General features: G+C 63.3%; 68 protein-coding genes, 1 tRNA gene and 1 pseudogene (2 of these 70 cut by a window edge). 34 read left to right on the top strand and 36 right to left on the bottom strand.

Annotated elements, in window-relative coordinates:
• The 9 genes from IPF36_RS05790 to IPF36_RS05750 all read right to left on the bottom strand — a co-directional run.
• Positions 1–652: the 5' portion of a major capsid protein gene (locus IPF36_RS05790; RefSeq protein WP_195427549.1), read on the bottom strand. 344 nt of this gene lie to the left of the window's left edge; 652 of the gene's 996 nt are visible here — the first part of the coding sequence; its start codon is at positions 650–652; the stop codon falls past the left edge of the window.
• A gap of 33 nt (positions 653–685) precedes the next feature.
• Complete coding sequence (locus tag IPF36_RS05785; RefSeq protein WP_195427548.1) at positions 686–1,039, bottom strand: head decoration protein; 354 nt, start codon at positions 1,037–1,039, stop codon at positions 686–688.
• A gap of 3 nt (positions 1,040–1,042) precedes the next feature.
• The gene (locus IPF36_RS05780; protein ID WP_195427547.1) at positions 1,043–2,086 is read right to left on the bottom strand and encodes a head maturation protease, ClpP-related; all 1,044 of its coding nucleotides are present in this window, start codon (positions 2,084–2,086) and stop codon (positions 1,043–1,045) included.
• 68 nt (positions 2,087–2,154) lie between these two features.
• A complete protein-coding gene (locus IPF36_RS05775; protein WP_195427546.1) occupies positions 2,155–2,352 on the bottom strand; it encodes a hypothetical protein in 198 nt (65 codons plus the stop codon).
• A complete protein-coding gene (locus tag IPF36_RS05770) occupies positions 2,349–3,854 on the bottom strand; it encodes a phage portal protein (protein ID WP_195427545.1) in 1,506 nt (501 codons plus the stop codon). The genes IPF36_RS05775 and IPF36_RS05770 overlap by 4 nt, the downstream gene beginning before the upstream one ends.
• Positions 3,854–4,066, bottom strand: coding sequence for a phage head-tail joining protein (locus IPF36_RS05765; protein WP_195427544.1), 213 nt, complete (start codon positions 4,064–4,066; stop codon positions 3,854–3,856). The genes IPF36_RS05770 and IPF36_RS05765 overlap by 1 nt, the downstream gene beginning before the upstream one ends.
• A 72-nt stretch (positions 4,067–4,138) precedes the next feature.
• Positions 4,139–6,271 carry a phage terminase large subunit family protein gene (locus IPF36_RS05760; protein WP_195427543.1) on the bottom strand — a complete coding sequence of 711 codons (2,133 nt, stop codon included), beginning with the start codon at positions 6,269–6,271 and terminating at the stop codon, positions 4,139–4,141.
• Complete coding sequence (locus IPF36_RS05755; protein ID WP_195427542.1) at positions 6,264–6,653, bottom strand: DUF1441 family protein; 390 nt, start codon at positions 6,651–6,653, stop codon at positions 6,264–6,266. Before IPF36_RS05755 ends, IPF36_RS05760 begins: the two co-directional genes overlap by 8 nt.
• A gap of 5 nt (positions 6,654–6,658) precedes the next feature.
• Complete coding sequence (locus IPF36_RS05750; RefSeq protein WP_195427541.1) at positions 6,659–6,904, bottom strand: AlpA family transcriptional regulator; 246 nt, start codon at positions 6,902–6,904, stop codon at positions 6,659–6,661.
• Positions 6,905–7,503: 599 nt separating this feature from the next.
• Between IPF36_RS05750 and IPF36_RS05745 the strand changes: the two genes are divergently transcribed.
• A complete protein-coding gene (locus IPF36_RS05745) occupies positions 7,504–7,926 on the top strand; it encodes a hypothetical protein (protein ID WP_195427540.1) in 423 nt (140 codons plus the stop codon).
• 432 nt (positions 7,927–8,358) lie between these two features.
• Positions 8,359–8,616 carry a hypothetical protein gene (locus tag IPF36_RS05740; protein WP_195427539.1) on the top strand — a complete coding sequence of 86 codons (258 nt, stop codon included), beginning with the start codon at positions 8,359–8,361 and terminating at the stop codon, positions 8,614–8,616.
• 129 nt (positions 8,617–8,745) lie between these two features.
• Here IPF36_RS05740 and IPF36_RS05735 read toward each other — a convergent pair whose 3' ends face one another.
• The 8 genes from IPF36_RS05735 to IPF36_RS05700 form a co-directional block, all read right to left on the bottom strand.
• Positions 8,746–9,750: a hypothetical protein gene (locus IPF36_RS05735; RefSeq protein ID WP_195427538.1), complete on the bottom strand. Its 1,005-nt coding sequence runs from the start codon at positions 9,748–9,750 to the stop codon at positions 8,746–8,748.
• A gap of 254 nt (positions 9,751–10,004) precedes the next feature.
• Positions 10,005–10,475: a helix-turn-helix domain-containing protein gene (locus IPF36_RS05730; protein WP_195427537.1), complete on the bottom strand. Its 471-nt coding sequence runs from the start codon at positions 10,473–10,475 to the stop codon at positions 10,005–10,007.
• A 7-nt stretch (positions 10,476–10,482) separates the two neighbouring features.
• Positions 10,483–10,899 carry a recombinase gene (locus tag IPF36_RS05725; RefSeq protein ID WP_195427536.1) on the bottom strand — a complete coding sequence of 139 codons (417 nt, stop codon included), beginning with the start codon at positions 10,897–10,899 and terminating at the stop codon, positions 10,483–10,485.
• Position 10,900: 1 nt separating this feature from the next.
• Positions 10,901–11,116: a hypothetical protein gene (locus IPF36_RS05720; protein WP_195427535.1), complete on the bottom strand. Its 216-nt coding sequence runs from the start codon at positions 11,114–11,116 to the stop codon at positions 10,901–10,903.
• Positions 11,109–11,291, bottom strand: a complete 183-nt coding sequence (locus IPF36_RS05715; RefSeq protein ID WP_195427534.1) for a hypothetical protein — start codon at positions 11,289–11,291, stop codon at positions 11,109–11,111. The genes IPF36_RS05720 and IPF36_RS05715 overlap by 8 nt, the downstream gene beginning before the upstream one ends.
• Positions 11,292–11,417: 126 nt before the next feature.
• A complete protein-coding gene (locus IPF36_RS05710) occupies positions 11,418–11,969 on the bottom strand; it encodes a hypothetical protein (protein ID WP_195427533.1) in 552 nt (183 codons plus the stop codon).
• 44 nt (positions 11,970–12,013) lie between these two features.
• Positions 12,014–12,520, bottom strand: coding sequence for a hypothetical protein (locus IPF36_RS05705; protein ID WP_195427532.1), 507 nt, complete (start codon positions 12,518–12,520; stop codon positions 12,014–12,016).
• A complete protein-coding gene (locus IPF36_RS05700; RefSeq protein ID WP_195427531.1) occupies positions 12,520–12,969 on the bottom strand; it encodes a hypothetical protein in 450 nt (149 codons plus the stop codon). Before IPF36_RS05700 ends, IPF36_RS05705 begins: the two co-directional genes overlap by 1 nt.
• A 44-nt stretch (positions 12,970–13,013) precedes the next feature.
• Here IPF36_RS05700 and IPF36_RS05695 point away from each other — a divergent pair, with 44 nt between their 5' ends.
• Positions 13,014–13,271, top strand: a complete 258-nt coding sequence (locus IPF36_RS05695) for a hypothetical protein (protein ID WP_195427530.1) — start codon at positions 13,014–13,016, stop codon at positions 13,269–13,271.
• A 29-nt stretch (positions 13,272–13,300) separates the two neighbouring features.
• Here the strand turns inward: IPF36_RS05695 and IPF36_RS05690 are convergent, their stop codons facing one another.
• The 8 genes from IPF36_RS05690 to IPF36_RS05655 all read right to left on the bottom strand — a co-directional run bounded on the left by IPF36_RS05690 (position 13,301) and on the right by IPF36_RS05655 (position 18,884).
• Positions 13,301–13,540, bottom strand: a complete 240-nt coding sequence (locus tag IPF36_RS05690) for a hypothetical protein (protein WP_195427529.1) — start codon at positions 13,538–13,540, stop codon at positions 13,301–13,303.
• Positions 13,537–14,592, bottom strand: a complete 1,056-nt coding sequence (locus IPF36_RS05685; RefSeq protein ID WP_195427528.1) for a DUF1376 domain-containing protein — start codon at positions 14,590–14,592, stop codon at positions 13,537–13,539. Before IPF36_RS05685 ends, IPF36_RS05690 begins: the two co-directional genes overlap by 4 nt.
• Entirely contained in the window at positions 14,589–15,032 is a 444-nt protein-coding gene (locus IPF36_RS05680; RefSeq protein WP_255519693.1) for a nuclease domain-containing protein, read from the bottom strand. Before IPF36_RS05680 ends, IPF36_RS05685 begins: the two co-directional genes overlap by 4 nt.
• Positions 15,026–16,588: a DNA cytosine methyltransferase gene (locus IPF36_RS05675; RefSeq protein WP_368671118.1), complete on the bottom strand. Its 1,563-nt coding sequence runs from the start codon at positions 16,586–16,588 to the stop codon at positions 15,026–15,028. The genes IPF36_RS05680 and IPF36_RS05675 overlap by 7 nt, the downstream gene beginning before the upstream one ends.
• Before the next feature lie 144 nt (positions 16,589–16,732).
• On the bottom strand, positions 16,733–17,683 hold the full coding sequence (locus IPF36_RS05670; RefSeq protein ID WP_195427527.1) for a phosphoadenosine phosphosulfate reductase family protein: 951 nt from the start codon (positions 17,681–17,683) through the stop codon (positions 16,733–16,735).
• Positions 17,684–17,697: 14 nt separating this feature from the next.
• A complete protein-coding gene (locus IPF36_RS05665) occupies positions 17,698–18,033 on the bottom strand; it encodes a hypothetical protein (protein WP_195427526.1) in 336 nt (111 codons plus the stop codon).
• A gap of 62 nt (positions 18,034–18,095) precedes the next feature.
• The gene (locus tag IPF36_RS05660; protein ID WP_195427525.1) at positions 18,096–18,461 is read right to left on the bottom strand and encodes a hypothetical protein; all 366 of its coding nucleotides are present in this window, start codon (positions 18,459–18,461) and stop codon (positions 18,096–18,098) included.
• Between the two features lie 108 nt (positions 18,462–18,569).
• Positions 18,570–18,884: a helix-turn-helix domain-containing protein gene (locus IPF36_RS05655; protein ID WP_195427524.1), complete on the bottom strand. Its 315-nt coding sequence runs from the start codon at positions 18,882–18,884 to the stop codon at positions 18,570–18,572.
• Between the two features lie 75 nt (positions 18,885–18,959).
• Here IPF36_RS05655 and IPF36_RS05650 point away from each other — a divergent pair, with 75 nt between their 5' ends.
• The 17 genes and pseudogenes from IPF36_RS05650 to IPF36_RS34535 all read left to right on the top strand — a co-directional run bounded on the left by IPF36_RS05650 (position 18,960) and on the right by IPF36_RS34535 (position 28,510).
• The gene (locus IPF36_RS05650) at positions 18,960–19,760 is read left to right on the top strand and encodes a S24 family peptidase (protein ID WP_195427523.1); all 801 of its coding nucleotides are present in this window, start codon (positions 18,960–18,962) and stop codon (positions 19,758–19,760) included.
• A 106-nt stretch (positions 19,761–19,866) separates the two neighbouring features.
• On the top strand, positions 19,867–20,325 hold the full coding sequence (locus IPF36_RS05645) for a hypothetical protein (protein ID WP_195427522.1): 459 nt from the start codon (positions 19,867–19,869) through the stop codon (positions 20,323–20,325).
• Complete coding sequence (locus IPF36_RS05640) at positions 20,322–21,104, top strand: DUF1828 domain-containing protein (protein ID WP_195427521.1); 783 nt, start codon at positions 20,322–20,324, stop codon at positions 21,102–21,104. The genes IPF36_RS05645 and IPF36_RS05640 overlap by 4 nt, the downstream gene beginning before the upstream one ends.
• Before the next feature lie 293 nt (positions 21,105–21,397).
• Positions 21,398–21,604 carry a hypothetical protein gene (locus IPF36_RS05635; RefSeq protein WP_195427520.1) on the top strand — a complete coding sequence of 69 codons (207 nt, stop codon included), beginning with the start codon at positions 21,398–21,400 and terminating at the stop codon, positions 21,602–21,604.
• Positions 21,605–21,612: 8 nt separating this feature from the next.
• Positions 21,613–22,059 carry a hypothetical protein gene (locus IPF36_RS05630; protein ID WP_195427519.1) on the top strand — a complete coding sequence of 149 codons (447 nt, stop codon included), beginning with the start codon at positions 21,613–21,615 and terminating at the stop codon, positions 22,057–22,059.
• Complete coding sequence (locus IPF36_RS05625) at positions 22,056–22,334, top strand: hypothetical protein (RefSeq protein ID WP_195427518.1); 279 nt, start codon at positions 22,056–22,058, stop codon at positions 22,332–22,334. Before IPF36_RS05630 ends, IPF36_RS05625 begins: the two co-directional genes overlap by 4 nt.
• A complete protein-coding gene (locus tag IPF36_RS05620) occupies positions 22,331–22,567 on the top strand; it encodes a hypothetical protein (protein ID WP_195427517.1) in 237 nt (78 codons plus the stop codon). Before IPF36_RS05625 ends, IPF36_RS05620 begins: the two co-directional genes overlap by 4 nt.
• 118 nt (positions 22,568–22,685) lie before the next feature.
• On the top strand, positions 22,686–22,913 hold the full coding sequence (locus IPF36_RS05615) for a hypothetical protein (protein ID WP_195427712.1): 228 nt from the start codon (positions 22,686–22,688) through the stop codon (positions 22,911–22,913).
• Positions 22,914–23,065: 152 nt separating this feature from the next.
• Positions 23,066–24,208 carry a hypothetical protein gene (locus tag IPF36_RS05610; protein ID WP_195427516.1) on the top strand — a complete coding sequence of 381 codons (1,143 nt, stop codon included), beginning with the start codon at positions 23,066–23,068 and terminating at the stop codon, positions 24,206–24,208.
• Complete coding sequence (locus IPF36_RS05605) at positions 24,205–24,861, top strand: ERF family protein (protein WP_195427515.1); 657 nt, start codon at positions 24,205–24,207, stop codon at positions 24,859–24,861. The genes IPF36_RS05610 and IPF36_RS05605 overlap by 4 nt, the downstream gene beginning before the upstream one ends.
• The gene (locus IPF36_RS05600; RefSeq protein WP_195427514.1) at positions 24,858–25,061 is read left to right on the top strand and encodes a hypothetical protein; all 204 of its coding nucleotides are present in this window, start codon (positions 24,858–24,860) and stop codon (positions 25,059–25,061) included. Before IPF36_RS05605 ends, IPF36_RS05600 begins: the two co-directional genes overlap by 4 nt.
• A complete protein-coding gene (locus tag IPF36_RS05595) occupies positions 25,058–25,693 on the top strand; it encodes a YqaJ viral recombinase family protein (protein WP_195427513.1) in 636 nt (211 codons plus the stop codon). The genes IPF36_RS05600 and IPF36_RS05595 overlap by 4 nt, the downstream gene beginning before the upstream one ends.
• An 18-nt stretch (positions 25,694–25,711) precedes the next feature.
• A pseudogene (locus IPF36_RS05590) lies at positions 25,712–26,599 on the top strand (recombination-associated protein RdgC); the annotation flags it as partial.
• Entirely contained in the window at positions 26,576–26,860 is a 285-nt protein-coding gene (locus IPF36_RS34545) for a DNA translocase FtsK (protein WP_368671123.1), read from the top strand. The pseudogene IPF36_RS05590 and the gene IPF36_RS34545, both read left to right, overlap by 24 nt.
• Positions 26,857–27,543, top strand: a complete 687-nt coding sequence (locus IPF36_RS05585) for a hypothetical protein (protein WP_195427511.1) — start codon at positions 26,857–26,859, stop codon at positions 27,541–27,543. Before IPF36_RS34545 ends, IPF36_RS05585 begins: the two co-directional genes overlap by 4 nt.
• A complete protein-coding gene (locus IPF36_RS34540; protein WP_255519692.1) occupies positions 27,540–27,674 on the top strand; it encodes a hypothetical protein in 135 nt (44 codons plus the stop codon). Before IPF36_RS05585 ends, IPF36_RS34540 begins: the two co-directional genes overlap by 4 nt.
• The gene (locus IPF36_RS34535) at positions 27,671–28,510 is read left to right on the top strand and encodes a hypothetical protein (protein WP_255519691.1); all 840 of its coding nucleotides are present in this window, start codon (positions 27,671–27,673) and stop codon (positions 28,508–28,510) included. Before IPF36_RS34540 ends, IPF36_RS34535 begins: the two co-directional genes overlap by 4 nt.
• 11 nt (positions 28,511–28,521) lie before the next feature.
• Here the strand turns inward: IPF36_RS34535 and IPF36_RS05575 are convergent, their stop codons facing one another.
• The gene (locus IPF36_RS05575; protein WP_195427510.1) at positions 28,522–28,710 is read right to left on the bottom strand and encodes a hypothetical protein; all 189 of its coding nucleotides are present in this window, start codon (positions 28,708–28,710) and stop codon (positions 28,522–28,524) included.
• Positions 28,711–28,792: 82 nt separating this feature from the next.
• Here IPF36_RS05575 and IPF36_RS05570 point away from each other — a divergent pair, with 82 nt between their 5' ends.
• The 4 genes from IPF36_RS05570 to IPF36_RS05555 all read left to right on the top strand — a co-directional run bounded on the left by IPF36_RS05570 (position 28,793) and on the right by IPF36_RS05555 (position 31,443).
• Positions 28,793–29,173, top strand: a complete 381-nt coding sequence (locus IPF36_RS05570; protein WP_195427509.1) for a hypothetical protein — start codon at positions 28,793–28,795, stop codon at positions 29,171–29,173.
• Positions 29,174–29,294: 121 nt separating this feature from the next.
• Complete coding sequence (locus tag IPF36_RS05565) at positions 29,295–29,522, top strand: DUF4224 domain-containing protein (RefSeq protein WP_195427508.1); 228 nt, start codon at positions 29,295–29,297, stop codon at positions 29,520–29,522.
• Entirely contained in the window at positions 29,488–30,705 is a 1,218-nt protein-coding gene (locus IPF36_RS05560; RefSeq protein ID WP_195427507.1) for a hypothetical protein, read from the top strand. The genes IPF36_RS05565 and IPF36_RS05560 overlap by 35 nt, the downstream gene beginning before the upstream one ends.
• Before the next feature lie 51 nt (positions 30,706–30,756).
• Positions 30,757–31,443 (top strand): Abi-alpha family protein, encoded by a 687-nt coding sequence (locus tag IPF36_RS05555; RefSeq protein WP_195427506.1) that lies wholly within the window; start codon positions 30,757–30,759, stop codon positions 31,441–31,443.
• Between the two features lie 117 nt (positions 31,444–31,560).
• Here the strand turns inward: IPF36_RS05555 and IPF36_RS05550 are convergent.
• The 6 genes from IPF36_RS05550 to IPF36_RS05525 form a co-directional block, all read right to left on the bottom strand.
• A tRNA-His gene (locus tag IPF36_RS05550) sits at positions 31,561–31,636 on the bottom strand.
• Positions 31,637–31,739: 103 nt separating this feature from the next.
• Entirely contained in the window at positions 31,740–32,018 is a 279-nt protein-coding gene (locus IPF36_RS05545) for a hypothetical protein (RefSeq protein ID WP_195427693.1), read from the bottom strand.
• Positions 32,019–32,980: 962 nt separating this feature from the next.
• Positions 32,981–34,018 carry a tRNA dihydrouridine(20/20a) synthase DusA gene (gene dusA / locus IPF36_RS05540; RefSeq protein WP_195427505.1) on the bottom strand — a complete coding sequence of 346 codons (1,038 nt, stop codon included), beginning with the start codon at positions 34,016–34,018 and terminating at the stop codon, positions 32,981–32,983.
• 288 nt (positions 34,019–34,306) lie between these two features.
• Positions 34,307–34,870 (bottom strand): NADPH-dependent FMN reductase, encoded by a 564-nt coding sequence (locus tag IPF36_RS05535; protein WP_133096474.1) that lies wholly within the window; start codon positions 34,868–34,870, stop codon positions 34,307–34,309.
• 159 nt (positions 34,871–35,029) lie between these two features.
• A complete protein-coding gene (locus IPF36_RS05530) occupies positions 35,030–36,118 on the bottom strand; it encodes an enoyl-CoA hydratase/isomerase family protein (RefSeq protein ID WP_195427504.1) in 1,089 nt (362 codons plus the stop codon).
• A 115-nt stretch (positions 36,119–36,233) separates the two neighbouring features.
• Positions 36,234–37,802 carry a methyl-accepting chemotaxis protein gene (locus IPF36_RS05525; RefSeq protein ID WP_135705479.1) on the bottom strand — a complete coding sequence of 523 codons (1,569 nt, stop codon included), beginning with the start codon at positions 37,800–37,802 and terminating at the stop codon, positions 36,234–36,236.
• A 260-nt stretch (positions 37,803–38,062) separates the two neighbouring features.
• On the opposite strand from IPF36_RS05525, the gene IPF36_RS05520 reads away from it, so the two are divergent.
• Positions 38,063–38,923 carry a sterol desaturase family protein gene (locus IPF36_RS05520; protein WP_195427503.1) on the top strand — a complete coding sequence of 287 codons (861 nt, stop codon included), beginning with the start codon at positions 38,063–38,065 and terminating at the stop codon, positions 38,921–38,923.
• Positions 38,924–39,001: 78 nt separating this feature from the next.
• Here IPF36_RS05520 and typA read toward each other — a convergent pair whose 3' ends face one another.
• A complete protein-coding gene (gene typA / locus IPF36_RS05515) occupies positions 39,002–40,822 on the bottom strand; it encodes a translational GTPase TypA (RefSeq protein ID WP_133096478.1) in 1,821 nt (606 codons plus the stop codon).
• Positions 40,823–41,032: 210 nt separating this feature from the next.
• Between typA and IPF36_RS05510 the strand changes: the two genes are divergently transcribed.
• From IPF36_RS05510 to IPF36_RS05470, 9 genes are all read left to right on the top strand, one after another.
• On the top strand, positions 41,033–41,518 hold the full coding sequence (locus IPF36_RS05510; protein ID WP_195427502.1) for a MarR family winged helix-turn-helix transcriptional regulator: 486 nt from the start codon (positions 41,033–41,035) through the stop codon (positions 41,516–41,518).
• A 99-nt stretch (positions 41,519–41,617) separates the two neighbouring features.
• Positions 41,618–43,174: an AdeC/AdeK/OprM family multidrug efflux complex outer membrane factor gene (locus IPF36_RS05505; protein WP_133096480.1), complete on the top strand. Its 1,557-nt coding sequence runs from the start codon at positions 41,618–41,620 to the stop codon at positions 43,172–43,174.
• Between the two features lie 44 nt (positions 43,175–43,218).
• Positions 43,219–44,487 (top strand): HlyD family efflux transporter periplasmic adaptor subunit, encoded by a 1,269-nt coding sequence (locus IPF36_RS05500; protein ID WP_195427501.1) that lies wholly within the window; start codon positions 43,219–43,221, stop codon positions 44,485–44,487.
• Positions 44,488–44,489: 2 nt separating this feature from the next.
• Positions 44,490–46,100 (top strand): DHA2 family efflux MFS transporter permease subunit, encoded by a 1,611-nt coding sequence (locus tag IPF36_RS05495; RefSeq protein ID WP_255519689.1) that lies wholly within the window; start codon positions 44,490–44,492, stop codon positions 46,098–46,100.
• Between the two features lie 182 nt (positions 46,101–46,282).
• The gene (locus IPF36_RS05490) at positions 46,283–47,071 is read left to right on the top strand and encodes an IclR family transcriptional regulator (protein ID WP_133096483.1); all 789 of its coding nucleotides are present in this window, start codon (positions 46,283–46,285) and stop codon (positions 47,069–47,071) included.
• A 21-nt stretch (positions 47,072–47,092) separates the two neighbouring features.
• The gene (gene pepE, locus IPF36_RS05485; RefSeq protein WP_195427500.1) at positions 47,093–47,809 is read left to right on the top strand and encodes a dipeptidase PepE; all 717 of its coding nucleotides are present in this window, start codon (positions 47,093–47,095) and stop codon (positions 47,807–47,809) included.
• Between the two features lie 37 nt (positions 47,810–47,846).
• Entirely contained in the window at positions 47,847–48,770 is a 924-nt protein-coding gene (locus IPF36_RS05480) for a DUF1177 domain-containing protein (protein ID WP_195427499.1), read from the top strand.
• Positions 48,767–49,474: an AroM family protein gene (locus tag IPF36_RS05475; protein WP_195427498.1), complete on the top strand. Its 708-nt coding sequence runs from the start codon at positions 48,767–48,769 to the stop codon at positions 49,472–49,474. Before IPF36_RS05480 ends, IPF36_RS05475 begins: the two co-directional genes overlap by 4 nt.
• Positions 49,475–49,541: 67 nt before the next feature.
• Positions 49,542–50,534: a tripartite tricarboxylate transporter substrate binding protein gene (locus tag IPF36_RS05470; RefSeq protein WP_195427497.1), complete on the top strand. Its 993-nt coding sequence runs from the start codon at positions 49,542–49,544 to the stop codon at positions 50,532–50,534.
• A gap of 24 nt (positions 50,535–50,558) precedes the next feature.
• Here the strand turns inward: IPF36_RS05470 and truB are convergent, their stop codons facing one another.
• The 3 genes from truB to infB form a co-directional block, all read right to left on the bottom strand.
• The gene (gene truB, locus IPF36_RS05465; protein WP_135705486.1) at positions 50,559–51,515 is read right to left on the bottom strand and encodes a tRNA pseudouridine(55) synthase TruB; all 957 of its coding nucleotides are present in this window, start codon (positions 51,513–51,515) and stop codon (positions 50,559–50,561) included.
• Positions 51,516–51,600: 85 nt separating this feature from the next.
• Positions 51,601–51,969, bottom strand: a complete 369-nt coding sequence (gene rbfA, locus IPF36_RS05460; protein WP_029046201.1) for a 30S ribosome-binding factor RbfA — start codon at positions 51,967–51,969, stop codon at positions 51,601–51,603.
• Between the two features lie 59 nt (positions 51,970–52,028).
• Positions 52,029–53,075, bottom strand: the 3' portion of a protein-coding gene (infB, locus tag IPF36_RS05455; protein WP_133096490.1) for a translation initiation factor IF-2. The gene runs 1,848 nt beyond the window's last position; the window shows 1,047 of its 2,895 coding nt (coding positions 1,849–2,895); the start codon falls outside the window, past its right edge; the stop codon is at positions 52,029–52,031.

Below are 53,075 nucleotides of genomic sequence, written 5' to 3'. Positions count from 1 at the left end.
GCACGGCCGGGTGGTCGACGAATGCGTCGAAGAAGTCAGCAGCGCACAGCACGCGGATGCCGCTGTACTCCAGGCCGCCGAGCTTCTGTTCCATCAGGCGCTTGCCACCGACCACCTTGGAGCGCATCTTCGTCGCATCGACGTTCAGCGCCATCGCAAGGGTCGTCTTGGCGAGGCCGAAGGTTTGGAACAGGTCGAGCAGCACCGAACCGTCCGAGTCGAGCACCTGGCCCTTGATGGCGCCCATGCGCTGATACTCGATGGTCGTGTCGATGTTGCGGCGCAGCTTCGTCAGGCGCTTGTTGACGATGTTCGTCACCAGCTCCTCGTCCGTCTCGGAACCGAACGCGCGAACGTTCTGGACCTCATCGGCGTTGATGGTGGCGCGCTGCGGCAGGTGGATCGACGGCACCGATACCAGCTTGCGCTTGTCCGCGCCGACCGGCTTGGCGGGTGCGCCGCGGGCGCCGGCTGCGACAAGGCTGATGGTCGTGCCCTGACGCTCGATCATCATGGAGGTGGTGCTGACACCTTCCTCCGCGAACCACCCCAGTTGCTGGATACGCTTCGGTTGGTATGGAACGTCGTTGATCGCCTTCGTCAGCGACACGACTTTGAAAGCGTCGTTGTTGAAAATATCGAGTGCCGGCATTTGCGGATCTCCTTTGAGGTAGTGGGAATCCGCTTAGTCGCGGACGACGATGCCGGCCGCAGCCAGGTCGGCGCGGGCTGCGGAATCCAGACCGACCAGCGCGCCCGAATAGACCTCGGCGGCACGGGAGATCACGGCGACCTTCTGGTCGACTGCCAGGTCGGGGGCGCCAGCGTACAGAATCGCCGCGGCGACTTCCGAGCCATCGCTGGCGCCGTTCGCGTAGGCGACATACTTGCCCGTGGCGGTCACCTTGCCGAGCAGGGTGCCTGAGGAAAGTGCGGCAGCACCGGCGGCCAGGGTGACCTGTTCGCGGCTGTACGAACCCTTGGCTTCCGAGAGCAGGAACTCCGCCGTGTGCAGACCTTCGGTGAAGGAAGTCGGCATTTCTTAAACTCCTTGATTGGCTTTTTGGCGCGCAGCCCAAATGCTGGTGGACGAAACCGCCTCGGGCTGCGCAACATTGGCGGTCGAACCTTTAACCGGTGGGGCGGTGTTGATCGGCTTGTTCTCGGACTTCGCGGCCAGGCTGGCGCACAGCGTCTCGCGCACCTTCTCGATCGAGGTATTTGCCTTGATGAACGCCGCGGCGTCATCAGGGCACTTGGCGAGGACGCACAGCGCGCGGATCTCGCCGGCAGCAGCAATGAGCGGCGTCACAGCCTCGATCGAAGCGACCGTCAGTGCCCAGTGCGCGGCGAAGTCAGCCAGGCCAGCCTCAGTCGCCAGAGCGAGGACCTGATCGGCCAGTGCGACGGGCGGTGTCGGTGCAGGCGCCGGGGTCGGCGAAGGCGCAGGAGCGGGGGTCGGTGCAGGGGTCGGGCTGGTGTTGGCTGCCGGCTTGAACAGCGCCTGAACGTTCTGCGGCATACGGTCGAAGTCGAACGATGCGGCGACCTTCAGGGCCGGTTGCGTTTCGTCGGCGAAGCCTTGCGCGACGGCATCGGCAGCGCTCAGCCACGTCTCCGCGTCGAGCAGCGCCTTGACTTCGTCTTCGGTGCGACCGGTGCGGGCAACGTAGGTGCCGACGAGCGAAGCACCGATCTTGTCGAGCACGTCGGCCATATCACGATGGTCCGCGGCGTTGCCGAACGCCCCAGCCAGCGGGTTATGGACCATCATGAAGGCGTTCTCCGGCATGATGATCTTGTCACCAGCCATCGCCAACAGGCTTGCGGCGCTCGCGGCCACGCCGAGCACCTTCACGGTGATCTCTGCGCCGGTTGCGCGAAGGGCGTTGTACATCGCCAGGGCGTCGAATACCGAGCCGCCGGGCGAGTTGATGTCCATGTCAATCTTCTTGACCGTACCGAGCGCCTTCAGCTCGTCGATGAACATCTTGGCGGTGACACCCCATGCGCCGATCTCGTCGAACACCGAGATTTGCGCGGGCTGGTCAGCAGCCTTTGCAATGATCTTGTACCAGTCTTTCATGGCGGTCCTTTTTGATGATGCGAATTGTCTTCGTCAGCGAGCGTCTTCGCCTGCGGACAGATTTCGGGTCAGGCTTCAGTTTCGTCCGTCGCCTTCACCTTGCGGCGCAGCTTGTCCCGCACGAAGACGTAGAACTGGAGTGCGGTGTAGATGAACGTGAGCCACAGCAGTGCCGTCGGAAGCGACTCCGTAATCCACTGCAGTACGCCGACGACGGCGGCCGGTGCGGCTTTACCCAATTCGGTGATCAGCTCGTTCAGGGTCATTTCGTGGGCTTATTGGAGTCGTTGTTCGGACCTGCGGAAGTGCCATCTGCGGGGCCAGCGGCACCAGGTTTGGGAGCGGTCGGGAGGCCAAGTTCTTCAGCCCGCTTCATGTCGGCCTGACGCTCTGCGTCGACCTGCTCGGGATCGTCACCGCGCTCTGCGATCACGCTTGAACGAGAGCGGAAGCCAGCATTGACCTCCAGCTGCTTGCCCTGGACGTCCTGTACGGGGTGGATGTATTGCCAGCCGTGCGGCGCCCATTCGACCGCCTTCGCGTCATCGGCGATCGACCTGGGCAGCGCGCCGACGAGCACAGCTTGGTCAACCCAGGCCTCGCGTACGCGCTGGCAGAACATCGGAATGATTACGTGCCACTGGCGTTGCTCGACGTGGCGCCGGAACTCTTGGATGATGACTCGCAGCGTGCGGTCGCTGACGTTGATGATGTCGCCGGACAGCAGCTCATACGGCAGGTTTTGCCCCGCGGCGTTCGCCAGGTGTTGCGTGCGCATGTACTCCGCGTAGGTCGCGCTGGCCCCTGGCGGATTCGAGAACGTGACCTTCTCGCCCGGCAGAAGCTCTTGCGACATTCCGGGCTGCAAGGCGGCCACAGGTGTGCCGTCGGTTTCGTAATTGATCGCCGTCCCGGTCATCGGGTCGATGCCGTCAGGGCTCGTCGGATACTGCTTCTCGATGAACGCCGTGAACAGGTTGGCGAGCTTTTGCCGCTCCAGCACCGCATCGTCGAAGTCGGCGACGTTGCGCAAGCGGGCCAGCACAGAGGCAAATTCCGACACTCCACGGAGCTGACCTGGGCGCTTCGGCTCGAAGATGTGCAGAATCTCGTCCGCCGGGACGCGGATCAACTGCGACTTGTCGATGTTGCCCGCCATAAAATCCGTCGGGTGCGCCTTGTAGATCCAGTAGGCGACGCGGGCGCCGAGCCTGTCGAGCTCGATACCCTGGCGGATCTTGTTGCCAACCGGCAGGCTCGGCCACGTCTCGGTGTCGAGTTGCGGCACGAAGTCCGCCTCGATGAGTTGCACCTGGATCGGCACCTCCATCGAGCCCTTGCGGCGCCAGCGCAGGCGCGCGAACACCTCGCCGGACTCCAGCCAGGCGCGGGTAGCCATCGCCTCCTGTGCATAAAAGTTCAGCACACAGTCGGCATCTGACTGCTTCGTCCAGCGATCCCACAGATCCGCAGCAAGTTGCTTCTGTGCCTTATTCGTGATGCGCTTGGCGCGCGGCACAATACCGGTACCGATAAGGTTGGTGACCCAGCGCTGACCGCCAGCAGAAGCTGTCCAGTCATTCCGAGCAGCGTCGCGCGCACGGTCACGGACCTTCGGCGCCTGCGAGGTGGCTCTGTTCGGGCCTGACGATGGCGGACGCCAGCCACGCATGCGGCGACCCGTGCCGCCAGCATCGTATTGAGCGACGATCGAAGTGACGGCGCTGGAGATGGCGCGGGTAACAGTGCTGCGGATGCGGTCGAACATCAATGGTACCCCCGGCCACCGTAGTACAGCTGCGTGCGCCGGCGCGGCGCGGTGTTGGACTGCTCGGTCAGTTGCCGGCGCATGTCATCACGCGCCTGGATCAGTTCGGCGATCGAGGCGTACGTGATGCTCTGGCTGCCGAGCGTTACCCGGCGCTCGCCCGAAGCGATCGCCGTGTTCAGCGCGTCAATGTCGGATTGAGTGACCGGCATGGGGTGACCTTGGATGGATGCACGCTGATTTTCAGCGGCACACCATCCATGCGCCTGCGGTCGGATTTCGTATCACCCCATGTACGGTGAGCGCGAGACGCGGCGGCGTCGAGGCTGCTGCGCCGGAACTGGAGTTGGGACTGGCGCGATAAGCGTGTTTTCCTGCATCTCCCGCCGGTCTTCCCGGGTGATCAGGTCGCTGTTTTCGGCCAATGGCCGTGCCCACGGTGGCGCTTTGTCCCAATCCTTTAGTTTGTCGAGCGACAGACGAAGGCAACCGGCGCGAATGTAGGCAGCCAAGTCGAACGCCTCATTACGCTTGCGTATCTGCTTCCAGACCCCATTCGGCTGGCGGACTTCCGACCGGAACATCTCATCGAAGAAGGCCGGCGAAAGCCAGCTCGGCAAGTGGATGTACCCCGGGCCGGGCTTCTGCCGCTTCAAACTAGTGGAAACTGCGTCCTTCAGCAGGTTCGGGTTCAGCATATATAAGGGGATGTCGCCCTCTTTCCCCTTCTTCCCGCCAACCAGCGTCTCACGGATGATTGGCGCGGTCTTGGTGGACGCGCCCTTGATTAGCATGACGCGCGAAGCGTAGCCCTGAATTCGGATTCGGCGATACCAATCGTAGGCCTTGTCTGTAACGCCGTCCTCGCCGCCAGTGTCAACGATGGCGAGCTTGACCTGGAGTTCCTTGCCTTCCATGCTCGTGCGGTAAGTCGCCCGCACGACCTTCTCGGTGAGAAGGTCCCAGTCTTCCGCATAGGACGCGGGGTCGATCGGCGCAAAGTCCTCACCCATGCCCTGACGTTTTGATTTTGTGATCGAGTAGCGGTCAATCACCCACTGCTCCAAGTGGGGTCCGATGGCATGCGCCTGCACCACGAATCGAGCATTTGCGCCGCCCTGCACGTCGACCGAGACCTTCACGCAGCGTGCCTCGTCGGGGACGACATACTGTTGCAGGTCATCTTCCTTTCGATTGGACGGATCAACGTTGTTACGCGCAGCGTCAGCCAGGTGCCGCGACATATAAGGCATGCTCTGGTCGACGTTTGTGGTTGTTTTCAGCAGCTCCTCATCGCCGCTAAGTTCGTACTGCCGCAACGCCGTGAAATAGCGCACCAGCAGGGACTTCCAGCTCTGAAACGCCGCTGCCACGCCACCCAGCCAATAGCCGGCAGAGGTAGATACGGTGGCCTCGCCAATCTTTTCGTTGTCGACGGTGAGGCTCTGTCCTTCGGCCAGCCAATCGCCACCGCGGTTTAGCATCGGCTTCCACTTCGGTTCGATCATGGAGCCGCAGTGCGGGCAGAGGACACGGTTGTAGTGAGCTGCGAGGGAATCGATGCTACCCTCGCGCACCATTTGGCCGAGCTGGTCGAGCGGCGGTAGGTGGAATAGCCCCATGCCGGGCTCGGCCTCGAGCCAATGCCGGCAGTCTGGGCACTTCCAGTACCACCGGCGGCGGTCGGATGCGTTGTACAGCCCGAGGATGCCGTTCGTCGGAGGCGCTTCGTGCGGGGTAACCGGAACCCAGTTCGGGTCGGTGAGATCCCGGCCCGGCGACGACTCGGCCAGGGCCATGCCGCGGCTCATGAATGTCGTCGTGCGCTTCAGGCCTAGCGGGAACGGCGGCCCTTCGCCGCCGATGTCGTCCGGCATCCGATCCAGATCGGTGAACGCAACGTAGCGGTAAGTCGAGCCGGACAGATTCGGTGTGGTCGGCCAGGCGATGCGCAACCACATGCCGTGCTTGAACTGCTTGTCGTGTACGGTGTCGTCCGAAGCCGCGGTGGACTTCATCGCCTTCAGGTTCGGGCTGTTGAGCAGCGCGCGGTCGATCTCCGTTTTGGAGAATTCCCTCGCCTTGTCCTGCGTCATCTGCACCATCAGCATGTCGCCCGGATCGTTGACCACGGCGTGCGCCATCCAGCCATGCAGCAGAGAGACCGTCTTGCCGGTGCGCGCCGGCCCGACGAAGACCACCGACTCATGTCTCCGGCTGGCGAGCATGTTCGTCGGCTCGACCATGTATGGCGTCTCGTCCGGTGACCATGGAGTAGCTGGGCCGCCGGTCTGCTTGATGATGAGGTTCTCGGCGGCGCCTTGGCTGACAGACACGCGTTTCGGGGGGCGAAACGCACTGTATCCGCTCAGAACATCGGCTAGCGCAAGATCATAGTGCGCGGATTCGTCAAGCATTTTCGCCCCTCATCTTTTCAAGGACACCGGCCAGTTCGCCAAGGGCCTCATCGATCTGCCTACCAATCTCTTCAGCCACTTCAGGCGCAAGCGCTAGACGACGCTCGAGGTGATCAGGCAATGAACGTAGCGTCTGAGCAATAGCGGCGTACGCCGTCGCTGTAGCCTGGACCACCGCCACGCGAGCGACGTACTCACCGCTCTTTATCTTGAACTCCAGCTCGTTCAGATCCGCCTTTGCCGATTCATTCCGTGCGCGGGCTTCCTCGAAATCTACGGTTGCCTCGGGCTTTACAAAGTCTTTAGGCTTCCGGCCTGCGCCAGCGCGGGCGCCCCCGTGGCCATTACCCTTCGTGGCGCGGGGCTGAGTCGTCTCGCTCATTGCCGTCAACCCCCTGCGCCTGCGCCGCCAGCCGGTGACGTGCCCGGATCCGGCCCGGTCAGCCAGGCATGCAGCTCCGCCGCGCGCACAAAAATAAGGCCGCGTTCGCCCAGCCTTACAAGATTGACGGGAATGTCCCCTCGCTTGATTGACGCCTCCAGCAGGTCGACGGAAATGCCGACCACGGCGGCGGCAGCGGCGAGCCGGTAGAGCCCAGGCGGCGCGGACGGCGCAACTTGATTAATTTCCATGCCCGCATGGTGCGATTTTCAGCGTTGGAGCGTCCTGCGGCTGGATTTCGGAGGCTGGCGAGGGCGTTTCGGGGCTGGCGCGTCCGCTTCACGGCTGGCCCATGGAAATACCTACCGGAATCAAGTTTGAAAACCCGAAAAACTCCCGCAGGCCGGGGCTCTTTGACCCCGCACGTAGCTTGACCCCGTCGGGGCCCCCCGCTAGCCTCGCGGCCGCGGCGGCTGGTTCCGACTTGCACGGCGCGAGCCCTAGCACCGTGAGAGATGGGCTGGTGGCCGGCCCCCACCTGCCCAGCATAAGGGCTGCCCGGGCTGGTGCCTTGGCAGGTGGTGCACCTGGTGTCAAGAGGGGACGAGGCATTGACTCACCTCCCCATCTATTTAGATATAGAGGCGCGGCCTGCTGAGCAAAGGCAGCGATGGCGACAGCCGGAGAGCCGCCCAGCAAGCGCTCGCCGACTTGCGGAGTGGGGATAATGGTCTCAGAGCGACCCATCTGAAACATCCAAGCGCTTCGAGCGGAGCGGCTGGCTTCGGCCCGAACGCGGCCATCGCGGGCTAGAATCACAGCCACATCAACAATGGTTTGGGGGTCGAAAATGAGCGAAGGTCTGCGGCGCATCGCACAAGTCATAACAGTCTTGGGTTGGCTATGGCTGGCAATGTTCGTCGTATTGGCATGCATCACTGGCTACGGACGCGAGCGTGACCTCACGCGTGACGAACAGATTGCGCTTTACGAGCGCCAGACTCAGTCAAAGTTGGTCGATGTCGTCGCTTCCCAACGCGCCGCCGCACCGAAAGCGCCACGTCCTAATACTCTGGACGAATGGCTTGGCTCCCCTGCATTGCCCAACGCTGACACCGTCCTTGCTGCCCACTTTAAGAACGCCACTCCGACCACGCGGGAAACCGATTGGGTCTCGACATTTGCCTCTGTCGTTGTCGGCCTGGTCGGGTTCGGTATCGCCTTCGCGCTGACATGGATCGTCAACGGGTTCGCCGTCGACAAGAAGCGCTAGCCAAACTCAGAGGCAAATACCCACACGAAACCTAAGAACCCGAGCAGCAACTCTTCCAAGAAATCGCCCTGGAAGACGTGGGGCATTGGTGTGATCGCTTTCGTGCTGGCGTTTGTAGCGGTCAAGAGCGCTCGACAGCAGTGGGCGGAAAACGAAGGGCTAACGCAAGGCGCTGCAAAAGCAGACCAAGCCACACCCAAGCTGCTAATACATACCCTGACAAGCCGCTGGGGGAAGCAATGCAGCAATCTGCTGTCGAAAAGAGCGAGGTTATTGTCACAAGCAACAGACGACGCAAAAAAGCTGATGTAGCTGCAGGCCAATTTCTCGGCTTCTACCTAATCAATTTGCAAACGCGACCCGACTACTGTAAATCCCAGGGGGTCGACATTACACCGTTCGTCGAAGCGTTCAAGCGACGTCACGCGGACCATGTATGCGAAGAGTCGCATCATCAATGCCCGCGGCCCCTATTCGGCCGACAAGCTGGAAGAAGTGATGTACGCCCAGTTGAAGCCCAGCATGGAGCGAACCATTGGCGATACTACTACCGACGCGGCTACAAGAAACGGCATGAGCGTCGCTGAAGCTTGCCAAGAACTTGTGGCCTCGGCCGAGGAAGCCGCTCAGGAGTTGGATCTCTCCCGCGTGAATCCAGGGCTCTACGAAGCCCTTACTCACGCACAGTGAAGCACTACCGGCCGGTCACAGCCCGAGGAAGTTATCGTTACCGCCCCTTTGCTGCCATTCAAAAAGCAAAAAGGCGGCCTTCACAGGATAAAATTAACGACCAGCATATGCCAGCCGAAAAATTTCCTATTAAACAATAATACCAGGAATGGGGGAAATAATTGTGTCTGGCGTCATATCTGCACCTTCGACATCTACCCTCACATCTTGCGGATTGTTAATCAAGAGGTGCGGCTGAGCCAATGGCTGCAACGCCTCAATAACATCAACAACATCAAATTCCCGTCGAATAACAAGCTCGTTTGCCACTTGGCGTTGAAACGGAGAGGGAAGGAAAACCTCCCTTGGCATGTTGGCGTCAGCGTCCAAGAATTGCTTCACTATGCCCCAGGAAATATAAAAAGCTTCCATAAATGAGGCATCGTAGGGGACCGGGCAAACAACGAGATTTTTTGCCTGATCGAATCTGATATTATCATGCCTTCCTTGCATGGACGGTACTATGCCAAGCCTCAATCCTGGCGCCCCTTCCAGCGCCGCGGGATTTATTTTTACCGTCGTCCCAACCCATCTATCCGAATCTCGACACCCAACAAACAAATCAGCTTTCCATAACCCTTTGATTGTGCTGGGAAGCATCTCTCGAAAAGTGGATGAGCGAAATGCGCGTGCAATATCAGACAGGTATTGCTTAAGCTTTGGTGGTTGCGCCTGTGCGCCGGTAAGAATTCTGGATTCGTCGGTTAGGACTCCAGTTGCCGTATCAATTAACTGAAGAGATCCGTTTTTTTCCGCAGCAAAAAGAATTGAATCGATCTCGGCGCCGGGAACTCTACAATATCTGGTGAGCGCATCATAGATGCGCTCTGTAATATTTGGATGCCGCCGTCGGAGTGCATCATGAACGGCATATTCAAAGCAAATGCCAACATCCCCATCGCCCTCGCGCCTTAGGCGAGGAAGCATTTTCAATTTCACATTCTTGTAGCCACCAACTTCCGCAACTACATCTTGTTTAAGTGAGTATAACAACCCAGATAATATTGGACGAACTATCGCGATGTGGGCAGAATAAATATCCGCGACGGGACTTTGCTGGGCTTCTTGCAGTATTGTTACAGCAGCGTTGGTCATTATTGATTTTTCTCTTGGCTACTTAATTTAAATTCAAATCAGCGCACCGCAGCTCTACATGTTAAACATGTGAAGCGCTCCGGCATTCGACCAGGAGACATAAGAAAACCGCGCGGCACGGGCGCTTCCGACATTTTCGTTAGAGGCTGGAAGAGCAATGTTACATGTTACATATAGGGGAAGTGTGCGTAAAGGGCTGCTTCTGACCGAACGAGGCCCCCAGCCTATACCCTCCCCGCAAATCGGCGATGACCTTATGAAAGGGGGAGAGCCAGTTGCATAGGGTGGTTAGCGGGGTCGAGGCGCTGGGCTTGAGTCCTTTGCCGCTGCCTGCGTGCACGGGCTCGCAGGATCAAAGGTATTAGCCCCTTTCTCTCGACGTGAGCGCGCAGTTGCTGCACCCTGCGCTCGGTGATACCGAACTCGGCAGCAATCTCCCGCGTGCCGGCGCCGCGTGCCAAGCGCTCAGCGATCTGGCGGTCTCGCCGGTCCATCGCTTCCAGATGTCCGCAGGGAATCCACAGCGTCTCGCTACCATAGGCGGCAACCAGGCGCCGAAAGGCGGCATGCCCGATCAGCCGGGCGACCGGGTGACTCTTGTCCGCCGTGGCGGGGATATACAGGTTGGCCCCACCGAACCAGGCCACCAGCAGCGAGGTGGCCGTGTAGCCGATCTCGGCGCTCACATCCTCCAGCACTCCATTTGCCTTGGTTCGATCCATCATGTCCCCGTCAGTCAAAGACAACCCCGTAGGTGGAGGCAGCGTGCGCCTCGACCTGCCTTATGTACTCAGCCATGGCGCCGACGGTGATCTCACCGCGGGCGACCGATGGCTCAACCAGCACTATTCGGCCGTCCTGCAGGCGAAGCTCCTTCGGCGGCAGGAACATCTCCTTCATGGCCTTGTGCCACGTCGCCTTGGTGAAGCGGCAACCAGCGACCACCACCTGCTCGGCGATCGGCTCGATCACCGCCTTCCAATAGAACTTGACCTGCTCTTCGGTGCGGTCTGCGCCGTCGTTCACCAGGATCACGCGCAGCGGCCGGCCGTCGCTGGCCATGGTCGGGGCAGCGGCCTTGACCATGGCCACCACCTCCTGCCAGTCGGAACGGCCCCGCAGGGTGAACTCCCGGTAGACCTCTGCCATGTCAGAACGGCATGCCGACGGCGAAATCGGTGCGCGTCATGTTGTCGACCTTGCGCGCGGTCTCGGCGCCCAGAACGATGAACTCCTGCCCCGGATGCTCGCGCGCCAGGCGTTCCGCCTCCGTCACGGCGGACCCATAGCCCGAGTGGCGGTACTTGGGCGGGGCCATCCCGGTGGGCGACCAGACTATCCAGAACTTTTCTGCAATGTCAGGCATTCTTGTCTCCTCCCTGTTTGGCACGGGCCTCGGTCAGCGTGCACGTCTTCGCCACGGCGCACGCTATCTGCTGGCAGCGCATCCGGCTGATTCCGTAAGCGGCGGCCGCGACCGCCAAGGATTTGCCATCAATGACCAGCATGTGGTGGATGGCGCGGTTTCGGTCTGTTTTCATCTCTGCTGCAGGTAGACATCGATCGGACCGAGTTCGAGTACTGCGCGACCGCGAGGCGCACGCCAGTACCCGAAGCCCCAGCAGAGCGGGTTGAACCCGCGGAACTTGATGCGCACGGTGAATCCTTCAGCGCCGCGGGCTGTAACTACCAGACCGGGATGTATAGGTCGGCGTCGACGGGCGCGGCACCGGTGCTGGCGCTGCCTTGACCTGGCTGAATCCGGTCCCATAGGTCACCTTCGGCGTTGGCGCGGGCGGCGAGCCGTAGGCGAATGGCTTTGCGGCAGGCGGTGTGACCTGTACGGTCTTGGGCGGCTCGGCGGCAGCCACAGGCGCAGGGGCCGGCGCGGCAGGCTGGGCAGCTGGTGCCGGCGTGGGCGCTGCTCGCTCTCGCACGTAGTACCGGCGCTCGATGATGTAGGTCGACGGGGCGGCGGCAGGCCCTGGCGCGGCGTTGCGATTGCCGGACGAGCCAAGCATGTAGCCGAGCGCGCCACCAAGCAGCATGTCCTTCATGCCGCTGTCGGCTGCGGGCTGGTTGTTCACGATGACCGGCTGGCCAGGCGCGGCAGCAACGGCCGGCGCCGTCTGCGCGGTTTGTGGCGGGGGAGGCGGTGCTGATTGGTCGCTGCAAGCGACTGCCACCGAGGCGAACAACATTACGAAGAGGCGTTTCATCTCATTTCTCCTATTGAGGCGCCGGGCTGGCGCCGAACCCGTGGTCAGGCGACCTGCCGCACTTCAGCCAGGTCGGGCACCGGCAGCCGCGCGTGTCCGTCGTATTCCGCCACCACGGCGCGCGTAGCCGCGTCGACCTCGCCGATCTTGCAAAGCTGGATTTGCTCGAACCAGAGATCCAGCGCTAGGCGGATGTCGCGCAGTGCATCACCGTCGAAACCCATTCGGCCGGTGCGCTCGAAGCGTTCGCTGGCCCGGATCATCCCGTCATTGGCGGCGATCAGTGCCGGCATGATTTCCTCGCCCGTTCCTTCATGCGCCAGCGTGTGGGCGTGCCGCAGTGCGCTGACGATCGTGTTCCACTCGCGCGCTGCGCCGGTGCCTCGCGTGACGCTATCCAGTGATGTGAGCACGGCGAGCCGGAAGCGGTCCGCCTCTTCCTCGTGCACTGGCAGGCCTTCCACGTACAGGCGCTGCGTTGCGTGCAGCTGGTCGAGCAGCGTTGGGCGCGGCCGGTAGGCCTTGTTGCGCTTCTTCTTGGTCGTGGCCATCAGAATTCTTCCCTTTTCCAGCCCCCGCCCTGCTTGGCGGACAGCTTTGTTGCCTTCACCATGCGGAAGTACGGCAGCACCTCCGCGCACAACTTGATCTTCATTTGCCCGTGCGACGTCACGAAGCCGCCCTTCGTTTCGTGGATAGCCAGCCGCATGTCGTCGTGCAGAACCAGAAAATCCACCTCATAGAAGGTGTTGTCAGCCAGCCGGACGCGCATCGGGTGAAACTTCCAGTCGATGACCAGACCCTGGCGCTTCTCTTCCTCGAGCAGAGCCGAGTAGGCGCGCTCGGTCTTGTTCATGACATCCTTGGGCATGCGGCCCAGCGCGTGGAATCGCGCCATCGGATCAACCTTCCGCGCGGCAGCCTTTGCCGGTTCCGGCCGGGGCTGGCGCTCCTGGTGAGCGGCCAGCTGCTCGGGGGTCCATCGGAGGATCTTGCTCATGCCGCCACCCATGCTAGGATCGGGAAATTGCAGAAGGAGACGCTATGGAAAGCAGCTTTCAAATCATCGAACCGAAGGCGGTAACCCTCGGTGATTTTTTGTCGTTCACCATCATTGATGGCGACAAGCGGATCCCTGGCAGAATCTCCCGAACCGCTTTGGCTGTACTCGATTCGACCCGCACAGGGGATGATCTGGCGGTCTTTGCTGTAAATGAGGAGCGAATCCGTGAGGCGGCCTACAAGATGCGGCGCGTCAATCCACACCTTGATCTCATTGCGCTCGGAACCCTGAACTTCTGATGTGCGGGTCAAGGCAGTAGGGATCGGCCTCATACCCCTCTCCCCTTGATCCACTCGCGGCGCTGGGCCGCCTGCTCTTCCGCTACGGCCTTGTGCTTGTCGCAGGCCGGCGTCTCTCCGCTCATCCAGCGCAGCGCCAGCGTCTCCAGCAAGCACCGCCCCATCCCCACGCGAGCATGCGCGATGTCGCTGGCTCGCAGGTGCGCCTGTCCCTCTCCGCTGCGAGGCTTCAGGGTGAAGTGCTCGCAGGTAATGCAGGTGGTCGTCATACTTCGTCCTCGGCTGGGTAGAAGAACGCCATCAGGCGGGCGTGCATGGCCTCGTCACGCTCGTACTCGCGCAGTAACTGCTGACGCCACGGGCCTTCGCCGGCGCGCTTGAATACGCGGGCTTTGAACGACATGAATAGTTCGCCCTCAGACTCTTTCCAGACGGTGCCCATCTCCTTGCCCTTGGCCTTGATTCCTTCGGTGCCCGTCCACCATTCGACCGACACCGGCGTGGGGGCGCCCGCCTCGGTCAGCTTGCCAGCAGCAGCCGCGGCGGCTTTGGCCGCCTGCTCGCGCGCCGAGCGGATAATCCCCAGCACGTAGCCTGCATTCGGCTTGTCGCCCGGCTTCTTCATCGAGAACACCTCGACGGCCTCGGCGATCTCTGCGTCCGACACGGCTAGGCGGACCATTTCTGTCACGTCGGCGTGATTGCTGGTCACCGCCATGCCATAGGTCTTGCGCAGCAGGATGGCCAGTTGCACGTGCCGTGGGTTCTCTTCGCCCGTCGTTGCGTTCAGCAGGTGTGATGTGGCGTGAGCTGCTTCGCCCGCGTTACTGCTGAGGTTCACATCACCACCAACCTCTGAAGTAGGAGGTGATGGTGAAGATGAAGGGCACTGCTCAGGCACAGCCCCTTGCACTGCTCCGGGTTGTGCTTGGAGCATGCTTGGAGCACTGCCTGAAGCAGCAGCCAAGGACTCCTTTTCCCACCTTGCCTTCGCTGCTATGGATGCCTTATTGACAGCTGCATCCTTGCGCGTCTGGCATGCTTGTAGCTCCTGATCGATGCGCTTCTGGTGCAGCGCGCCGTCCACTTCCTTGAAGAATCGCAGCAGAGCCGGCCGGGATTTCTTCCAAGCCGCGGGCGTCAGACGCGTGATCTGCGCCAGTGTCGCGTCATTGTTGGGCGGGGGCCCATTGCGCCAGTAGTCCATGAGCAACAGGAGATAGGCACCATGCTGCTCGGTGGTCAGACGGGTGGTGTCTGCGAGGTAGTCGCCGATGTAGAGCGGCATCCAGACATCCGCCTTCTCTTTCTTCTTGCTCAAGACTCCCCCTCCCGCGCGAGCTTGGCGGTCCGCGCGGGCACCCAGCGAGCGTATGCGTCGTCCCAGTAGTCGCGGCGCTGTTCCTTCGTCAGCCAGTTGCCCTGGTCGATGGCGTGGTGGCACCAGCCGCAGCCCGGGACGGTCTTCTCGTCGTCCGCCTTGATGCCCATGCCCTTGCCGTGGGCCTGTTGGTTCGAGTGGCAATCCACGACCGTATCCTTGTCGTGCGACGGCGCGCCGGGGATCAGCAGGTAGCAGGGCTCACCTCGGCAGGCCAACGCAAACCGGCGTTCAGCCATCGGCCGGCGCTTCTTCCCCTTCTTCTTGAAGGGGCTGGGAACCAAGCCGGCGGTCTGCCTCGACCAGGTGGTGGAGCGCAGCGTGGTGCGGCGCTGCAACGATCCGCCTCGCCTCATCGGATTTTTGCTGCGTGTCAGCATGCGGAGCTCCGTATGGCGAAACTAATGCGCAGACCAATCCAAGCCATGACCGGCACAGCCATACTGTTGCCCAACGCCTTGTAGCGCGGCCCGTCGGCTGCGGGCTTGTTGCGCACCGGCACCAGGGTGTAATCGTCCGGGAAGCCCTGCAGGCGCTCGCACTCGCGCGGCGTCAGGCGGCGCACCTGAAGGGCGGTAAGCAGCGCAGGCGCTGGACTGTTCGCATCCAGGCATGGCGTGCGCTCTTCAAAGAGCTTCCCAGCATTGTTGCTTTTCGTGTTATGCAGCTTGGTCGTGTAGGCAAGCGCGGGGGGGTGCGCGCCCGCCGCAAGCGGATGGCAAGGATCGCCCGCCTGCGGGTTACTGCGATTGGCTGCGCTGGTAATCTGGGTGGTGTCGAAGGCGACGGCCAGCTGACCTCCAGCATTGGCATGCGATCCGCTGTGCCCCATGGCGCGCATGGTAGGAGCGACACCGTACTGGGCGTCGTTGCCATAATCCTTGCATGAGAAGGCGACGGCCTGAACTTCGGCACGCGCCTCCAGCGTGTATGCAATGCTCTCCTGAACACCGACGCCATCCGGGCCGCTGGCCGGGTTGGTTCGCAGCGCGCCGGCTTGGATTGCCACCGGCACAATGGGATTACCCCTGCCCGTCCCGTCCTCGCTCGCGTCGGCACCCTCAGCCTTGAGTGCATGGGTGACGTCGCCGGTCACGCACTGAGTGATCAGCAGCCCGGCTTCGGCGTCCTGCTGCGTTGCGCTGCCTGCGGCTTTTCCGGATGCCTGAAGCGTGCCCGCGACAAGCCCTCCGTCTAGATCGAAGTCGGTGCCGAGTCCGCCACCGCCTTTAGTGCGTGCGCTAAGGGTTGGGGCAACGTTTTTCCGCGACTCTCGGCACGGCGCAGAATCCCGGCGCACGCCGTCCCACTCAAAAAGTACCTGGGTGGGATCGAATCCGTCTCGAGCACTTGCGACAACGAACACACGGCGGCGGCGTTGGGCCAGTCCGAAGTATTGGGCGCCCAGGGTCCGCCATGCGACTGCTCGCTGGGGTCCAAACACACAACCAGCGTTCGTCCAGCGCTTCCCTGCTGGCTGAAGCTCGACATCCTCCCCGGCAAGGCCAGCCAGAAAGCACCCGAACGCATTGGTCTTGTCGCTGAGGACGCCCGGGACGTTTTCCCAGACGATGACGACGGGGGGCTTTCCGTCTCGTTGTCGAACAAAGTCGATTGCATCTGCAAGCTCCATATAGCGTAGGGTCAGTTGGCCGCGCTCATCGTTGAGGCCTGCGCGCATGCCGGCGACGCTGTAGGCCTGGCACGGCGTGCCGCCTACTAGGACGTCGGGTGCCTCGATCTCGCCGGCCAGCACCATGCGCGCCAGCTTGGTCATATCGCCGAGGTTCGGTACGGTCGGGTAGTGGTGCGCCAGCACGGTGGACGGGAACAGCTCGATCTCGGCGAGCCACGCAGCGCGCCAGCCCAGCGGGTGCCATGCCACGCTCGCGGCCTCGATACCGGAACACACGGATCCAAAGCGGAGGGGAATCACGCGGCCTCCTTTGACCTGCGCTCGCGCGGCACGGACAGCCAGGCGCCCGTCATGAAGTCCATCCAGGCGACGCAGCCCATGAAGACGAAGATGTGGCCGAAGATCATGCTGCAACGCCCTGGCGCTTGGATTCAACGTTGTTTGTCACTCGCATAGTCCATACGCCGAAGAACATGCCGTCGGCTCCTCCAGTTGATCGAGAAGGCTGAATTGGCGTCCGCCGCGAGTGGTTTTGGCCCATTCAACTTTCTGCCAAATGCCGCCCCGCTCGCGTGCAGTGTCGTTGTCGCCGGGTGCTGGAAAGAAAGTCGCGTTGGCGCGCTTGCTCACTGCTGAGACGATGTCCTCCCATTCCGCAATGCGCTCGATGTGATGCCGGTCGCGTTTCGCCCAGGCACCGATTTCCTGTTTCCCGGAATTTATGCAAAGGCATCCAACGCGATCGCGACCTTGCAAGTAGAGAGGGTTGGGCTTGACGTTGTAGAGGCGATGCGCCTCGAACACGTCCTGCCACCCCCAGCGAAGAATGGGACGGTAGTTATATAGGCCTCCGCCTACCTCATCGAAAGCGACAACGCACGCACCCGAACCTTGGAACTTGGTGCGCCGCGCCTCGCTTTCCTCGATCCGGACGCCTTGCCACGACCAAACAATGTTCCCGTAATCGATCACGCTCATCTGGTACTCGGTGATCGGCGCCACCTTCAGTTCATGAGTGCAGAACTGCGCCATACGGCTCGGGAATCTGGCTTTGATGATGCAGAGGTCGAGGAAGGGGATTCCCGTCGGGCCGCGCTCAAATACCTCCAGAGCACGAACTATGACCTCGTCCGGCACGCCCTTGGTCGGCCACACGTCACGCACGTAATCGCGGCGCGGCCACCAAATATCCGAGAAATCGCGGCGGACCCAGTCGATTGCGATACCAAGGGCGCTTTCTAGGTAGTGCAAGTACTCGTAGGTCACCTCGTGCTCGTTCCCAGTGTCAGCGAACACAAAGCGGCAGGCGTCCTTGCCGTGCTGTTCGAGTGCGAGAATGGCTGTCGCCGTGCTGTCCTTTCCTCCGGACATGGAGACGACATGGACAAGGCTCATGCGGCTGCCCCTCGTTACAGCGCTGCGGCAGTGGCCGCGGCAGTGTTCGAGGGTTCGGCAGCCAGCTTCAGCAGTTCCTGCGGCTTGCCCGTGAAGAGATCCTTGACGCTACCGCAGACGACCAGGCGATTGGCGTCGAGCAGCTCGCGCACGCGGCCACAGACACTAGACAGCTTCATGTTCGTGCGACGCGAGATCTCCTCTCGTGTCAGCTTCACGCCCTCACCCTCGAAGGCATTGACGACCATCTGCTGGCTCGCGCAAAGATCCTTGACCGTCAAGGAGTGGTACGAGTCGAACTGCGTGCCCGAGACACGGTGGCCCGAGCGGGTGCTGTAAATCTGATCCATGTTTCTCCCCGGCTTTCCGGTAAATGAAAGTGGTACGCGGCGCCTCTATCGGCGCGCTACGGTCAGGCAGCTTTCAGCGCCTCAATTTGCGATTCCAGCTCGCGGATGCGGCGCTGCTCGGCCGTCTCACGCATGGATACGAAACCGCAGACGCTGTCTTCGTACTGGCGAATGGCCCAGTTGCCGCAGAGAGCCTGGAAGCGGATGCGGAAGTCGAACGGCAAGTACTTCTTCCCGCTCAGGATGTTGGAGAGGTGAGACTTGGGCATGCCCAGGATCGCCGCGGCGTCCGAGATCGAATAGCGAACGCGACGTTTCGCCCAGCAGAGGACGGTTGCATCCGCCTCGTGGCGCAGACGTGCGATCAGAAGTTCAGCAACCATCTCCGGCTCTCCGACAACTTCGAAAAACGGCATTTCTCGTTGCATCGTTCGCTCCCCCACACAAGTTCCACTTGTTCTCCGTGGCGTTCCACGTACCGATTGGCGTCAAATAAAGGCGTCACTTCGGACGCCTCTATGAACATCGAACCGCGCTTACTTCGTGCCCTTCCGCTTCCTGCTCGACGTGCCGACCGGCGGCTGGGTGTCGTCGGTCGCTCTGATTGCGTCAGCATCGGAAGCGAGTTCGGGCCAGATCAGATGCCAGTCATTCGGACGCAGATCTTTTCGCGTGACCGCACCCTTGGTTGCCATCTCGATCGCAACGCAGCGCTCAATCGCAACCGGGCGCGTGCCGCTAGCCCATTGCTGTACAGTGGGAGGCTTGACGCCGACCTGACGAGCGAGTGCAGCTTTCCCGCCTGCGATCTCGCTGGCCCGCTGGATTGCGGATGTGGTTTCTGTGCTCATTAGGCAGATTATATGGTATTGCCTAATTTATGCAAGGCATTGCCGTATCTCGCTCAAAGTGAGTCAAATTAGGCAATGCTTACTGGTGAAAAATTGGGCGCTGCCATCGAGCAGGCCAGGCAAAGGAAAGGCGTCTCAAAGAAGGCGCTTGCGGATGCCATGGGCGTCAAGCCGGCATCCGTTCAGGACTGGGTGAAGTACGGCCGTATCGCAAAAGAGCGCATCAACGACCTTGTCGCGTACTTTTCTGACGTTGTCGGGCCGGACCACTGGGGCCTCGACTTCGCCCCTGTCAATCCAAAATCTGATACAGATCAGATAGAAACATTACTTAACGAGAAGTCTGTAACAGCCACTTACAATCCCGCGTCAACGGCTGCCAAGGCGCTCCATGGTGTCTACGTGCGGCCGATTGTTACCTACGAGAGCCTCGATGAACTCCCAAAGGAGTCGACGGTTCTCGTAACGAGGATCGATGTGGAATTGTCGGCAGGGAATGGGAAGGAAGCTTGGCACATTGAGGAGAAGGAGCCGCTGCCGTTTCAGGCCGACTACATCCGACGCCTCGATGCCAAGCCGAAGCATCTGGTCGCAGTCAAGGTCCACGGCGACAGTATGGAGCCGCGGCTATTCGATGACGACACAGTGATCGTCGACCGCGCTGACACGCGCGTCCCTGCAAACGGCGGAGTGTTCGCACTGGTCTATGCCGGGGAACTGTTGGTGAAGCGGCTGTTCCGGCTTCCAGATGGCGGATTGAAGGTGATTAGCGACAACCAAAGCCGCTATGAGCCCGTCACGGTCCAATCGGACCAGGTGGACCACATCAGCGTCATCGGCCGCGTCAAGTACCGTTCCGGGATGGGCGATTTCTGACAGGCATTTGCCACAAGCTGGCGACCGCTCATTAGCAAGTTGAGGTTGGCTGAGGGATTCCCCCCGTCATAGCTGGACAAAGAACAATAAGTTGAGGTGACCGGCATTGATAGACGACCTGCCGACCAATGAAGCGATCGCACTCCTTGCTCAAATCAAGAATGGAGATCCCGGTGATGGCTGGGACGTGAGCAAAGACTTGCCGTCCGTGTTTAACTGCGCGTTCGGGGTTACGGACGACAGGGGAATGCGCATCCAGGGCGTGGTGGCCGACCTCCTTATCAAGTTCGGGCAGAAGCCGCCTTCCACCCACTACATTTTCACAATCTACAAGACGGAAGTGCGGCGTCGGCGGCGTGCGTACCAACTCGAAATCCTTCAAAACGGGCGACGCAACCGGACTGAGCATGATCTACCGCACGAGCATATCGGCCAGGATCGAAGTAAGGGCTTTCCTGAGTGGCTCAATCTGACCTACGATGAGGCCTTGGGAATGTTCTGCACAAAAGCCAATCTGACCTTACAGACGGCTTTAGGGGATCCTGCGGGGATCGATTTACGATGAGCGCGCTACATACATGCGAAAATTTGTGCGCCAACCTTGGCTTTTCCTGCGAGTCCATTGACTACGCTGGCGGATCGGTGCTTGCCTTGGATACACCGTTCCGGTTCGCCGACGGAAACGCGTTCACGGTCTACTCCGAGGTGATCGGCGTAAAGGTGAGGTTCTTCGACAGCTCGGAGACCCTCTTTCACGCCATGGCACTGGGCATCAGATCGTTTAGCGCCAAAGGCTACCAAGCTATCAAAGGGTTGGTTTCGAAATATGGCGCTGAAGTATCAACGTCGGGCGAAATCGAACTATTTTGCGATGCAAACGACACCGCCGCGGGATTCGCGCGGTACATCAGTTCGTTGTTGGCAATCGCGGAGTGGGAAGAGCAAAATGCCGGCCTCGACCTAGCACCATCGCGGTCCAGCCAACTTGTCGAAGAGGCGCAGCTCTATCTAACTGCACTAGCACCAACCACCCCAGCGGTGGTTGGCACGGATCGGTTTAGAGGCATCTCAGGACGAGACTACCTCTTCAACCTGAAACAAGGCGACGCCCACATCGACGTAATCAAAGCCCACCCCAACGCTGCCGCAACGGAGCTACACAAGCTGGTTGATATTCGGGGTAAGCCGATCTCATCGGAGATTGAGATCATCGTTGTGATTGACGACCGTGGCCATACGAAAAGAGGAGCAGAGGAAGTCGCAGTTCTGGGCCAATTTGCCGGCACCTGGACCATGACCAAGCTCATGGACGCCGCGCTACCAGCCTCGAGCTCGCGAAACTGACGCGTAAGCCCTTTCCTCTCAGCCCACCATTCGGTGGGCTTTTTTTACGCCTGCACCGCCTCGCCGGCCGCCATGGCCCCGCCCTTTATGTGCTGGCGCAAGAAGAGGAAAGGGACCAACGGTTGTTTGGGCGCAACATTCACGCCCCGCGATCGCTCATGCTCGCAGGACGCCTCAAGTTAGGCAACGCCTCACATAAAAATATGGCATTGCCTCTTGACGCTAAATATGGCATTGCCTAATATTCCTCCATCGACGCACCACCCGGTGCGCGTCACCAGATGGAGAGCGACATGGTTTCAGCGGTCAGAGAGCGCCACCAACCCAAAGGCTCGGGCGGCGTCCATATCCTCCGCGGCAAGGACCTGAAAGCCGTTGAGCAGCGGGCCCGCGCCATCGTCAGCGCTATTGATGCAATGCGCAGCCCTTCGATGGGCTTGCCGCGCACTGACGCCACCACCGGCGACCACATCGTTGAAGTACGGTACTACGGGGTGTGAGGCGCGCCATGGCAAAACAACTCTCCTACGTAGAGATCATGGCCATGCCGCTGCACCTGCAGGCAATGGCTTCGGAAGATCGACGTCACCGTGCTCGCCAGCAGGAAATCAAGCAGATGGCTGCATCGGTCGCGCTACTAGAAGCCGAGCACGCCAAGATCAAGGCGGCGGGGCACACCATCTTTGGGGACAACATCTCCCCGGTATTCGGAAAGCGGCAGGCGGTCCGTATCAACACCTACCTATCTTCCGCCGAGGTTTCCCTTGTCAAGGCGCTCCTGATCGCCGGCTTCAAGATCGTCGACCGCAGCACGGGAGTGCTCCGCACTGTCCATCTCAAGAAAGGGCGACTGAATATCCAGGTGCTCATGTCGGAAGAAACCTTGGATCGGGCCGAAAAGGCTTTCGCGGCAGGGGTCGGCGCTTCAAATGCCACCACGGGAGCGCCGGAATGACCACCGTTACTGTTTTCCATCACGGCGCCGAGCTGCAGGTTTCCGGTACCTACCGCCGCGGCTACGACGCCACGCTCGAGCAGCCCGGCGAAAACGAATGCTTCGAGGTCGATTGCATCACCGACAGCGGTATCGATGTAACGCACCTGCACGACCTGGAGGAAGTCTCCGGCCTGGCGCTGGAAACGCACCTGGACAACGAGGCGGCTGAAGCCTGCGAGGCAGCTGACCTCCAGCGCGAGGAACGTTGCTTCGCTTTTGGGGTGACCGTATGACGCGCGACCAGGCGGTCGCACGTCAGGCCGCACACGAGAACCTGCACCGGGAACTGTTGCATGAGCTCCAACTTGCGCACCGGTTCATTCAGAACGCACTGCAAATCATGACGCCCAAGCAGAAGTCGGAGTGGGCGGCCAGGAACATCCTAAGCGGCAATGACAGCGATGGCACGACGCGTTTTCACGAGCGTGATGCCGTCATCACCAAAGCAACTGAGAGCACCACATGAGCCCCAAAGCCCTCCGCGAGATTCAGGCTCGCAACCGCGCCATCGCCTACTACGTGCTGGGTCTGTTCGCGGTAATCGCAGCAGCGCACGAAATCGCTTTCTACATCGGAGGCTGACCATGATTACCAAGAACACCGATCTCCGCCACGTCGTCACCGGCGTGAAGCTCTCCCGCATCGAGCGCATGGAAGCACAGCTGCGTCACATGGTTGCATCGAACCACGCCCAGCGCCAGCAACGCAAGGCTGAGAACGCACGACGCGGCCTCTCCCCGCGCGTCGCAATCGGCAGCGCGCACGTGCCGCCCGCAGTTGCCCGCGCCTTTGCCTACATCAAGGTCGCCTGACCGCCCGCCCATTCAAAGAGGAATCCATGGGAGCACCCGAAATCGAAGTTCTGGATCCGGCTCTGGCCGAACCAGTAGTCGCCGTTGCGCTCTATGACGTCATCGAGGCAGGCCTCGCCGAACTGCGCGAAGCCGGTGCCGAGGCCTTCGACGTGAAGACGCCGGCCGGCAACAAGACCGCCCGCGAGTTCGTGCAGCGTTGCGTGGCGACCCGCACTGCAACGGATGAGGCCTACACGAACTGGAATCGCCCGATTCTGGAAACGCAGAAACGGGTACGCGACAAGCGCGACGAGATTCTCACATCAGTGAAGGCGATCGAGCAGCCGGTCAAAGATCAGATTGACGCCGAGCAGAAGCGCAAGGACGAGGAGCGTATCGCCAAAGCCCGCGCCGAGAGCGCGCGGATCAGCGCGCACCAAGCATGCCTGAACGCGATCGCCACGCTGCCGCGCAACTATCTGAGCGCGCCGTCCGCCGACGTTGAGGCAGCGATCCGCGACCTAGAGTCGCCGGAATACCTCCGCCAGCGCGACTGGGAGGAATACGCAGACCAGGCCAATGAAGCCGTCGTTGCTGCACTGGTCACCCTGCTCGGCCATCTGGAAAACGCCAGGGCGCGCGAGGAACTGGCCGTCATGAAGGCACAGCAGGAAGCCGAAGCCGCCGCGCGCCGCGCCAAGGAAGCCAAGGCCGAAGCCGAGCGCAAGCGCGTGGCCCGCATCAAGGAACGCATCCACGCGATCGAGCTTTCCCCGTCGACCTGTGTCGGCCTGGGCGTAAAGCAGATCAAACAGCGCATCGATTCGCTGGCTGCCGAAGCCGCTGATGACTTCGCCGAGTTCCAGTCGGAAGCTGGCGCCGCGATCGAAGCCGCGCTCGGCAACCTGAACACCATGCTGGAAGCCGCGCGCGACGCAGAGGAACTGGCTCAACTCCGCGCCGACAAGGCCCGCCGCGAGCAGGCAGAGAAGGATGCCGCTGCCCGTAAGGTGCGCGAAGAGCGGGAAGCCAAGGAAGCTGCGGAGCGCGCTGAGCGCGAGGCCGAAGAACGCCGGCAGGCAGAAGCCCGCGCCGCCGAGAAGAAGCGCCTGCGCGATGAAGCCGAGGCCCGTCGCCGCGAGCAGGAAGCCGCAGAGGCTGCCGCCCGCCGCGTGCGCGAGCAGGCCGAGGCACTGCTGGCCCTGCTGATCGAGGCTCGCCCGCACGTCGTGGCATCGACCGATCCTGTGCGCGGTGGCCTGATCGAAGAAATCGATGCCGCCATCGCCGCAGGTACCGGAGCCGAGCAATGAACGCACCGGAGAACATGGCAAACCTGCCGCCCGTCGACATCAACCTGATCTCCGGCCCGGCACCGGAAAGCCTGGGGCAACTGTTCGAGGCGCTGGCCACCGCGCAGGGTGAGTTCATGCCCATCGCGAAGAACCGTACTGCCCACGTAATACCGGAAGACCCTCGCAAGGCGCCTTATAGCTTCGAATACGCCGACATGCATGAGATCCGGGACAAGACCACCCCTGCCCTGTCGAAGCACTCGCTGGCACTGATACAGATCGTCACGGACAAGCCCGAAGGCGGCACGCACATCCGCACGATCATCGCCCACGAATCTGCCGCTCGCATTGAGTCGTCGCTGAGCCTCGTTCGTGGCGATGCCGACATCAAGAGCTTCGGAGCGTCGATCACGATCCTGCGCCGCTACATCGTGACCGCCATGCTGAACGTCGCAGGTGAATCCGATCTGGACAATAGCAGCGACCCGAATGCAGGCGCCGGCCTGACACCGGTGCAGCCCGAGATGCACACCGGCATGCGCGACGCCAAGACCATCGGCGAACTTAGCAAGGTCATGAGCAGCCTGCGGAAGGAAGAGCGCGCCAAGTACAACGACTACTACACCCAGCGCACGCAGGAACTGCGCGCAACTGCGGAGGAGCCGGCGTGAGCAAGAAGAAGATGACTCCGGCCCAGGCTTGCGCCTATCTGGCGGACCCTGACAACTTCTGGCCCGACGATGAGTGCTGCTATGTGTGCGGGGAGTTGTACGACTCCCTGAGTGTTGAGTGCGACGGCCATGTTTTCTGCCGCGAGAAATGCTGCAACGACTATATCCGCATCGCACGCATTGCCAAGGAGGCAGCGTGAGAATCGTCACCTGCGCCCAAGGCACGCGCGAGTGGCACGCTGCGCGCGTCGGCGTGACCACCGCTAGCATGTTCCGCATTGCCCGGTCGCGGAAGCTGAACGGCCAGCGCACCGAAGCTTCGCTGGACTATGCCTTTCGGCTGGCTGTCGAGATTCTGAGCGGCGAGGCCCTGGATGACACCTTCGAAACGTGGGCCATGCGCCGCGGCCACGAGCTCGAGCCAGACGCCCGTATCGCGCACCAAGCCGATATAGGCGTCTACGTTCAGCCGGTCGGCATGGTGCTGTCGGATGACGGCCGTTTCGGGGCCAGCGCCGATGGCTGGATCCACAGCGACGGCGGCGCCGAATACAAGTGCCTGATCGCGCCGGGCGAACTGCGCACGACGCTCATCGGCCACGACCTGGCCAAGTACGCGGACCAGGTGCAGGGAAACCTGTGGTTGTCCGGTCGTGCCTGGTGGGACTTCTGTATCTACTGCCCGCCCATGAAGGCAGCCACCGGCAAGGACTTCTTTCGCTGGCGCATCTCGCGGGACGAGGAATACATCGAAGCCATGGTTACCGATCTCCTCGAGTTCGACAGCCTGGTGCAAGAAAACGTGGCCGAGCTGCGCAAGCTGGCCGCCTGACCGACACGGAGACCGAATATGTGGTTTCGCAATCTCACCCTCTACCGTCTTTCCGACTTCCGCCTGAGCGCTGAAGAACTGGCCGAGGCGTTGGCGAAGCACGCCTACAACCCGTGCACCGATCTGGAAATGTCCTCGCAAGGCTGGATCGCCCCGCGCGACGGCGGCGACCTGGTACACAGCGTCAACGGCCAGATCCTCATCACCTTGTGCATCGAGAAGAAGCTGCTGCCCGCCGCGGTGGTCAAGGAAGCCGCGCAAGCACGCGCCGCTGAAGTCGAAGAGCAGCAAGGCTTCAAACCCGGCCGCAAGCAACTGCGCGAGATCAAGGATGCCGTAACGGATGAACTGCTGCCGAAGGCGTTCAGCATCCGGACCAAGATTTCCGCATGGATCGACCCCGCCAATGGTTGGCTGGCAATCGATGCGTCCAGCAGCGCGAAGGCTGACATCCTCACCGGCTACCTGTTCAAGTCCGTCGACAAGCTGGAACTGGTAAGCCTGCGGGTCAAGCATGCCCCAGTGGCCGCCATGACGGAATGGCTTGCCACGGATTCGGCGCCGGCCGGCTTCACGATTGACCAAGACGCCGAACTGCGCGCCACTGGTGAAGGCCGTGCCACCGTTCGCTATGTGCAGCACACCCTCGAATCGGAAGACGTGAGCCGACACATCGCCGCCGGCAAGCGCTGCACCCACCTGGCCATGACGTGGAATGACCGCGTGTCCTTCGTGCTGACCGAGGGCCTCACGCTCAAGCGCGTTGCCGCGCTGGATGTCCTGAAGGAATCAGCCGGCCCTGCAGAACAGACCGCAGATGAGGCTTTTGACGGCGACTTCCTGCTGATGGCAGGCGAACTCGCCCGCCTGCTGTCGGGTCTCGTGTACGCGCTGGGCGGCGAGCAGGTACCCGAGGCGCCAGACGACCTGGTATCCGCCGCGGAGGATGCTGAATCGCCGGCCGCCGCTGACGTGGACCCCCTCTATCCCCAAGCCGTGGTGGTGGTCCAGAAGGCGAAGCGGGCCAGCATCTCTTTGGTTCAGCGTCACCTGCGCATTGGGTACAACCGCGCAGCGCGCTTGCTCGAGCAAATAGAGGGCAGCCACATCGTGTCGCCGATGGGCTCGGATGGATCTCGCAAGGTACTGGCGGGAGCCCCGGCATGACGACGAAGAGCTGGAAGGTTTGGACGCCCGAGGAGGATGCTCTGCTGCGCGAGCACTGGGCGGACAAGGAGCCAACTAAGCGGCTGGCCGCGCGATTCCCTGGCCGGACCGCGGCTGCCATTCTGAAGCACGGATACGTGGCCCTCGGCCTGGGACCGCGAGAATGCGGACGCGAGAGCTTCTCCCCGGTCTGGGAAGGCGTGAAGCAATTGCTTTCCGGCGGCAAGATGATGACGTCCAGGGAACTGGCCGAGGCGCTGAAAGTCACGCCGCACGCCGTGCAGGAATGCATGCGCGATCGCCACGGCACCGAGGTGCACGTCGGCGGCTATGCCAAGGTGGCGGCGCACTCTACGCGGGTCAATCGCTGGAAGCTGGGGCCCGGCCTAGATGCACCCCTGCCCCACCGCAAGACAAAGAACGAGGTCAATCGCGAGTACTCATGCCGCATGCGAAAAGACCCCGATTACTGCGAACGCCAGAACAAGCTAGCGCGCCTGCGCTACGCCAAAAAGAAGGGAAAGCTGGTCCGTGCTGATGCCACTTTCCAATGGCTGCAGCACGCGCCGCAGCATGACGCGCAGCCGCTCCAAGCAAAGAGCGGCCGCGACGACGCAGTGCCGCGCGCCGCAGCGTTCTTTCCGCAGGCCGGCCTGGGCTTGTTACGTGGCGCCACCCCATGACCTGCCAAACCGCACTCCTCATCGTGGCCACCGGCGGCGTAGTCTTCGCAGCCCTCGGCGTCTACGCGATGATCCTCCAGATGAATTGGATGAGCCGCCCCCTGAAAGAGAGCAAGGACAACGAGCAATGACCGAACAGAACACGCCCATCGAATCCCGAGCTCGCGACCACGTCATGGCCGAGATCGTCCACAACCTCACGCTCGCCATGCAGGCCGCCTGGATCGAATGGCAGCACGGCGGCGGCGCCGACCAAGCCATGCAATGGATCGAGAACTCCCTATGGGGCCCCGGTCTCATCCCAGATGAGGACGAGCCGCATGGCAAAGAGGCGCAGGCATATTTCGACGCCCACACGGACTCGATGCCGAGTTCCGATAGGCTCGACAAGCTCACTGCCGAGAACCCGGACGACGCGGCAATCGACCGCTTCGCCATCGAGCTGAAGAAGAAGCTGGCCAAGGCTCGCGACAAAGGCCGCGGCGGATGGCAGACCTGCCCTTCCGCCGATCTGTCCCGCATGCTGCGCGAGCACGTCGACAAGGGCGACCCACGCGACGTCGCGAACTTCTGCGCGTTCTTGTGGGCGCTCGGGCAACCGATCACTCCGGCCGCCCTCTGCTTCGAGCTATCACTCGTCTCACCGAATGGCGCCGTTGCCTCCGCGTCCGACCGGGCGGAGGAAGCTAGGCCGGCACTCCCACTACTCGTGCTTGAGGCGCTGCGCTTCTATGCAAGTGGAGGGCACTTTGCCCTGGCAGACGATACGGCCTGGGACACGGTATCCGGCGAGCCGCAGAATTTCTGGTGCGACGAAGCGGGCACAGCCACGGTAGAGGACGGGAGCATCGCCAAGGCCGTTCTGCAAGGCAAGGCTTTCGCCTTTGAAGAACCTGAACCGGCCATCGAAGGCGAGGTGTTCACTGCCGCTCCCGCCGCCATGAGCACCAGCAAGGACGGGGCCTGATGATTTACCGACTAATCGTCTTTCGTGATCGAGTCGAACTCTGCCTGGGTGATCTTGCCTTCGGCAAGCATCTCGGCCGCCTTGGAATCGAACTGCTTCAGGAATATCGCATTCTCGATTCGTTGAAGTTCCTTGCTGAGATCGTAGATGTCGGCGTCGGTTGCCACGCGGGCTTGCTCATTGAGAGATTTGCTGTTCATGGCATCTGTATCGGCACTGCGGGGTGCAACTTTAGCGAACGGCGTTCCGCTGCGCCCCAACATCGCGAGGGGGAAGCGAGCAATGGATGATCTCTACTACCTGCAGGACAGCCGCACCTACGTCGGCAACGGCGTGATGTGGTGGTGCCCCAACGGAGCCGGCTATACCACGGACGTACGCAAGGCCGCGGTCTACTCGAAAGAGGAAGCCGTGGCCAAGCACCAGGCCCGCGCCACCGACATCCCCTGGCCTAAGGCGTACATCGACGCCAAGACCCGACCGGCGGTCGACATGCAATACATCAACCGCAACGAGGCGCTGGCTGGTACCGGCATCGTGCTGCGCAAACCCGAGAAGCCCTGGCGCGAGGTCATCAACTGCGCCGGCTGCGGCAGATTCATGAATGAGCGGGTGCGCTATGCCGCCCCCTGCAAACACTGCCAGACGGACAACCGGCCCTGAGCGTTCGAACGGAACAGGCTGTGTCCTGTATCGTCGACTTACAAGTTATAGCCTGTAATGCAGAAGCAAGGACAACGAATCATCGAATTGACCCGCCGGGCCTGGCGGATTGGAGCACGGGGTGAGCGACTTCCTATCAACGGCGCAACTGGCCGACCTGGTCGGTTGCAAGCAGAACCAGCGTCACGAAATGGTCAAATGGCTAGACCGGGAGCGTTGGCGCTACGTCATGGACAAGAACGGCCTACCCAAGGTAGCCAGGGCGTACTACAACCGAAAACTCGGGATCGAAGAATCCAAGGGGCAAGCGAAGTATGACGACGCGCCGAACCTCGCAGCGTTTGCGTAAAGAAGCCACTGGCATTGATCGGCTGGTCAAGTACATCGGCGCGAAGAAGGTCTCGTTCTACTACAAGCACCCTGGCGGCAAGAGCGAGACCGTGGCTTCTGCCCCGCTTGGCGATCGAAAGGCGATCGCGGAGGCGGAACGCATTGCCAAGCGGAAAGCCCTGGACATTCAGGCCGGCCAGATCATCGCCGGGTCTGTGGCCGACCTGATTGATCGCTTCAGGACTGAGGTTGACCAAACGCATTATCGCGACCAGTCCAAGGCGGGCAAGGCGGTCAGAGACAGCGCATTCGAGAACCTGGCGAAGTTCTTCGGCAAGATGGCGCCGGCAGCTCTAAAGACCGTGCACGGCTATCAGTACCTCGATGCGCGGGCCAAGACCGGTGCGCCAATCAAGGCCAACAAGGAGTTGTCCCAGATGTCGACGATCTGCAACTATGGCGTCCGCTGGGGGCTGATGGAGGCAAACCCCTTCGTCGGAATGATGCTCAACAAGGCCGACAAGGACGTCCGCGTAGTCACGCGTAGCCAGGTGGTGCGCTTCTACCTGTGGGCATTGCGCCAAGGGCAGGCCTATCGGACCATGGGCTGCGCGGCGATGTTCACCTATCTGACCGGCTTCCGCGCCGCCGAGGTCCGCCCATTCCACCTGTCGGGGCTATCGGATGACGGCGTGCGCGTGGTCGGCGCCAAGCGCAAGAAGGGCGAGGCCGAAGTCATCAAGGTGCGTGATTGGTCCCCTCGCCTGCGCGCGGTTGTCGAGAGGGCAAAGCAGACCGCGGCCGAGACTTCAACGAAAAAGGTGGTCGTCAAGAGCCTATACCTGTTCCCGAACCGCAAAGGCCAGCCGTACAGCAAGAGCGGCTGGGGGTCAGTCTGGCAAGACGCCATGTGGGAGTGGATCTCGACGTTTGACGCCGAGGCAGCAAAGGCGCTGCGCGACGAGCGGGCGCAATCCGCCGCGAGGCGGAAGGACGGGAGCGCGGGCGCCTGGACATCCGGATATTCGATTGCCGAGCATAAGGCGTACTTCTCAATGCTCGACATCCGCCCGGCCGCGATCACGACCAAGCTCGAGCAGCGGTCGGCGGACGCCTACGACTTTGCCGCGCACGCCAACCCGTCTACCACACATCGTCACTACGACAGGCGCAAGGTCAAGCGAGCCTCAGCAACCGAGTGATGCCCGCGCGACCAAGTTAGACTGGTGACCCCCTACTGGAAGGAGCAAGGTGTGTCCGACATCGAAGAGAGCGCGAAGGCAGTACAGGAGGTTTCCAAGGTCGCCGGCAAAACGGTCGATGGTGTACGCGACCTGGCAAGCTTCATTGGGAAGTTCGTACCGACGGAGGAAGTTGCGGGAATTATCAGGGACAGATTCCAGTACTTCCGATATGTCGGCCAGATCAAGCTGATTCAGAAAGCGGAAGCCATGTGGCAGCAAGCCGGCATACTGACTCTCAAGCCCATCCCCCTCAAGCTGGCCATCCCCTATCTCGAAGCTGCCGCACTCGAGGATGATGATTCCCTTCAAGATAAGTGGGCAGCACTTTTGGTGAACGCCGCAAATCCAGCGAAGAGCGTTGACTTGAGTCGCAGCTACATCGCAATCCTTGAGGAAATCACGCCCTTCGAAGCTGCCCTGCTCGACAAGATTTATGGTTTCCCATTTGACAGCATCCAGCACAACGGCATCTGGACGGCCGAGCTACCTGACCGCGCTATCGCGGGCAACGAGAAAGAAGAAGAGCCTGCCCAGGTTAAAGACAAGAATCCGAGCGAGCTCGTTGTCTTGGGGCTCGCCAATCTGAAAAGGCTTGGCTGCATTCAGACGGCATCAACGTGGGGCGGGGGCGAGAACTTTAAGCGCATATTGCCAACGGTCCTCGGCAAGCACTTCGTTGCCGCATGCACGATGTAACGCTGGAAACGACAACGGCGCCAATCAGGCGCCGTGGGAAAATTCCCAACTCCGTGGGAAATTCCGCATCACGAAACGGTTGGGAAACCCGTAAGACCTTGATGCGAAAGAGAATTTTGGGGTGGCTGATGGGACTCGAACCCACGACGACAGGAATCACAATCCTGGACTCTACCAACTGAGCTACAGCCACCGTAGAGGTCATCAGCGAAGCGCTGATCGACGAAAACCAAGATTATACAAACACTTTTCCGAGATGGCTAGTATCCCGCACAAATTTTTTTCGGGGGCTTGCATCACGCCTTGCGCGGCTGCCACTTGGCCTCCAGCAGCACTGCCTCCTTGATTGCAGCAATGGTCTCCGCCTCGGTGTCGAAGTGGCCCAGCAACCGGCGCGACTTTCCGTTGAGGACGGCTTCCTGCAATGCCCTGGCCGCGGCTGCCGAGGTGCCGTGGTGCCAGCAGTAGCGCGCCGTCCATTTGCCATCCTGCAGTTGTTCGGCGACCCAGACCAGCCTGAAGTCCTCAAACACTTCGCCGAATGACTCTTCGTTGTTTGCGTTCCCTTTGTCCACGCTTGCTGCCGTCCGTTCGCCCGTGGCGATGCGAAGAATCGTAGCACGCGGGCCAGGGCGCCAGACATGGGCGCGGAGCGCGGCAGCGAGAGGCCTTTGCGGTAAGTCACCAATCCACAGGCGATTTGGCGTGCACAGCCCCACCTCTGCAGGGTTCTTGCCGGTCGTGCGCACAGCGATACTCTGCTCCGAGGGATATTGACCCCCCTCGATCTTCCCCTCAGGCGGCCCGCCCCATCGGGGGTTCGCTATTGCAATGATTCGCTGGAACCTGGCGCACTGGCAGTGGCCCAACCATCTTCAGGATGAATTGCGGGGAAGGAGCATGCCAACGATGCTTGGACGTCTGGCGGGAGTCTTGCTGCTGCTGGGGATGGTCGCGGCCCTGGGGGGCTGTGCGGCCGGCGGAGCCGATGGACAGGAGTCGGGAATTACGGCCTACGGAACGCTGGACGTGGGCATCAGCCGTACTTCGCGATAGATCCAGCGCTGCCGGCATGACCGATGGAACTCTTTTTCATGCAGTCCGGTCAAACCGGCTCGACTGGCGCGATCGCAAAAGGCCGCAGAAGGCCAAAAAAAGAGTCCGCAGCGCGGACTCTTAACTTTAGCGATCTCAAATGCCCTGAAGGCCGTTGCAATGTAACTGTCATCCGGGGATTGCACCATTCGGGTAAACGAAGAGCGCCGGACGCGCCGACGAAAAAAAGCCCGCCGAAGCGGGCCGAATAATCAGTTGAAGAAAGCCCTGTATTCGAGGGCAGGCACAGTGTAAAAAAGTGCCCTGCCTCGGCGAATTAGGGGAATCCCTTTGCGGGCGCCAGTTCCGGGGCGATCGGACATTGCAAGTGTCGCGTGCGCTACGCTCCCGGGAGGCATGCACAGTTTGGCGATTCGGTGTTAGAGCAGCGATTCAAGCGCCCAAAAGCAGGCCGGTGCTCGATCGCTCAGCGCGACTCGCCCTATGCCGCCAGCGGCTGTGACGCCAGGGGACACAGGTGTGTACGCGCCTCTGCAAACAGTGCATCCACATCGGCGCGAGTGCGCGCGGCATGCATGCGCTTTGCATCGGACAGCACGCGGCGCCAGCCTCGTCCTCCCGCAACGCCGCGGTACAGCCCCAGCATATGCCGAGTAGCGGCGCCCATGTACCCGCCGCGCTCGACCATGTCGCCGATGTAACCCTGCATCGATAGTTCTACATCCAGCCGCGATCGCACTGCCGCCTCGGCGTCGCCATAGAAGCGTACGTCCACTTCCGCCAGCAGATAGGGCTGGTGGTAGGCCTCGCGGCCAATCATCACGCCATCGACGTGCTGCAGGTGCCGAGCCATCTCGTCATAGGTGGCGATGCCGCCATTGATCAGGATCTCCAGCTGCGGAAATTCCTGTTTCAGCTGGTATGCCACTTCATAGCGCAGCGGCGGGATCTCGCGGTTTTCCTTTGGACTCAGGCCTTTCAGGATGGCATTGCGCGCATGGACGATAAATGTGTCGCAGCCCGCCTCCGCGACCATGCCGACAAAATCCCGCACGAAATCGTAGTGCTCGATGGTATCGATGCCGATGCGATGCTTTACCGTCACCGGGATGCTGACCGCATCGCGCATCGCCTTCACGCAATCGGCAACCAGTTCGGGCTCCGCCATCAGGCAGGCGCCGAAAGCGCCGCGCTGCACGCGTTCGGACGGGCAGCCGCAATTCAGGTTGATCTCCTTGTAGCCCCATTGCTCGCCCAACTTCGCCGCCGCGGCCAGGTCTGCCGGCTCGCTCCCGCCAAGTTGCAGCGCGACAGGCTGCTCGGCCGCATCGAAATCCAGGTGGCGCGGCACGTCGCCATGCAGCAGCGCACCGGTGGTCACCATCTCGGTGTACAGCCAGGTATGGCGGCTGAGCTGGCGATGGAAGGTGCGGCAATGGCGGTCAGTCCAGTCCATCATCGGCGCCACGGAGACGCGGCGCGGACTTGCCGCGGCAGGTTTACCTTGAAAATGGGTCATCTTGGAACGGATCGGCGCGACCAATCCTCATGCTACTCGCAGATATCAACAACGCCCGGTGGAGGCGATTCCCGTGCGGCGGAGGCGTCGCACAATGCAGCCGCAGCAGTATTGCGGCTTTTCGGGAGGCGCACGAGTTTACCACCCTGGCAGATCTTTCGCCTGAGACGCAGGCCGCCACGACCAGGCTGCAACGAAGGTCGCAGCCGGCGCGGCGAAATCTGAATCTACTCGACGATCCTGACCATGAACGATCAGTAATGCCCGGACGCGGCCGGGCCCAGGGGCTCATCGTGTGGCAGCAGTCTTGTCGATCCACGTGGCGAACGCGGTCAGGAACTTGTCGAGGAACCCCCGCGTGGATTCGTTGGCAATGCCGCCCTGCTCGTCGAGCAGTTTGTCGACACCGCTGATATAGGCCTCGGGCTGCTGCAGGACCGGAACATTGAGGAAAACCATCGACTGCCGCAGGTGATGATTTGCGCCAAACCCGCCGACGGCACCCGGCGAGGCACTGATGATGGCGCCGGGCTTGCCGTCCCAGACGCTGCTGCCATAGGGGCGCGAGCCCACGTCGATGGCGTTCTTCAACGGTGCGGGGACCGAGCGGTTGTACTCGGGCGTGACGAACAGCACCGCATCGGCGCGACGCACACGGTCGCGGAATGCGACCCAGGTCTGCGGCGGCTTGTCGTCCAGGTCCTGGTTGTAGAGCTGCAGGTCGCCGATCTCGACGATCTCCAGCTTGAGTTGTGCCGGCGCCTGCGCGATCAGCGCCTTGGCCAGCTTGCGGTTATACGACTCCTTGCGCAGGCTTCCCACCAGTACAACGACATCACGAGGATTACTCATCACGGCTCCCTTGTCTGTGTGGACACTTGAAGCGGACGGTGCGGGCGCCATGGCTGGCATGGCTAGCCGCGCCGGTCCAGCCACCACTCTACCCGAGTCGCGACTGGTCCGCCGCGAAGCGAGCGGCGCGCACGGCCGCCCGGCCATGTGAACGGGCGGTCAGGCGCCCTTGCCCAGCGCGGCCAGCGGATGGTCTTCCGTACGCCACGGGCTGTCGAAGAACGACTGGATCGTCTCGCGGCCAACCTCATCCAGCCGGGCATGCTGCCAGCGCGGCTTGTGGTCCTTGTCGATCGCCAGGGCGCGGATGCCTTCGACGCCGTCGCCATTGCGGAACACGTAGTACATCATGTCAAGTTCCATGCGCAGCTCATCTTCGAGCGACATGCCGCGCGCGCGCCGGATCTGCTCCAGCGACACGCACAGCATCAGCGGCGAGCGGCTGCGCAGCATGGCAGCGGTCTGCGCGGCCCAGTCGCCCGGCGCATCGCTGACGGCCGCCAGGATGTCCTGCGCGGTATTGCCGGAGAACAATGCGTCGATCTGTGCGGACAGGCCAGCCAGCGTGCTTTGCGCAGGCAGGCAGTCTGCGCGGTGCGGTGCGGTGAAGCCATCGATATGCGCGACGACGGCCTCGCCGCTGGCAAACTGCTGCGCGCGCAGCGAAGCGACCAGCTCGGCCAGCCGGTTGCCCGGCAGGTAGGCATCGGCCAGGCCTGCGTACAGCGCATCGGCCGCGCTGATCGCGGTGCCGGTCAGCCCCAGGTATTCGCCGATATGGCCCGGCGTGCGTGCCAGGAACCAGCCGCCGCCGACATCGGGGAACAGGCCGATATTGGTCTCGGGCATGGCCATCCTGGTGCGCTCGGTGACCAGGCGCAGCCGGGCCCCTTGCGAAATACCCATGCCGCCACCCATCACCACGCCGTCCATCAGCGCGATATAAGGCTTGGCGTAGCGGTGGATCAGGAAATTGAGCGCGTATTCCTCGACAAAGAACTGGTCGAGCAGCGGATCGCCTTCATGCGCCGCCTTGTGGAAGTAGCGGATATCGCCGCCAGCGCAGAATGCCTTGCCGCCGGCACCGGCAACCACCACCGCCACCACTTCGGGCGCCGAAGCCCACGCCTGCAGCGCCTGGGTCATGGCGCGGATCATGTCCAGCGACAGTGCGTTGAGCGCCTGCGGACGATTCAGCGTCAGGTATCCGATGCCACCGTGGACTTCGGTCGTGACGAATTCAGTCATGTCTTGCTCCTCCAATGCAACTGGCGATTTTACGCCAGTCGCACCGGCAGGCGTACCCCGTGGGCGGCTTGCGGCGCATGCAAGGGCCATGCGCGTGCGCCGCCGGCGGCCGCGTTCAGGCCAGCCTGAACGTCGCCACCAGCGCCGTCAGGCGCTGCGCCTGGTCTTCCAGCGAAGCGGCCGCGGCGGCGGCCTGCTCGACCAGCGCCGCGTTCTGCTGGGTCATGCTGTCCATCTGCGACACCGCCACGTTGACCTGCTCGATGCCGTGCGACTGTTCGTCCGACGCCGCGCTGATATCGCCGATGATGCCGCTCACGCGCCGCACGGCGTGGACGATGTCCTCCATGGCGCGGCCGGCATCGTCGACCAGTCCCGTTCCTTCGCGCACGTTCGCCACCGAAGCGCCGATCAGCGTGCGGATTTCCTTCGATGCGCCGGCGCAGCGCTGCGCCAGGTCGCGCACGTCGCCCGCCACCACCGCGAAGCCGCGGCCGTGCTCGCCGGCGCGCGCCGCTTCGACGGCGGCATTGAGCGCCAGGATATTGGTCTGGAACGCGATCTTCTCGATCACGTCGATGATGTCCACGATCTTGCTCGAACTGCCGTCGATCGAACGCATGGTATCGACCACGCGCGACACCGCCTCGCTGCCCCGCTCTGCCAGCGCGCTGGCGTCGGTGGCCAGCGTGCGCGCCTCACGCGCGCTGTCGGCATTCTGGCGCACGGTACTGGTCAGCTCTTCCATGCTCGATGCGGTTTCTTCCAGCGATGCGGCCTGTTGCTCGGTACGCTGCGACAGGTCGGCGTTGCCGCTGGCGATCTGCTTGCTGGCCGAGGCAATGGCGTCGGCACCACCGCGCACTTCACCCACCATCGCCACCAGGCTGTATTGCATGCGGCCCAGCATGCCGAGCATGCGCGCGGTTTCGTTGCGCGCCGACTCATCGGCCTGCACGCCACCGCCGTCCGCTGCCTGGACACTCAGGTCGCCGCCGGCGATCCTGTCGAAACGCGCGATGGCGACATCGAGGGGCTGCACGATCGAACCGCGCAGGCGCCACGCCACCACGGTACTGAACGCCAGCCCGAGCACCAGTGCCATGACCGACAGCGTGAACAGGTTGCGATAGCGGTGCTGCGACGCCTCGTAGACCTCCTTCGCGCTGGCCAGCTGCAGCTTGTTGAGTTCGGCATTGGCCGCGGTGAAGGCGATGTCGAGCCTGGGGATTTCCTCGAGCACGTACTTCATCACGGCATCGCGATCGGCCGCGTGCAACGCGGCGATCATGGGTGCCACACCTTGCTTGAACAGTGCGTCGCGCTTGGCGGTGACATCATCGACCATTCTCTCCTCATCAGCCGGGCGCTGCAGCGCAAGGTAGGCCTTCCATGCTTTCTCGGAATCGCGCGCAAAACCCTCGGCGGTCGCGGCGCGGGCCTTGGCGTCGGCGGGGTCCGTGGCAAAGGTGGCCTGGTCGAGCAGCACCCGCACCAGCAGCTGGTTCGAGCGCGCCTCGGCAAGATGCACCGCTGCCGACAGCTGCTGCGAATAGATCTGGCGCGTGGCATCGTTGCTGCGCGACATGCCGAGCCAACCGACGGCACCGACAATCAGAAGCAACAAGTTGGTAACGATGGTCAGGAACCACAATCTGGCTCCGATGGTGGTGTTCTTGAACATTGAAGCTCCGGGGTTAGAAGGGCGAAAAATGCGGGGCGAAGGCGTTTGCGAAACCAGGGGACGTGGCATGCCGCCCCCCCTGCTCATCTACGGCGCGCACAACGGTTCCTTAACCCGGATTACTTGCCTTCCAATGCGCGACACAACTGCGCATCAGTACAGCAATGCGGGGATACGCCCGATGCGGCTCACCCGCGTCATCGCGCATGTTTGGAGGAACTCCTCGTAGCAATTCCGCATGAAATGTGCACACTTGCGGGATGACCACCGAATCGCTCGATCCCGAACTCGTGCTGCTGGCGTTTGCGCCGGTCTTCCTGTTGGCCATTGCCGGCGAGGCCTGGTACTGGGCACGCCGCGACCGGTCGGTGTACAGCCTGCGCGATACCGTCTCCAATGCGACGCTCGCGCTAATGCACCAGGCCTCGGACGCCTTCTTCCTCTGGCTGATGATCCGGACGGTGTATAGCTGGTGTTACCGGCATGGATTGCATGCAGTCCCGGAGACGGCGTGGTCGTTCGCGCTGTTGCTGCTGTTGCAGGACTTCCTGTACTACTGGTTCCACCGCGCCAGCCATCGCGTGCGCTGGCTATGGGCGTCCCACGTGACGCATCACTCGTCGGAAGGCATGAATTTCTCGACGGCGTTCCGGCAGAGCCTGACATATCCGCTGTCCGGGATGTGGCTGTTCTGGATTCCGCTGGCGTATATCGGCTTCACGCCGGACTGGGTGATCCTGGCCGTGGGCCTGAATCTGGCATTCCAGTTCTTCGTCCATACGCGGCTGGGGCGGCGCCGGCCGTGGATCGAATCGGTGTTCAATACGCCTTCGGTCCATCGCGTGCATCACGCCAGGAACCCGCGGTACATCGACCGCAACTACGCCGGCGTGCTGACGGTATGGGACAGGCTCTTCGGCACCTTCGTCCCCGAGCGGGAGGCGCCGGTGTACGGCATCACGCGGCAGGTGCGCACGCACAATCCGCTGACGCTGACCTTCCACGAATGGCGCGACATGTTCGTGGATGCGTGGCGCGACCGGGATTTGCGCTACCTGTGGAAGCCGCCGGAATGGCGCAGCCCGCGTGCGTCCGCCACGGAGGTGCTTCCGGGAACGTAGGAGCCAGATGCATCTGGTGACGCGGCGGGAATAAAAAAACCGCGCTCGAAAGCGCGGTTTTTTTGACACCGAAAGCGCTTATGCGCCTTCGCGTGCGGCACGCTTGCGCTCATGCTCCTTCAGGTGGCGCTTGCGCAGGCGGATGCTCTTCGGCGTGAGCTCGACCAGTTCGTCGTCGGCGATGAATTCCACCGCGTACTCGAGCGACATCTGGATCGGCGGCACCAGGCGCACGGCTTCATCGGTACCCGAAGCGCGCACGTTGGTCAGCTGCTTGCCCTTGATCGGGTTGACCACCAGGTCGTTGTCGCGGCTGTGGATGCCGATGATCATGCCTTCGTACAGCGCATCGCCCGGCTTGACGAACATGCGGCCACGGTCCTGCAGCTTCCACAGCGCGTAGGCCACCGCATCGCCGTCGTCCTGCGAGATCAGCACGCCGTTGTGGCGCTCGCCCAGGCCGCCTTCGCGCACCGGCGCGTAGTCGTCGAAGATATGGCTGATCAGGCCGGTGCCGCGCGTCAGCGTCAGGAACTCGCCCTGGAAGCCGATCAGGCCGCGGGCCGGGATGCGGTATTCCAGGCGGGTACGGCCCTTGCCGTCCGACGCCATGTCGAGCAGTTCGCCCTTGCGGCGGCCCAGCTCTTCCATCACGCCGCCCTGGTGGCTGTCTTCGACGTCCACGGTCAGCAGTTCGTACGGCTCGTGCTTGACGCCGTCGATTTCCTTGAACACCACGCGCGGACGCGACACGGCCAGTTCGTAGCCTTCGCGGCGCATGTTTTCCAGCAGGATGGTCAGGTGCAGTTCGCCGCGGCCCGACACTTCGAAGACGGTGTCGTCGCCGGTATCGGCCACGCGCAGCGCCACGTTCGACTTCAGTTCGCGGTCAAGGCGCTCGCGCAGCTGGCGGCTGGTCACGAACTTGCCTTCACGGCCTGCCAGCGGCGAAGTGTTGACGCAGAAGTTCATGGTCAGCGTCGGCTCGTCCACCTTCAGCATCGGCAGCGCGTCCTGGGCGTCCGGCGCACACACGGTGCAGCCGATGCCCAGTTCTTCGATGCCGTTGATCAGCACGATGTCGCCGGCTTCGGCCTCGGGCACGATCTCGCGCTCCAGGCCCTGGAACTTCAGCACCTGGTTGATGCGGCCCTTGATCGGGTTGCCTTCCGGGCCGAACTTGACCACCACGTCCTGCAGCGGACGGGCGCGGCCACGCGAGATGCGGCCCACGCCGATCTTGCCGACGTAGCTGGAGTAGTCCAGCGAAATGATCTGCAGCTGCAGGGGGCCGTCCCGGTCGTCGTCACGCACCGGCACCTTGTCCAGCACGGTCTCGAACAGCGGCTTCATGTCGCCGTCGCGCACGTCTTCGGTGAGGCCGGCAAAGCCGTTCAGGCCCGATGCGTAGATCACCGGGAAGTCGAGCTGCTCATCGGTCGCACCCAGCTTGTCGAACAGGTCGAAGGTCTGGTTGATGACCCAGTCCGGGCGCGCGCCCGGACGGTCGATCTTGTTGACCACCACGATCGGCTTCAGGCCCAGCGCCAGCGCCTTGCGCGTGACGAAGCGGGTCTGGGGCATCGGGCCCTCGACCGCGTCGACCAGCAGCAGCACGCCGTCGACCATCGACAGCACGCGCTCCACTTCACCGCCGAAGTCGGCGTGGCCCGGGGTGTCGACGATGTTGATATGGGTGCCGTTGTATTCGACGGCACAGTTCTTCGCGAGAATCGTGATCCCGCGTTCCTTTTCCAGGTCGTTCGAGTCCATCACCCGCTCGGCGACTTGCTGGTTGTCGCGGAAGGTGCCTGCCTGGCGCAGGAGCTGGTCGACCAGGGTGGTCTTGCCATGATCGACGTGGGCGATGATGGCGATGTTTCGGATGGCGCGGGTCATTGCTGCGTCTCGCTAAGAGCGGCCCTCGCAAGGAGGGTCGGAGAATCTGAGGTAACCCAACATTCTAGCATGTTGCGGCGCAAGATGCGTTGACTCAACCGTCACTCCCTTAGCAAATATTATTTCACAAAACGAAATAACGAATTTCCGTTCTTGCGCATCCTTAAACATGAACATATATTTGCCTCAGCAAAGATTGCAAAGGCAAAGATGTCAAAGGACCCTACCTCCGGACCGTCGGCAGCAGATACCACACTGTTCGATCCCGCCAAGTACCAGATGTGCGACAGCGTCGGCTATCTGCTGCAACGCGCGAAGAACACGCTGGCACATAGCGTCGAGCAGGAGGTCAGCAGCCTGGACATCACGCATGCGCAGGCCAGCTGCCTGATCATGATTGCCACCGGGCGTGCCGCTACCGTCACAGACCTGGGGCGCGAACTGAACACCGACATGGGCTCGGTTACGCGTCTGCTGAGCCGCATGGAAAAACGCGGCCTGGTCGAACGCCAGCGCCGCGACGACGACCGCCGCGTTGTCGACCTGTTGCTGACCGAACAGGGCCAGGCCCTGGCAGACCTGCTGCCGACCATCTTCTGCAAAGTACTTTCCCAGCACTTCAGGGGGTTTTCCGCCGACGAACTCCAGTTGCTGAAGACCATGCTGCGCCGGGTCATCGATAACAACAGCGGCTAGCGGCATGCCGGCCGGAACCCGGCAAGGCAGACCGTCCGGCACGCCGGACCACACCGCACCACCCGTCACAAAGCATGGCTCCGCACACGGAGCGACACCATGAAACAAGCACTCTCTTCACAAGCCCCCCTGTCGGCACGCCCGCACCAGCTGGCACGCCGCGCGGGCATGCTGGCAGTGACCGCCGTGGCCGCGGCGGTGCTGGCCGGCTGCGCCGCGCTCGGCAATTCGCACAGCACGCAGACCATGGCCGAGCCGGCCGCGATGGCCAGCTCGCAAACCCTGCCCGGCGAACACGGCCAGTGGCCCACGCAGGACTGGGTAGACCAGTTCAAGGACCCGCAGCTGAGCGCGCTGGTTGATGAAGCGGTCAAGGACAACCCCAGCCTGCAGGCTGCGTTTGCGCGTGTGGAAGCTTCGCGCGCCATGGCCGATGCCACCCGCAGCGCGCTATATCCGCACGTGGAGTTCGAAGGCAGCCTGATCCGCCAGCGCTTCTCCGAGAAGGATCTGTTCGAAGGCACGCCGCTGGCCGGCTCGTGGCAGAACCAGTCGCGGCTGCAGGTCGGCCTCTCCTATGACTTCGACTTCTGGGGCAAGAACCGCGACGCGCTCGAAGCCGCGCTGTCGGACGACCGTGCCGCCGAGGCGGAAAGCCAGGCCTCGCGCCTGATCCTGGCGACCTCGATCGCGCGCAACTACGCCCGCCTGGCCGCGCTGTATGCCCAGCGCGACGTCGCCGAGCGCGCCATCGCGCAGCGCCGCGACCTGACCGAGCTGTCGCGCCAGCGGCTGGCCGCCGGCCTGGACACGCAGGTCGAGACCACGCAGGCACGCGGCACCGTGGCCGCGTCGCAGACCGACCTGCAGCGCGTCGACGAAGAGATCGCGCTGGCCCGCAACCAGCTCGCCGCGCTGCTGGGCAAGGGCCCGGACCGCGGCTTGCAGATCCAGCCGCCGGTGCTGCTGGCCCAGTCCACACCCACCCTGCCCGACGACCTGACCATCGGCCTGCTTGGCCGCCGTCCCGACCTGGTGGCGGCGCGCTGGCGCGTCGAAGCGGCATCCAAGGACATCAATGTCGCCAAGAAGGAATTCCTGCCCGACGTCAGCCTGACAGCGTTCGCCGGCCTGGCCGCGCTGGACCCGTCCAATCTGCTGATGGGCATCAGCCGCACCTTCGGCATCGGCCCGACCATCCGTCTGCCGATCTTCGAGGGCGGCAGGCTGCGCGCCAACCTGAAGGGCAAGTATGCCGGCTATGACATCGCCGTGGCCAACTACAACCAGGCGCTGGTCGATGCGCTGCGCGAAACCGCCGACACCATGACCAGCATCCGCAGCGTCGACAAGCAGATCGAGAGCCAGCGCGAAGCACTGGACCTGGCCGAGCACGCCTACGTACTGGCGACCACGCGCTACAAGGCGGGCCTGGGCACGCAGCTGACCGTGCTGAACGCGGAAAGCAACGTGCTGCAGCAGCGCCGGCTCGCGACCGACCTGCAGGCACGCCGCCTCGACTTGCAGATGGGCCTGATGAAGGCCCTCGGCGGCGGCTACCAGGAACCTGCCGAAGGCGAAGAGAGCCACGCCGGCCACAGCCAGGCCGGCACGGCGCAGCAACAGGACAAGACCCAGGCGGGCGCCCGCGGCTGATCCGCGCACCCGGTGATTGCAGACAGGATTCACCAGAGAACATCATGAGCAACAACCAGCAAGCGGCCGGCACCAGCAATCCCCAGCAAGCCCCGGCCCCCAACGGCAACGGCCAGCGCAAGCGCATGCTGCTGTCGCTGACCGCGGCGATCGTTGTCGCCGGCATCGGCTACGGCGTGTACTGGGGCATGTACGCCCGCCATTTCGAAACCACCGACGATGCCTACGTCGCCGGCAACGTGGTGCAGGTGACCCCGCTGGTCGCCGGTACGGTGGTGTCGATCGCCGCCGACGACACGCAACTCGTCACCGCCGGCCAGCCGCTGATCCAGCTGGACCGCGCCGATACCCAGGTGTCGCTGGAACAGGCCGAGGCGCAGCTGGCGCAGGCCGTGCGCGAGGTGCGCACGCTGTACGTCAACAACGGCTCGCTCGCCGCCAATGTGGCGCTGCGCGAGGCCGATGTCGCCAAGGCGCGCGAAGACCTGCGCCGCCGCCAGGCCATCGCCGGCTCGGGCGCGGTCTCCAGTGAAGAAATCTCGCACGCGCAGGCGGCGGTCAAGGCCGCCGAATCGGCGCTGCTGGCAGCGCGCGAGCAGCTGGCCTCGAACAAGGTGCTGACCGACCAGACCACCGTGGAAAAGCACCCTAACGTGCAGCGCGCCGCCGCCAACCTGCGCTCGGCCTACCTGTCGTTCGCGCGCTCGACCATGCCGGCGCCGGTGACCGGCTACGTGGCCAAGCGCTCGGTGCAGGTGGGCCAGCGCGTGGCCGCGGGCGCGCCACTGATGGCGGTGGTGCCGCTGGACCAGGTCTGGGTCGACGCCAACTTCAAGGAAGTGCAGATCACCCATATGCGCATCGGCCAGCCGGTGACGCTGGAGGCTGACGTGTACGGCTCCAAGGTCGAGTACAAGGGCAAGGTCGCGGGCTTCTCGGCCGGTACCGGTTCCGCCTTCTCGCTGCTGCCGGCACAGAACGCCACCGGCAACTGGATCAAGGTGGTGCAGCGCCTGCCGGTGCGTATCGCGCTGGATCCGCAGCAGCTCAAGGACCACCCGCTGCGCGTGGGCCTGTCGATGACGGTGAAGGTCGACGTGCGCCGCGAGGAAGGCGCCGCCATGGCCAACGCCGCGCCGGCCAGGCCGATGCAGACCGACGTCTATGACAAGGTGGCGCAGGACGCCGACCAGCTGATCGCCCAGATCATCACCGCCAACAACGGCGGCCGCGCCGCCAGCCTGCCCGCCACCAATGGGACCGACGGCGCCAGCGCGGCCAACAACGCCAACGCCAAGCCTGCCCGCACCTGATCATGGCCAACTCCATCACCGCCGCGCAGCACGGCGCCGGCTCGCCGGCGCGGCCTGCCGCGCCGCTGGCGCCGCAGCAGCCGCAGCCGCTGACCGGCGGCAAGCTGGTGATCGGCACCATCGCGCTGTCGCTGGCCACGTTCATGAACGTGCTCGACTCGTCGATCGCCAACGTGTCGATCCCGGCAATCTCGGGCGACCTCGGCGTGGCGCCCAACCAGGGCACCTGGGTCATCACCTCGTTCGCGGTGGCCAATGCGATCTCGGTGCCGCTGACCGGCTGGCTGACCACGCGCTTCGGTGCGGTGCGGCTGTTCATCACGTCGATCCTGCTGTTCGTGCTGGCGTCGTGGCTGTGCGGCGTCGCGCCCAACCTGGAAACGCTGCTGGCCGCGCGGGTCCTGCAAGGGGCGGTGGCGGGGCCGATGATCCCGCTGTCGCAGTCGCTGCTGCTGTCGAGCTATCCACCCGCGAAAAGCACCATGGCGCTGGCGCTGTGGGGCATGACCACGCTGGTGGCGCCCATCATGGGCCCGCTGCTGGGCGGCTGGATCTCCGACAACATGACGTGGCCGTGGATCTTCTACATCAACGTGCCGGTGGGGATCATCACCGCCTACGCCACCTGGGCCATCTACAAGGACCGCGAGACGCCGACCAAGGTGCTGCCGATCGACCGCATCGGCCTGGCGCTGCTGGTGATCTGGGTGGGGTCGATGCAGCTGATGCTCGACAAGGGCAAGGAGCTGGACTGGTTCCACTCCACCGAGATCGTGGTGCTGACGCTGGTCGCCATTGTCGGCTTCCTGTTCTTCCTGGCATGGGAGAGCTATGAGAAGCATCCGATCGTCGACATCAGCCTGTTCAAGGGCCGCAACTTCAGCTCGGGGGTGATCGCCATCTCGGTGGCATATGGGCTGTTCTTCGGCAACCTGGTAATCCTGCCGCTGTGGCTGCAGACCATCATCGGCTATACGGCGACGGATGCCGGCATCGTGATGGCGCCGGTGGGGATCTTCGCGATCCTGCTGTCGCCGGTGATCGGGCGCAACCTGCCGAAGATGGATGCGCGCTGGGTCGCAACGGCCGCGTTCATCACCTTCGGCATCGTCAGCCTGATGCGTTCGGGCTTCACCACGCAGGTCGATACCTGGACGCTGATGGTGCCGACGCTGATCCAGGGCGCGGCGATGGCGATGTTCTTTATCCCGCTGACGTCGATCATCCTGTCGGGACAGCCGGCCGAGAAGATTCCGGCGGCATCGGGCTTGTCGAACTTCGTGCGGATTACCTTCGGCGGCATCGGCGCCTCGATCTCGACCACGGTATGGGAAAACCGCACGGCGCTGCACCACGCGCAGCTGGTCGAGCAGGTGAACCCGTACAACCCGGCCTATCAGGGCCAGCTCAGCCACCTGACGCAGATGGGCATGAGCCAGGCGCAGGCCGTGGGGGTGATCGAGCGCAACATCAGCCAGCAGGCAGCCATGCTGGGCGCCAACGATATCTTCTGGATCTCGGGGATGCTGTTCTTCGTGCTGATCGGCTTTGTCTGGCTCACGCGGCCAGCCAAGGGCGGCGGCGGTTCGGCGGACGCGATGGCGGCACACTGACGCATACACCTGCTTAGGGACAAAGGGACGCTTGCGAGCGTCCTTTTTTTGTCTTCTCGCCGGAACCCACCGGCACCCCTTGTATTCCGGCCTCGGCCGTCCTATGATTTCCAAACCGATTTACGGAACCACGGTTCCGTAAAACGGAACCAAACGGAAAACCAAAGAGACGGAGCGACGGTGTGAGCATTCTCGAGGGCGTGGAAAGCGTGCTGGCCATGTTCGAACAAGGCCGGCACGAGGTCACGTTCAACGACGTCATTGACGAACTCGGCCTGGCCAAGAGTTCGGCTTCGCGGCTGCTGGCGCAGATGGTGCGCTACCGGCTGCTGGAGCTGCAGCCATCGACGCGGCGCTACCGCCCCGGGACACTGCTGATCCGCGCCGCCCAGGCGGCGACACAGGCGCATCCGTTCGACGAGCAATGCCGGGCGATCCTGGCCGCGCTGTCTGACTCCACCGGCTTCACCGCCTACCTGTCGATGCTCGACGGCACCGACACCGTGGTGCTGCAGCGCCTGAACGGCAGCAACCCGGTGCAAGTGCTGTCGCCGCCAGGCGCGCGCCGGCCGGCATTCACCACCGCGATGGGCCGCGTCCTGCTCTCGCGCCTGCCGGAAGCCGAATTCAGCGCACGCTATGGCACTTCCGGCGCGCGCAAATTGCCCGAGGCGCCGGCTGGCTGCCCCGCTACCGTGGCCGAACTGGCCGAGCGCGTGGCAAGCGCCAGCCGCGAGCGCAGCGCGATCGCCGTGAATGAAGGCATGCCGGGCATTGGCGCCGTGGCCACCACGCTGGCCGATCCGCTTTCCGGAGATGTGCGCGGCCTGTGCCTGTCGTTCACCGCGATGCAGGTCAGCCAGGCCCAGGCCCACGCGCTGCGTGAAACGCTGGTGCAGGCAGTGGCGCCGGTCGGGCAGCGCATCGGCGATCCGCTCTGGCTTCATCCCGGCGACACCGCCGGGCAATAGCAATCCCGGCAGCTCAATCCCATGGAACTCCTGTTACTCAGCAACTCCACCAGCGACGCGGGCTACCTCGTCCATGCCCACGACGCGCTCCGCGAACTGGCCGGCGGGCGCACCCGCGCCTGCTTCCTCCCGTTCGCCGGCGTCACGCGCGACTGGGACACCTATGAAGCGCTGGTGCGCGACGCGCTGGCCCCGGCCGGCATCGAAGCGCACTCGCCCCACCGGCTCTCCGATGCCGAATGCGCGTGGGCGGTGGAAGCGGCCGAACTGATCGTCATCGGTGGCGGCAACACCTTCCGCCTGCTCCAATGCCTGCGCGAACGCGGCCTGCTGCCCGTCATCGCGCGCCAGGTGGCTGCGGGCGCGGCGCGCTATATCGGCTGGAGCGCCGGCACCAACGTCGCTTGCCCGACCATCCGCACCACCAACGACATGCCGGTCGCCGACCCCGGCGGCCTCGATGCGCTCGCGCTGGTCCCATTCCAGATCAACCCGCACTACTTCAACCTGATGGTGCCCGGCTTCCGCGGCGAAACGCGTGACCAGCGGCTGGCCGAGTTCACGGTGCTGCAGCCGCAGATGCCGGTGCTGGGCTTGCCCGAAGGCAACTGGGTGCGCGTATCGGGCGATCGCATGGAGATGGGCGGCGCGCATGGCGCACGCTGGTTCCTTGGCCAGGAGATCGTAGACGTCGCCCCCGGCGCATTGTCCGTGCCGGCCTGCGCCGCTGCCATCTGAGCCATCGCAATACAGGAAAGCAAGGAACCCAAGCAAGATGTCCATCAAGCAGGTGATTGAATCGATCGAGCTGCTGTCCGCAGCCAATGTCGACGGCGCAGCCGTTGCCGCTTTGCTGCGCGCGCGCGGCATCAGCGACGTAACGGTGACGCGCGTGGAAGAGAACGGCCTCTGCACCGACTTCCTCGCCTGCACCCTGCCCGGCCGCAACCCCGACGCGCCCGCGCTGGGCGTGGTCGGCCGCCTTGGCGGCGTGGGCGCGCGCCCGGCAGTGACCGGCCTGGTATCCGATGCCGACGGCGCCATCGTCGCGGTCGCCACCGCGCTGAAGCTGGCCGACATGGCCGCCGGCGGCGACGTGCTGGCCGGCCCGGTCCGCATCCACACCCACATCTGCCCGCATGCCGCCACCCGGCCGCACCAGCCGGTGCCAATGATGAAGTCGCCCTTCGCCATGCGCACGATGATGTCGCACGAGGTCCATCCGCAAATGGCGGCGATCCTGTCGGTCGACACCACGCGCGGCAACCGTTTCGTCAACCGGCGCGGCGTCGCGCTGACGCCGGTGGCCAAGGAGGGCTGGCTGCTGCGCCTGCCCGAACGCATGCTGGACCTGATCGGCTGGGTCAGCGGCGAGCTGCCGGTGGTGCTGCCGCTGACCACGCAGGACATCACGCCCTACGAGAACGGGCTGTGGCACGTCAATTCGATCATGCAGCCCGCCATCGTCACCGATGCACCGGTGGTCGGCGTGGCGCTGACCGCGCAGACCACGGTGCCTGGCTGCGCGACCGGCGTGACCAATGCCCATGACCTGGATGTGGCCACGCGCTTCTGTATCGAGGTCGCGAAGCTGTTCGGCCAGGGCCAGTGCGCCTTCTACGACGTGGACGAGTGGGCCGAACTGCAACGGCGCTACGGCTCGCTGGCGCACCTGCAAACCGTCGGAGTGCCGGCATGACTGCCACGGCCGAACGCCGGCCGCGCGTGGCCTTCGTCACCATCGGCCAGGCGCCGCGGACCGACGTGGTGCCGCAGATGCTGGCCGACCTGGGACTGCCGGTGGCGGCGGAAGAATTCGGCATCCTCGACGACCTCGACGCGGACCAGATCGCCGCACTCGCCCCCACAGAGCGCGAGTATCGCTTTGCCAGCCGCCTGCGCGACGGCTCGCAGGCGGTGATGGGCAAGGCGGTGGCCGAGGCCATGCTCGCGCGGCTGATGGCATCGCTGGACGATGGCCGCTTCGACGCACTGGTGCCGCTATGCACTGGCACCGCGCTGCCGCCGATGCGCACGCTGGTGATCGAGCCGCAGCAAGTGGTGGATCACCTGACCGTCGCGCTCGCCCAGGGATGCAAGCGGCTCGGCATCGTGCTGCCCCTCGAAGTCCAGGTCGGCAGCTTTCACCTGATCGAGCCGGTGTCCTGCGAACTGCGCGTGACGCATGCCTCGCCTTATACAGACACCGCCACCGGCCGCTTCCCGCGGGCCGGCGAGACGCTGCGCGGCTGCGACCTGGTGGTGATGCACTGCATGGGCTACACCGAGGCGATGCGGGCCGAAGTCGCGCGCCATGCCGGCGCGCCGGTGCTGCTCTCGAACCGGATGGTGGCCAGGCTGCTCGGCCAGGTGCTGGAAGGCCGCGCCGGAAGCCGCCTGTGATGTGGCTTACGGGTAAGGGCAAGCCCGCTGACAGATTGCCCGTGACACTGCTGGAGTGGAAGTAACGATGGAAAAGGTGGCGAAGTGGATGGGGCCGCTGCTGCGCGGCATGGTGTGCATGAGCCTGGGCGCGGTAGCGGCCACGGGCGCGCATGCGCAGGAGTGGAAGCCGTCGAAGCCGGTGCGGTTGCTGGTGGGCTTCGCGCCGGGCGGTTCTGCCGACCTGCTGGCGCGGCTGGTGCAGGGACCGTTGTCAGAAAGCCTCGGTGTGCCGGTGGTGGTGGAAAACGTCCCGGGCGCGGGCGGCAACATCGCTGCCGACAAGCTGGCCAAGGCGCCGGCTGACGGCTACACCATCGGCATGGGCGCGGCCGGTGCGATGGCGGTCACGCATGTGCTCAACGCGAAGGGCACACCGTACAAGGCGGACGATTTCACGCCGATCGCCATGCTGGCGACGCAGCCCAACGTGGTGATCATCAACCCGGCATTGCCGGTCAGGTCGATGGCCGACTTCACCGCGTACGTGAAGAAGACGCCGCAGGTCACCTATGGCACGGCGGGCGTCGGCACGTCCAACCACCTGATCGCCGAGACCATGCTGCACCGCCTCGGCGTCGACATGGTCCACGCGCCGTACAAGGGCGCCACGCCGGTGATCACCGACCTGATGGGCGGCCATATCGCCATGACCGTGGACAACATCACCACGGCGGCATCGCTGGCCAAGTCCGGCAAGGTCCGCGCCATCGCCGTCACCGGCAGCAAGCGCTCGCCGCTGTTGCCCGACGTGCCGACGCTGGCCGAGAGCGGCCTGAAGGATTTCAATATGCCGACCTGGCAAGGGATCTTCGGCCCGAAGGACCTGCCCAAGCCGATCGTGGCCCGCTACAACCAGGCACTGGTGAAGGCGCTGGCGAATCCGGAAGTGAAGAAGAAGATGGCGGAGTTCGGCTCCGAGCCGGTCGGCGGCACGCCCGAGCACTTCGCCGGGTTCCTGGCGCAGGATCGCAAGATGTGGGCCGACGTGATCAAGGCAGCAAAAATCACGCTCGACTGATCCGCTCCCGGCGAGGAGCGGCGCCTACAGCTTGACCAGCCGCTCCGGCCGCAAGGCTCCCTCGCGCATGCGAGCAACGCCGAGCAGGCGCGCCGGCGCGCCGGCATAGACGCGCGCCAGCACGCCTTCCGCGATATCGGTGCCATCGGGCAGGTCCCGGTGCGCAATGCGCTGTCCCTGCAGGAAGCGCGCAGCGGCAGCTTCGTCCAGCGTCACGGGCGGACTTTTCTGCAGCAAGGCGTCGACGGGGGCCAGCATGTCCGGCCGCGCGGCATCGTCCTGTTGCTCGATCTGCTCGAGCGTCACCGCGCCGTCCAGCGTCAGGTCGCCCACGGCAATGCGGCGCAGGCCGGTCAGGTGGGCGCCGCAGCCCAGCGCCTCGCCGATATCCTCGGCCAGCGTGCGGATGTAGGTGCCCTTGCTGCAGGTCACGCGCATGGTGAACGCGGCCGTGGTGAACGCCGGGGGCAGCGCGCAACCCAGCAGTTCGATCGCATGGATGGTGACGCGGCGCGCGGCGCGCTCGACCGTCTGCCCAGCGCGCGCGTACTCGTACAGCGGGCGGCCATCCTTCTTCAGCGCCGAATGCATCGGCGGCACCTGTTCGATCTCGCCGGTAAAGCGCGCCAGCGCCTGCTCCACCGCGGCGCGGTCGCAGGTCACCTCACGGACATCGAGCAACTCGCCCTCGGCGTCGCCGGTACTGGAGCGCGCACCCAGCCGCACCACGGCGTCATAGGTCTTGTCCGCTTCCAGCAGGTCCTGCGAAAACTTGGTGGCCTCGCCAAAGCACAGTGGCAGCAGGCCGGTGGCCAGCGGATCGAGCGTGCCGGTATGCCCGGCCTTGTTGGCGCGCAACAGGCGCTTGGCGCGCACCAGCGCATCGTTGGACGACAGGCCCAGCGGCTTGTCGAGCAGCAGCACACCATGGACATCGCGGCGCGGCAGGCGCGGCGGACGGGCGGCGTTGGAATCGGTCATCGGAGGAAACAGGAGCGACGCTGATGCGGCGCGGCGTGCGACCCTGGCGGTCGCGTTGCCCATGCCTGGCGGCACGGGCACCGGCTCAGTCGTCTTTCGAACGCGTGGCGTTCGCTTCGTTGATCAGCTTGGACATCTCGATCGCGTGTTCGACCGAGGTGTCGTGCAGGAAGCGCAGCGTCGGCACGGTATGGATGTGCAGGCGCTTGTACAGCAGCGAGTGCAGGAAGCCGGCCTTCTCGTTGAGGATGGCTTCGGCCGTTGCCGGCTCGGCACCCAGCACGGTGAAGTGCACCTTGGCGTGGGCATAGTCCGGCGTCAGCGTGACCGACTGCAGCGTGACCAGGCCCAGGCGGGGGTCACGCAGCTCGCGCTGGATCATCTCGGCCAGGTCCTTCTGGATCTGGTCGGAGATGCGGAGGTTGCGGGAGGAGATATTGCCTTTCTTGGCCATTCAATACTGTTCTGCTGAGATGACAACGGCAGGCCGAGGCCTGCCGTTGCTTGCGACGCTTACAGCGTACGCGCCACCTCGGTGATTTCGTACACTTCGAGCTGGTCGCCTTCCTGAACATCGTTGAAGTTCTTGATCGACAGACCGCACTCGAAGCCTTGCTTCACTTCCTTGACGTCGTCCTTGAAGCGCTTCAGCGAATCGAGCTCGCCGCTGAAGATGACCACGTTGTTGCGCAGCACGCGCACCAGCGAACTCCGCTTGACCACGCCGTCGGTGACCATACAGCCCGCCACCGCGCCGACCTTCGGCACGCGGAAGACCTGGCGCACCTCGACCGTGCCGGTCGTGGTCTCGCGCTTCTCCGGCGCCAGCATGCCCGACATCGCCGCCTTGATCTCGTCTACCGCATCGTAAATGATGTTGTAGTAGCGGATATCGATGCCGTTGTGCTCGGCCAGCTTGCGCGCGCCAGCGTCGGCACGCACGTTGAAGCCGATGATGACCGCCTTCGAGGCCGTCGCCAGGTTGACGTCGGACTCGGAGATGCCACCCACGCCGCCGTGCACGATCTGCACGCGCACTTCGGCGGTCGACAGCTTCTGCAGCGACTGCACCAGCGCTTCCTGCGAACCCTGCACGTCGGCCTTGACGATCAGCGGCAGCGTTTGCACTTCGCCTTCCGTCATCTGCTCGAGCATGTTCTCCAGCTTGGCGGCCTGTTGCTTGGCCAGCTTCACGTCGCGGAACTTGCCCTGGCGGAACAGCGCGATTTCGCGCGCCTTGCGCTCGTCCGGCAGCACCAGCACTTCCTCGCCGGCGGCAGGCACTTCCGACAGGCCCTGGATTTCCACCGGGATCGACGGGCCGGCTTCCTTGGTCGGCTTGCCGTTCTCGTCGAGCATGGCACGCACGCGGCCATAGGCGCTGCCAGCCAGGACCACGTCGCCACGCTTGAGCGTGCCGCTGCTGACCAGGATGGTAGCGATCGGGCCCTTGCCCTTGTCGAGCTGGGCTTCCACCACCAGGCCCTTGGCCGGGGCGTCGACCGGCGCCTTCAGTTCCAGCACTTCAGCTTGCAGCGACACTTGCTCCAGCAGGTCTTC

Origin of the sequence: Cupriavidus sp. IK-TO18, from assembly GCF_015549295.1 — a bacterium.
GTDB lineage: Bacteria > Pseudomonadota > Gammaproteobacteria > Burkholderiales > Burkholderiaceae > Cupriavidus > Cupriavidus oxalaticus_A.
The sequence above is the reverse complement of the archived record's forward strand: the minus strand, read 5'-3'. Positions and strand labels throughout refer to the sequence as shown.

Coding starts and splice junctions, on each gene's coding strand:
- IPF36_RS05710 (WP_195427533.1), bottom strand. CDS start 11,969: ATGAAACGCCTCTTCGTAATGTTGTTCGCCTCGGTGGCAGTCGCTTGC.
- IPF36_RS05760 (WP_195427543.1), bottom strand. CDS start 6,271: ATGCTTGACGAATCCGCGCACTATGATCTTGCGCTAGCCGATGTTCTG.
- IPF36_RS05650 (WP_195427523.1), top strand. CDS start 18,960: ATGCTTACTGGTGAAAAATTGGGCGCTGCCATCGAGCAGGCCAGGCAA.
- IPF36_RS05635 (WP_195427520.1), top strand. CDS start 21,398: ATGGTTTCAGCGGTCAGAGAGCGCCACCAACCCAAAGGCTCGGGCGGC.
- IPF36_RS05700 (WP_195427531.1), bottom strand. CDS start 12,969: ATGAGCAAGATCCTCCGATGGACCCCCGAGCAGCTGGCCGCTCACCAG.
- IPF36_RS05625 (WP_195427518.1), top strand. CDS start 22,056: ATGACCACCGTTACTGTTTTCCATCACGGCGCCGAGCTGCAGGTTTCC.
- IPF36_RS05730 (WP_195427537.1), bottom strand. CDS start 10,475: ATGATGGATCGAACCAAGGCAAATGGAGTGCTGGAGGATGTGAGCGCC.
- IPF36_RS05660 (WP_195427525.1), bottom strand. CDS start 18,461: ATGCAACGAGAAATGCCGTTTTTCGAAGTTGTCGGAGAGCCGGAGATG.
- IPF36_RS05510 (WP_195427502.1), top strand. CDS start 41,033: ATGTCAAAGGACCCTACCTCCGGACCGTCGGCAGCAGATACCACACTG.
- truB (WP_135705486.1), bottom strand. CDS start 51,515: ATGACCGATTCCAACGCCGCCCGTCCGCCGCGCCTGCCGCGCCGCGAT.
- IPF36_RS34540 (WP_255519692.1), top strand. CDS start 27,540: ATGACCTGCCAAACCGCACTCCTCATCGTGGCCACCGGCGGCGTAGTC.
- IPF36_RS05495 (WP_255519689.1), top strand. CDS start 44,490: ATGGCCAACTCCATCACCGCCGCGCAGCACGGCGCCGGCTCGCCGGCG.
- IPF36_RS05715 (WP_195427534.1), bottom strand. CDS start 11,291: ATGAAAACAGACCGAAACCGCGCCATCCACCACATGCTGGTCATTGAT.
- IPF36_RS05605 (WP_195427515.1), top strand. CDS start 24,205: ATGAACGCACCGGAGAACATGGCAAACCTGCCGCCCGTCGACATCAAC.
- rbfA (WP_029046201.1), bottom strand. CDS start 51,969: ATGGCCAAGAAAGGCAATATCTCCTCCCGCAACCTCCGCATCTCCGAC.
- IPF36_RS05480 (WP_195427499.1), top strand. CDS start 47,847: ATGTCCATCAAGCAGGTGATTGAATCGATCGAGCTGCTGTCCGCAGCC.
- IPF36_RS05615 (WP_195427712.1), top strand. CDS start 22,686: ATGATTACCAAGAACACCGATCTCCGCCACGTCGTCACCGGCGTGAAG.
- IPF36_RS05470 (WP_195427497.1), top strand. CDS start 49,542: ATGGAAAAGGTGGCGAAGTGGATGGGGCCGCTGCTGCGCGGCATGGTG.
- IPF36_RS05585 (WP_195427511.1), top strand. CDS start 26,857: ATGACGACGAAGAGCTGGAAGGTTTGGACGCCCGAGGAGGATGCTCTG.
- IPF36_RS05780 (WP_195427547.1), bottom strand. CDS start 2,086: ATGAAAGACTGGTACAAGATCATTGCAAAGGCTGCTGACCAGCCCGCG.
- IPF36_RS05770 (WP_195427545.1), bottom strand. CDS start 3,854: ATGTTCGACCGCATCCGCAGCACTGTTACCCGCGCCATCTCCAGCGCC.
- IPF36_RS05785 (WP_195427548.1), bottom strand. CDS start 1,039: ATGCCGACTTCCTTCACCGAAGGTCTGCACACGGCGGAGTTCCTGCTC.
- pepE (WP_195427500.1), top strand. CDS start 47,093: ATGGAACTCCTGTTACTCAGCAACTCCACCAGCGACGCGGGCTACCTC.
- IPF36_RS05740 (WP_195427539.1), top strand. CDS start 8,359: ATGTATGCGAAGAGTCGCATCATCAATGCCCGCGGCCCCTATTCGGCC.
- IPF36_RS05720 (WP_195427535.1), bottom strand. CDS start 11,116: ATGCCTGACATTGCAGAAAAGTTCTGGATAGTCTGGTCGCCCACCGGG.
- IPF36_RS05680 (WP_255519693.1), bottom strand. CDS start 15,032: ATGCTGACACGCAGCAAAAATCCGATGAGGCGAGGCGGATCGTTGCAG.
- typA (WP_133096478.1), bottom strand. CDS start 40,822: ATGACCCGCGCCATCCGAAACATCGCCATCATCGCCCACGTCGATCAT.
- IPF36_RS05695 (WP_195427530.1), top strand. CDS start 13,014: ATGGAAAGCAGCTTTCAAATCATCGAACCGAAGGCGGTAACCCTCGGT.
- IPF36_RS34535 (WP_255519691.1), top strand. CDS start 27,671: ATGACCGAACAGAACACGCCCATCGAATCCCGAGCTCGCGACCACGTC.
- IPF36_RS05640 (WP_195427521.1), top strand. CDS start 20,322: ATGAGCGCGCTACATACATGCGAAAATTTGTGCGCCAACCTTGGCTTT.
- IPF36_RS05775 (WP_195427546.1), bottom strand. CDS start 2,352: ATGACCCTGAACGAGCTGATCACCGAATTGGGTAAAGCCGCACCGGCC.
- IPF36_RS05530 (WP_195427504.1), bottom strand. CDS start 36,118: ATGACTGAATTCGTCACGACCGAAGTCCACGGTGGCATCGGATACCTG.
- IPF36_RS05525 (WP_135705479.1), bottom strand. CDS start 37,802: ATGTTCAAGAACACCACCATCGGAGCCAGATTGTGGTTCCTGACCATC.
- IPF36_RS05690 (WP_195427529.1), bottom strand. CDS start 13,540: ATGACGACCACCTGCATTACCTGCGAGCACTTCACCCTGAAGCCTCGC.
- IPF36_RS05655 (WP_195427524.1), bottom strand. CDS start 18,884: ATGAGCACAGAAACCACATCCGCAATCCAGCGGGCCAGCGAGATCGCA.
- IPF36_RS05745 (WP_195427540.1), top strand. CDS start 7,504: ATGAGCGAAGGTCTGCGGCGCATCGCACAAGTCATAACAGTCTTGGGT.
- IPF36_RS05520 (WP_195427503.1), top strand. CDS start 38,063: ATGACCACCGAATCGCTCGATCCCGAACTCGTGCTGCTGGCGTTTGCG.
- IPF36_RS05735 (WP_195427538.1), bottom strand. CDS start 9,750: ATGACCAACGCTGCTGTAACAATACTGCAAGAAGCCCAGCAAAGTCCC.
- IPF36_RS05750 (WP_195427541.1), bottom strand. CDS start 6,904: ATGGAAATTAATCAAGTTGCGCCGTCCGCGCCGCCTGGGCTCTACCGG.
- IPF36_RS05500 (WP_195427501.1), top strand. CDS start 43,219: ATGAGCAACAACCAGCAAGCGGCCGGCACCAGCAATCCCCAGCAAGCC.
- IPF36_RS05765 (WP_195427544.1), bottom strand. CDS start 4,066: ATGCCGGTCACTCAATCCGACATTGACGCGCTGAACACGGCGATCGCT.
- IPF36_RS05505 (WP_133096480.1), top strand. CDS start 41,618: ATGAAACAAGCACTCTCTTCACAAGCCCCCCTGTCGGCACGCCCGCAC.
- IPF36_RS05755 (WP_195427542.1), bottom strand. CDS start 6,653: ATGAGCGAGACGACTCAGCCCCGCGCCACGAAGGGTAATGGCCACGGG.
- IPF36_RS05705 (WP_195427532.1), bottom strand. CDS start 12,520: ATGGCCACGACCAAGAAGAAGCGCAACAAGGCCTACCGGCCGCGCCCA.
- IPF36_RS05570 (WP_195427509.1), top strand. CDS start 28,793: ATGGATGATCTCTACTACCTGCAGGACAGCCGCACCTACGTCGGCAAC.
- dusA (WP_195427505.1), bottom strand. CDS start 34,018: ATGACCCATTTTCAAGGTAAACCTGCCGCGGCAAGTCCGCGCCGCGTC.
- IPF36_RS05665 (WP_195427526.1), bottom strand. CDS start 18,033: ATGGATCAGATTTACAGCACCCGCTCGGGCCACCGTGTCTCGGGCACG.
- IPF36_RS05475 (WP_195427498.1), top strand. CDS start 48,767: ATGACTGCCACGGCCGAACGCCGGCCGCGCGTGGCCTTCGTCACCATC.
- IPF36_RS05620 (WP_195427517.1), top strand. CDS start 22,331: ATGACGCGCGACCAGGCGGTCGCACGTCAGGCCGCACACGAGAACCTG.
- IPF36_RS05725 (WP_195427536.1), bottom strand. CDS start 10,899: ATGGCAGAGGTCTACCGGGAGTTCACCCTGCGGGGCCGTTCCGACTGG.
- IPF36_RS05670 (WP_195427527.1), bottom strand. CDS start 17,683: ATGAGCCTTGTCCATGTCGTCTCCATGTCCGGAGGAAAGGACAGCACG.
- IPF36_RS05560 (WP_195427507.1), top strand. CDS start 29,488: ATGACGACGCGCCGAACCTCGCAGCGTTTGCGTAAAGAAGCCACTGGC.
- IPF36_RS05535 (WP_133096474.1), bottom strand. CDS start 34,870: ATGAGTAATCCTCGTGATGTCGTTGTACTGGTGGGAAGCCTGCGCAAG.
- IPF36_RS05575 (WP_195427510.1), bottom strand. CDS start 28,710: ATGAACAGCAAATCTCTCAATGAGCAAGCCCGCGTGGCAACCGACGCC.
- IPF36_RS05630 (WP_195427519.1), top strand. CDS start 21,613: ATGGCAAAACAACTCTCCTACGTAGAGATCATGGCCATGCCGCTGCAC.